The 57671-nt window shown below is 53.1% G+C and carries 52 protein-coding genes, 6 tRNA genes, 1 other RNA gene and 1 pseudogene (2 of these 60 running past the window's edge); 35 read left to right on the top strand and 25 right to left on the bottom strand.

Features of this window, described 5'->3' with window-relative positions; translation table 11 throughout:
* Window positions 1-424, top strand: partial view of a hypoxanthine phosphoribosyltransferase gene (gene hpt, locus O1Q98_RS06940; protein ID WP_205744281.1) — the 3' portion only. 110 nt of this gene lie to the left of the window's left edge; the window shows 424 of its 534 coding nt (coding positions 111-534); its start codon lies beyond the left edge, outside the window; its stop codon occupies window positions 422-424.
* A gap of 144 nt (window positions 425-568) precedes the next feature.
* Here hpt and can read toward each other — a convergent pair whose 3' ends face one another.
* Window positions 569-1210, bottom strand: coding sequence for a carbonate dehydratase (can, locus tag O1Q98_RS06935; protein WP_125260374.1), 642 nt, complete (start codon window positions 1208-1210; stop codon window positions 569-571).
* Window positions 1211-1337: 127 nt separating this feature from the next.
* Between can and O1Q98_RS06930 the strand changes: the two genes are divergently transcribed.
* A complete protein-coding gene (locus O1Q98_RS06930; RefSeq protein WP_125260373.1) occupies window positions 1338-2261 on the top strand; it encodes an ABC transporter ATP-binding protein in 924 nt (307 codons plus the stop codon).
* On the top strand, window positions 2258-3028 hold the full coding sequence (locus tag O1Q98_RS06925; RefSeq protein WP_125260372.1) for an ABC transporter permease: 771 nt from the start codon (window positions 2258-2260) through the stop codon (window positions 3026-3028). Before O1Q98_RS06930 ends, O1Q98_RS06925 begins: the two co-directional genes overlap by 4 nt.
* Before the next feature lie 74 nt (window positions 3029-3102).
* Here the strand turns inward: O1Q98_RS06925 and panD are convergent, their stop codons facing one another.
* The 9 genes from panD to thpR all read right to left on the bottom strand — a co-directional run bounded on the left by panD (window position 3103) and on the right by thpR (window position 10222).
* Complete coding sequence (gene panD / locus O1Q98_RS06920; RefSeq protein WP_125260371.1) at window positions 3103-3483, bottom strand: aspartate 1-decarboxylase; 381 nt, start codon at window positions 3481-3483, stop codon at window positions 3103-3105.
* 25 nt (window positions 3484-3508) lie between these two features.
* Window positions 3509-4363 (bottom strand): pantoate--beta-alanine ligase, encoded by an 855-nt coding sequence (gene panC, locus O1Q98_RS06915; RefSeq protein ID WP_125260370.1) that lies wholly within the window; start codon window positions 4361-4363, stop codon window positions 3509-3511.
* Window positions 4364-4378: 15 nt separating this feature from the next.
* Complete coding sequence (gene panB, locus O1Q98_RS06910; RefSeq protein ID WP_125260369.1) at window positions 4379-5173, bottom strand: 3-methyl-2-oxobutanoate hydroxymethyltransferase; 795 nt, start codon at window positions 5171-5173, stop codon at window positions 4379-4381.
* 189 nt (window positions 5174-5362) lie between these two features.
* Window positions 5363-5851, bottom strand: a complete 489-nt coding sequence (folK, locus tag O1Q98_RS06905; protein ID WP_125260368.1) for a 2-amino-4-hydroxy-6-hydroxymethyldihydropteridine diphosphokinase — start codon at window positions 5849-5851, stop codon at window positions 5363-5365.
* Window positions 5848-7251 carry a polynucleotide adenylyltransferase PcnB gene (gene pcnB / locus O1Q98_RS06900; RefSeq protein ID WP_205744283.1) on the bottom strand — a complete coding sequence of 468 codons (1404 nt, stop codon included), beginning with the start codon at window positions 7249-7251 and terminating at the stop codon, window positions 5848-5850. The genes folK and pcnB overlap by 4 nt, the downstream gene beginning before the upstream one ends.
* 68 nt (window positions 7252-7319) lie before the next feature.
* The gene (gluQRS, locus tag O1Q98_RS06895) at window positions 7320-8228 is read right to left on the bottom strand and encodes a tRNA glutamyl-Q(34) synthetase GluQRS (protein ID WP_125260367.1); all 909 of its coding nucleotides are present in this window, start codon (window positions 8226-8228) and stop codon (window positions 7320-7322) included.
* A 104-nt stretch (window positions 8229-8332) separates the two neighbouring features.
* A complete protein-coding gene (dksA, locus tag O1Q98_RS06890) occupies window positions 8333-8788 on the bottom strand; it encodes an RNA polymerase-binding protein DksA (protein WP_125260366.1) in 456 nt (151 codons plus the stop codon).
* Between the two features lie 168 nt (window positions 8789-8956).
* On the bottom strand, window positions 8957-9676 hold the full coding sequence (gene sfsA / locus O1Q98_RS06885) for a DNA/RNA nuclease SfsA (RefSeq protein ID WP_125260365.1): 720 nt from the start codon (window positions 9674-9676) through the stop codon (window positions 8957-8959).
* A gap of 12 nt (window positions 9677-9688) precedes the next feature.
* Window positions 9689-10222, bottom strand: a complete 534-nt coding sequence (gene thpR, locus O1Q98_RS06880) for an RNA 2',3'-cyclic phosphodiesterase (RefSeq protein WP_125260364.1) — start codon at window positions 10220-10222, stop codon at window positions 9689-9691.
* A gap of 224 nt (window positions 10223-10446) precedes the next feature.
* Here thpR and hrpB point away from each other — a divergent pair, with 224 nt between their 5' ends.
* Together hrpB and mrcB are read left to right on the top strand one after the other, a co-directional pair.
* Complete coding sequence (gene hrpB / locus O1Q98_RS06875) at window positions 10447-12897, top strand: ATP-dependent helicase HrpB (RefSeq protein ID WP_125260363.1); 2451 nt, start codon at window positions 10447-10449, stop codon at window positions 12895-12897.
* Between the two features lie 225 nt (window positions 12898-13122).
* Complete coding sequence (gene mrcB / locus O1Q98_RS06870) at window positions 13123-15651, top strand: bifunctional glycosyl transferase/transpeptidase (RefSeq protein ID WP_125260362.1); 2529 nt, start codon at window positions 13123-13125, stop codon at window positions 15649-15651.
* A gap of 85 nt (window positions 15652-15736) precedes the next feature.
* Here the strand turns inward: mrcB and hemL are convergent, their stop codons facing one another.
* Entirely contained in the window at window positions 15737-17017 is a 1281-nt protein-coding gene (gene hemL, locus O1Q98_RS06865) for a glutamate-1-semialdehyde 2,1-aminomutase (RefSeq protein ID WP_125260361.1), read from the bottom strand.
* 172 nt (window positions 17018-17189) lie between these two features.
* Here hemL and clcA point away from each other — a divergent pair, with 172 nt between their 5' ends.
* Both clcA and erpA read left to right on the top strand, forming a co-directional pair.
* Window positions 17190-18560: a H(+)/Cl(-) exchange transporter ClcA gene (gene clcA, locus O1Q98_RS06860; RefSeq protein ID WP_125260360.1), complete on the top strand. Its 1371-nt coding sequence runs from the start codon at window positions 17190-17192 to the stop codon at window positions 18558-18560.
* A gap of 75 nt (window positions 18561-18635) precedes the next feature.
* Complete coding sequence (gene erpA / locus O1Q98_RS06855; RefSeq protein ID WP_125260359.1) at window positions 18636-18980, top strand: iron-sulfur cluster insertion protein ErpA; 345 nt, start codon at window positions 18636-18638, stop codon at window positions 18978-18980.
* Window positions 18981-19106: 126 nt separating this feature from the next.
* On the opposite strand, the gene btuF is transcribed toward erpA, so the two are convergent.
* Together btuF and mtnN are read right to left on the bottom strand one after the other, a co-directional pair.
* The gene (gene btuF / locus O1Q98_RS06850) at window positions 19107-19988 is read right to left on the bottom strand and encodes a vitamin B12 ABC transporter substrate-binding protein BtuF (protein WP_125260358.1); all 882 of its coding nucleotides are present in this window, start codon (window positions 19986-19988) and stop codon (window positions 19107-19109) included.
* Window positions 19989-20008: 20 nt separating this feature from the next.
* The gene (gene mtnN / locus O1Q98_RS06845; RefSeq protein WP_125260357.1) at window positions 20009-20719 is read right to left on the bottom strand and encodes a 5'-methylthioadenosine/S-adenosylhomocysteine nucleosidase; all 711 of its coding nucleotides are present in this window, start codon (window positions 20717-20719) and stop codon (window positions 20009-20011) included.
* Between the two features lie 139 nt (window positions 20720-20858).
* Here mtnN and dgt point away from each other — a divergent pair, with 139 nt between their 5' ends.
* From dgt to O1Q98_RS06810, 7 genes are all read left to right on the top strand, one after another.
* Window positions 20859-22376 carry a dGTPase gene (gene dgt / locus O1Q98_RS06840; RefSeq protein ID WP_125260356.1) on the top strand — a complete coding sequence of 506 codons (1518 nt, stop codon included), beginning with the start codon at window positions 20859-20861 and terminating at the stop codon, window positions 22374-22376.
* A gap of 193 nt (window positions 22377-22569) precedes the next feature.
* Entirely contained in the window at window positions 22570-24024 is a 1455-nt protein-coding gene (gene degP / locus O1Q98_RS06835) for a serine endoprotease DegP (protein WP_125260393.1), read from the top strand.
* Between the two features lie 188 nt (window positions 24025-24212).
* Window positions 24213-25370: a CdaR family transcriptional regulator gene (locus O1Q98_RS06830; RefSeq protein WP_125260392.1), complete on the top strand. Its 1158-nt coding sequence runs from the start codon at window positions 24213-24215 to the stop codon at window positions 25368-25370.
* Window positions 25371-25640: 270 nt separating this feature from the next.
* Window positions 25641-26651 (top strand): sulfate ABC transporter substrate-binding protein, encoded by a 1011-nt coding sequence (locus O1Q98_RS06825; RefSeq protein WP_125260355.1) that lies wholly within the window; start codon window positions 25641-25643, stop codon window positions 26649-26651.
* Between the two features lie 99 nt (window positions 26652-26750).
* Entirely contained in the window at window positions 26751-27563 is an 813-nt protein-coding gene (gene cysT, locus O1Q98_RS06820) for a sulfate ABC transporter permease subunit CysT (RefSeq protein WP_125260354.1), read from the top strand.
* Between the two features lie 16 nt (window positions 27564-27579).
* Window positions 27580-28461, top strand: a complete 882-nt coding sequence (cysW, locus tag O1Q98_RS06815; protein ID WP_205744282.1) for a sulfate ABC transporter permease subunit CysW — start codon at window positions 27580-27582, stop codon at window positions 28459-28461.
* Window positions 28451-29443 (top strand): sulfate/molybdate ABC transporter ATP-binding protein, encoded by a 993-nt coding sequence (locus tag O1Q98_RS06810; protein ID WP_125260352.1) that lies wholly within the window; start codon window positions 28451-28453, stop codon window positions 29441-29443. The genes cysW and O1Q98_RS06810 overlap by 11 nt, the downstream gene beginning before the upstream one ends.
* 201 nt (window positions 29444-29644) lie before the next feature.
* On the opposite strand, the gene O1Q98_RS06805 is transcribed toward O1Q98_RS06810, so the two are convergent.
* The 5 genes from O1Q98_RS06805 to O1Q98_RS06785 all read right to left on the bottom strand — a co-directional run bounded on the left by O1Q98_RS06805 (window position 29645) and on the right by O1Q98_RS06785 (window position 30245).
* Window positions 29645-29769: non-coding RNA, RtT sRNA (locus O1Q98_RS06805), on the bottom strand.
* Window positions 29770-29812: 43 nt separating this feature from the next.
* A tRNA-Lys gene (locus O1Q98_RS06800) sits at window positions 29813-29888 on the bottom strand.
* A 7-nt stretch (window positions 29889-29895) separates the two neighbouring features.
* Window positions 29896-29971: transfer RNA gene (locus tag O1Q98_RS06795), tRNA-Val, on the bottom strand.
* 73 nt (window positions 29972-30044) lie between these two features.
* Window positions 30045-30120, bottom strand: a tRNA-Val gene (locus O1Q98_RS06790).
* Window positions 30121-30169: 49 nt separating this feature from the next.
* Window positions 30170-30245 (bottom strand) — tRNA-Val (locus O1Q98_RS06785).
* A gap of 313 nt (window positions 30246-30558) precedes the next feature.
* Between O1Q98_RS06785 and gltX the strand changes: the two genes are divergently transcribed.
* Window positions 30559-31974, top strand: a complete 1416-nt coding sequence (gene gltX / locus O1Q98_RS06780) for a glutamate--tRNA ligase (protein ID WP_125260351.1) — start codon at window positions 30559-30561, stop codon at window positions 31972-31974.
* A gap of 74 nt (window positions 31975-32048) precedes the next feature.
* On the opposite strand, the gene O1Q98_RS06775 is transcribed toward gltX, so the two are convergent.
* Window positions 32049-33317 carry an O-acetylhomoserine aminocarboxypropyltransferase/cysteine synthase family protein gene (locus O1Q98_RS06775; protein WP_125260350.1) on the bottom strand — a complete coding sequence of 423 codons (1269 nt, stop codon included), beginning with the start codon at window positions 33315-33317 and terminating at the stop codon, window positions 32049-32051.
* 381 nt (window positions 33318-33698) lie between these two features.
* Between O1Q98_RS06775 and O1Q98_RS06770 the strand changes: the two genes are divergently transcribed.
* Together O1Q98_RS06770 and O1Q98_RS06765 are read left to right on the top strand one after the other, a co-directional pair.
* A tRNA-Ala gene (locus O1Q98_RS06770) sits at window positions 33699-33774 on the top strand.
* Between the two features lie 44 nt (window positions 33775-33818).
* Window positions 33819-33894: transfer RNA gene (locus O1Q98_RS06765), tRNA-Ala, on the top strand.
* A 149-nt stretch (window positions 33895-34043) separates the two neighbouring features.
* Here the strand turns inward: O1Q98_RS06765 and ung are convergent.
* Window positions 34044-34730, bottom strand: a complete 687-nt coding sequence (gene ung, locus O1Q98_RS06760) for a uracil-DNA glycosylase (RefSeq protein ID WP_125260349.1) — start codon at window positions 34728-34730, stop codon at window positions 34044-34046.
* Window positions 34731-35132: 402 nt separating this feature from the next.
* Between ung and grcA the strand changes: the two genes are divergently transcribed.
* Window positions 35133-35516, top strand: a complete 384-nt coding sequence (gene grcA / locus O1Q98_RS06755) for an autonomous glycyl radical cofactor GrcA (RefSeq protein ID WP_125260348.1) — start codon at window positions 35133-35135, stop codon at window positions 35514-35516.
* A 187-nt stretch (window positions 35517-35703) separates the two neighbouring features.
* On the opposite strand, the gene srmB is transcribed toward grcA, so the two are convergent.
* Window positions 35704-37059 (bottom strand): ATP-dependent RNA helicase SrmB, encoded by a 1356-nt coding sequence (gene srmB / locus O1Q98_RS06750; RefSeq protein ID WP_125260347.1) that lies wholly within the window; start codon window positions 37057-37059, stop codon window positions 35704-35706.
* 137 nt (window positions 37060-37196) lie between these two features.
* On the opposite strand from srmB, the gene trmN reads away from it, so the two are divergent.
* Complete coding sequence (gene trmN, locus O1Q98_RS06745) at window positions 37197-37937, top strand: tRNA(1)(Val) (adenine(37)-N(6))-methyltransferase TrmN (RefSeq protein ID WP_125260346.1); 741 nt, start codon at window positions 37197-37199, stop codon at window positions 37935-37937.
* A gap of 77 nt (window positions 37938-38014) precedes the next feature.
* Here the strand turns inward: trmN and nadB are convergent, their stop codons facing one another.
* On the bottom strand, window positions 38015-39619 hold the full coding sequence (nadB, locus tag O1Q98_RS06740) for an L-aspartate oxidase (protein ID WP_125260345.1): 1605 nt from the start codon (window positions 39617-39619) through the stop codon (window positions 38015-38017).
* 346 nt (window positions 39620-39965) lie between these two features.
* On the opposite strand from nadB, the gene rpoE reads away from it, so the two are divergent.
* The 11 genes and pseudogenes from rpoE (at window position 39966) to acpS (ending at window position 49421) form a co-directional block, all read left to right on the top strand.
* The gene (gene rpoE, locus O1Q98_RS06735; protein WP_125260344.1) at window positions 39966-40541 is read left to right on the top strand and encodes an RNA polymerase sigma factor RpoE; all 576 of its coding nucleotides are present in this window, start codon (window positions 39966-39968) and stop codon (window positions 40539-40541) included.
* A 48-nt stretch (window positions 40542-40589) separates the two neighbouring features.
* A complete protein-coding gene (gene rseA, locus O1Q98_RS06730) occupies window positions 40590-41264 on the top strand; it encodes an anti-sigma-E factor RseA (protein ID WP_125260343.1) in 675 nt (224 codons plus the stop codon).
* The gene (rseB, locus tag O1Q98_RS06725) at window positions 41264-42214 is read left to right on the top strand and encodes a sigma-E factor regulatory protein RseB (protein WP_125260342.1); all 951 of its coding nucleotides are present in this window, start codon (window positions 41264-41266) and stop codon (window positions 42212-42214) included. Before rseA ends, rseB begins: the two co-directional genes overlap by 1 nt.
* Entirely contained in the window at window positions 42211-42687 is a 477-nt protein-coding gene (gene rseC, locus O1Q98_RS06720; RefSeq protein ID WP_125260341.1) for a SoxR-reducing system protein RseC, read from the top strand. The genes rseB and rseC overlap by 4 nt, the downstream gene beginning before the upstream one ends.
* 249 nt (window positions 42688-42936) lie before the next feature.
* On the top strand, window positions 42937-44736 hold the full coding sequence (gene lepA / locus O1Q98_RS06715) for a translation elongation factor 4 (RefSeq protein ID WP_125260340.1): 1800 nt from the start codon (window positions 42937-42939) through the stop codon (window positions 44734-44736).
* A gap of 16 nt (window positions 44737-44752) precedes the next feature.
* Window positions 44753-45706, top strand: a complete 954-nt coding sequence (lepB, locus tag O1Q98_RS06710; RefSeq protein ID WP_125260339.1) for a signal peptidase I — start codon at window positions 44753-44755, stop codon at window positions 45704-45706.
* 180 nt (window positions 45707-45886) lie between these two features.
* Window positions 45887-46567, top strand: coding sequence for a ribonuclease III (gene rnc, locus O1Q98_RS06705; protein ID WP_125260338.1), 681 nt, complete (start codon window positions 45887-45889; stop codon window positions 46565-46567).
* On the top strand, window positions 46564-47469 hold the full coding sequence (gene era, locus O1Q98_RS06700; protein ID WP_125260337.1) for a GTPase Era: 906 nt from the start codon (window positions 46564-46566) through the stop codon (window positions 47467-47469). The genes rnc and era overlap by 4 nt, the downstream gene beginning before the upstream one ends.
* Before the next feature lie 11 nt (window positions 47470-47480).
* Window positions 47481-48215, top strand: coding sequence for a DNA repair protein RecO (gene recO, locus O1Q98_RS06695; protein WP_125260336.1), 735 nt, complete (start codon window positions 47481-47483; stop codon window positions 48213-48215).
* Between the two features lie 72 nt (window positions 48216-48287).
* Window positions 48288-49019 (top strand): pyridoxine 5'-phosphate synthase, encoded by a 732-nt coding sequence (pdxJ, locus tag O1Q98_RS06690; protein WP_125260335.1) that lies wholly within the window; start codon window positions 48288-48290, stop codon window positions 49017-49019.
* A pseudogene (gene acpS, locus O1Q98_RS06685) lies at window positions 49019-49421 on the top strand (holo-ACP synthase). Before pdxJ ends, acpS begins: the two are co-directional and overlap by 1 nt.
* A gap of 6 nt (window positions 49422-49427) precedes the next feature.
* Here the strand turns inward: acpS and O1Q98_RS06680 are convergent.
* The gene (locus tag O1Q98_RS06680; protein WP_125260333.1) at window positions 49428-49688 is read right to left on the bottom strand and encodes a YfhL family 4Fe-4S dicluster ferredoxin; all 261 of its coding nucleotides are present in this window, start codon (window positions 49686-49688) and stop codon (window positions 49428-49430) included.
* A 349-nt stretch (window positions 49689-50037) separates the two neighbouring features.
* Here O1Q98_RS06680 and pdeH point away from each other — a divergent pair, with 349 nt between their 5' ends.
* From pdeH to O1Q98_RS06665, 3 genes are all read left to right on the top strand, one after another.
* Window positions 50038-50829, top strand: coding sequence for a cyclic-guanylate-specific phosphodiesterase (gene pdeH, locus O1Q98_RS06675; RefSeq protein ID WP_125260332.1), 792 nt, complete (start codon window positions 50038-50040; stop codon window positions 50827-50829).
* Between the two features lie 57 nt (window positions 50830-50886).
* Window positions 50887-51189, top strand: a complete 303-nt coding sequence (locus O1Q98_RS06670) for a hypothetical protein (RefSeq protein WP_164513021.1) — start codon at window positions 50887-50889, stop codon at window positions 51187-51189.
* Window positions 51190-51593: 404 nt separating this feature from the next.
* A complete protein-coding gene (locus O1Q98_RS06665) occupies window positions 51594-53111 on the top strand; it encodes a sensor domain-containing protein (RefSeq protein WP_125260331.1) in 1518 nt (505 codons plus the stop codon).
* 24 nt (window positions 53112-53135) lie between these two features.
* Here O1Q98_RS06665 and O1Q98_RS06660 read toward each other — a convergent pair whose 3' ends face one another.
* Window positions 53136-53972, bottom strand: coding sequence for a beta-barrel domain-containing protein (locus O1Q98_RS06660; protein ID WP_125260330.1), 837 nt, complete (start codon window positions 53970-53972; stop codon window positions 53136-53138).
* Entirely contained in the window at window positions 53959-56145 is a 2187-nt protein-coding gene (locus tag O1Q98_RS06655) for a type I secretion system permease/ATPase (protein ID WP_125260329.1), read from the bottom strand. The genes O1Q98_RS06660 and O1Q98_RS06655 overlap by 14 nt, the downstream gene beginning before the upstream one ends.
* Window positions 56146-56783: 638 nt before the next feature.
* Here O1Q98_RS06655 and O1Q98_RS06650 point away from each other — a divergent pair.
* Together O1Q98_RS06650 and murQ are read left to right on the top strand one after the other, a co-directional pair.
* A complete protein-coding gene (locus tag O1Q98_RS06650) occupies window positions 56784-57125 on the top strand; it encodes a tryptophan synthase subunit beta (protein ID WP_125260328.1) in 342 nt (113 codons plus the stop codon).
* A gap of 227 nt (window positions 57126-57352) precedes the next feature.
* Window positions 57353-57671, top strand: the beginning of a protein-coding gene (gene murQ, locus O1Q98_RS06645) for an N-acetylmuramic acid 6-phosphate etherase (RefSeq protein WP_125260327.1). Its footprint extends 635 nt past the window's final position; the window shows 319 of its 954 coding nt (coding positions 1-319); the start codon lies at window positions 57353-57355; its stop codon lies beyond the right edge, outside the window.

Here is a 57671-nt window from a genome sequence, read left to right as displayed (position 1 = left end):
GGTATTAGTGGGGCTGCTGCGCGGTTCTTTTGTCTTTATGGCTGACCTCTGCCGGACACTCGAGCTGTCCCATGAAGTCGATTTTATGACTGCGTCAAGTTATGGCAGCAGTATGAACTCCTCACGCGATGTGAAAATACTCAAAGATCTCGATGAGGATATTCGCGGTAAAGATGTGTTGATCGTTGAGGATATTATCGATTCAGGCAACACACTCAGCAAAGTGCGCGAGATTCTGCAACTGCGTGGGCCGAAATCGTTGGCTATCTGTACGTTGTTGGATAAACCTTCCCGTCGAGAAGTCCCGGTTCCGGTTGAATGGGTGGGGTTCTCTATTCCCGATGAGTTTGTGGTGGGATACGGTATCGATTATGCCCAGCACTACCGCCACTTGCCTTTTATCGGCAAGGTCATTGCTCAGTAAAGTGGTGTAACAGCCTGGCAAACCGGATAGCGAGTCGTGCGATTGTCTGCCGCTTGGCAGGCCTTCACGCCCATACCGTCATGGGCGTGAAGGGGTTATTCGTGAAAGAGTTATTCGTGAAAGTGTTATTTGTGGCAGGTGCGATTAGAGCAGAGATGACACCGCGCGCCGATAACGCTGTTCCAGCGTTTCGCGGCTGGTTGCCGTGACTTCCAGATCGCGCAGACGACCATCCTGAATGCCGTAAACCCAACCGTGAATAGTCACTTTCTGACCTCGTTTCCAGGCTGACTGCATGATGGTCGAGTGACCCAGGTTGTATACCTGTTCCACCACGTTGATCTCGCACAGTTTGTTGATTCTCTCTTCCGGCGGTAATTCGCCAAGCATTGAGCTGTGCTTGTACCATAGATCGCGGATGTGGAGCAGCCAGTTATTGATAAGCCCCAGCTCCGGGTTTTCTACCGCTGCCTGCACCCCACCGCAACCGTAGTGACCACAGATGATGATATGCTCGACTTCAAGCACCTCAACAGCGTACTGCACGACGGACAAACAGTTGAGGTCGGTGTGAATCACCAGGTTGGCGACATTACGATGAACAAACAACTCTCCCGGTTCCAGGCTGGTGAGGCTTTCAGCCGGAACCCGGCTATCGGCACACCCGATCCACAAAAAGCGGGGGCGCTGGGCCAGAGCCAGCCGTTTAAAGTATTCCGGGTCTTCTTTAACTATCGTTTCAGACCATAACTGGTTATTGGCGATCAGCGTTTCTATCGTTTTCATGAAAGTAAATGACCTGTAACAACAAAAGGGCAGTGCAGGGTAATATAGAGCAATCACACGCGTTTTGAAATCGAAAACGGGGTCCGACCAGGGCCCGCTTAACACATAAGAAGGCATGCTTTCAGCTATGACATATGCACTGGAATTGGAGAATGTAACCAAAACGTATCCCGGCGGCGTTCGCGCGTTGCGCGGCATCGATTTGTGTGTCGAAGCCGGGGATTTTTACGCACTGCTCGGCCCGAATGGTGCGGGTAAATCCACCAGCATCGGCATTATCAGTTCGCTGGTGAACAAAACGGGCGGCAAGGTGCGGGTCTTCGGCTATGACTTAGACCGGGATATTGTTAATGCCAAACGGCAATTAGGGTTAGTGCCGCAGGAGTTTAACTTCAACCCGTTTGAGACGGTGCTGCAAATTGTGGTGAACCAGGCCGGTTATTATGGCGTTCCTCGTCAGCAGGCGTTGCAGCGTGCGGAGAAATACCTCAATCAGCTTGATTTGTGGGGAAAACGTAACGAACGTGCCCGGATGCTTTCCGGCGGTATGAAGCGCCGTTTGATGATAGCGCGCGCCCTGATGCATGAACCCCGGCTATTGATTCTGGATGAGCCGACAGCCGGTGTGGATATTGAGCTGCGTCGCTCCATGTGGGGATTTTTGAAAGAGCTCAACAGTCAGGGCACGACGATTATTCTCACCACCCACTATCTGGAAGAAGCCGAAATGCTTTGTCGCAATATCGGCATTATCCAGTCCGGGCAGTTGGTTGAGAACACGTCGATGAAAGCGTTGCTGGCCAAATTGCAATCAGAAACCTTTATTTTTGATTTGGCGGCCAAAAGCGCGTTACCGAGGCTCGAAGGGTATCAGCATCGTCTGGTTGACACCTCAACGCTTGAGGTGGATGTCAAGCGAGAGCAAGGGCTAAACGGGATTTTTAGCCAGCTCAGTGCGCAGGGTATCCAGGTACTCAGCATGCGCAATAAGGCGAATCGTCTGGAGGAGTTGTTTGTCACACTTTTGAATAATCACGGAGATAAAGCATGATCGGGCTGTATTGGGTGGCGCTACAAAGTATCTGGATCAAGGAAATTAACCGTTTCGCCCGTATCTGGATACAGACACTGTTGCCGCCGGTTATCACCATGTCGCTCTATTTTATTATCTTCGGTAATCTCATCGGCACCCGTATTGGCGAGATGAACGGCTTTACTTACATGCAGTTTATTGTGCCGGGCCTTATCATGATGTCGGTTATCACCAACTCGTATGCCAACGTCGCCTCCTCGTTTTTTAGCGCGAAATTCCAGCGTAACATTGAAGAGCTGCTGGTCGCGCCGGTGCCTACACACATCATCATCGCCGGTTATGTCGGTGGGGGTATGGCGCGCGGTATCTGTGTCGGGATTTTGGTGACGGCGGTGTCGCTATTTTTCGTGCCGCTACAGATTCATGCCTGGTGGATGGTGGTGGTGACGTTACTGTTGACGGCGATGCTGTTCTCGCTGGCCGGGCTGATTAACGCCGTGTTTGCCAAAACCTTTGATGACATCAGCCTCATTCCGACCTTTGTGCTCACACCGCTCACCTACCTTGGCGGCGTGTTTTATTCGCTCTCGCTGCTGCCACCGTTTTGGCAGTGGGTGTCAAAACTGAACCCTATTGTTTACATGATTAGCGGTTTCCGTTTTGGTTTTCTCGGTATTCATGATGTGCCGCTGGTCTTGACCATGGGCGTGTTGCTGGCGTTTATCGTGGTGTTCTATGCCCTGAGTTGGTGGCTGATTGAACGCGGGCGTGGCTTGCGCAGTTAAGGCCGGGTCTTGGTAGTGATCATGCGGGGCAATAAGAAGAAGGCGGAACACATTCCGCCTTATTTTTTCGCTTGTCAGGCGATTTGTACCGGAATCGCTTTGGCGGTACGTTGCAACTGGTTATTCTCGCCAAAATAAGCCACTTTCGGGTGGTGTGTTCGGGCTTGCTCATCGGGCATCTGTACGTAGGAGCAGATGATGAGTTTATCGCCGACGCAGGCGCAGCGCGCAGCGGCACCGTTGACGGAAATAATGCGTGAGCCGCGTTCAGCGGCAATCGCGTAGGTGGAAAAGCGATGGCCGTTGTCTACGTTGTAAATATCAATCGCCTCGTATTCCAGAATACCGGCGGCATCCATAAAGTCCTGATCGATGGCGCAGGAGCCTTCATAATGTAAATCTGCCTGGGTTACTTTTACCCGGTGCAGCTTACCTTGCAGCATGGTTCGAATCATCGGTCTGTCACTCTGGTTAGAAAAATCAGCAGGTTAAATCTACCTGTTGGTTATCAATCAAACGAGCCTTACCAAGCCAGGCGGCCATCAGGACGACCGCGCGCGTACTGTCGGTGGTCAAGGGAGCCAGGCTGTCGGCATCGCGAATAAACAGTTCATCCGGCGTGAAGCCTGCCTCACGCAAAGCCTCCGACGCCCGGGCGAGCATATCATCAATCTGGCGGTCGCCGTTGGATAATTGCGCCACGACCTCATTCATGATGCGATAAAGCTGCGGCGCTTGCTGGCGCTCTTCGGCACTCAGATAACCGTTACGGGAACTGAGCGCCAGATTATCCTGGGCGCGTACCGTGGGCACGCCAATAATACTGATGTCATAGTTCATGTCCGTCACCAGACGGCGAATCAGCGCCAGTTGCTGATAATCTTTCTCGCCAAAGCAGGCGATATCCGGCTGCACCAAATTGAATAATTTGCTGACCACCGTCGCGACGCCTCGGAAATGGCCGGGCCTGCTCGCCCCTTCTAACATCTGTGATAGCTCTGGGACTTCAACGAAAGTTTGCTGTTGCAGGCCGTTGGGATAGAGCGTGTCTGGCGCTGGCGCAAACACCACATCTGCGCCACGGCGGGTCAGTTTTTCGCAATCTTCCTGAAGCGTACGCGGATAGCGCGCCAGGTCGTCGGCACGCTCAAACTGCAACGGGTTGACGAAAATGCTGACCACAACCCGGTCAGCACGGGCTTTGGCCTCATCAACCAGCGTCATGTGCCCGTCATGCAAATTTCCCATGGTGGGAACCAGCGCAACACGCAGGCCCTCCTGACGCCAGCGGCGCAGTTCACGACGCAGCAGTATCGGCGTTTCAATAATTAACACTTGCTTGCTCCTGTGTTAAACAAAACTGTATTGCGCATCGGGGAATCGGCCTTGCTCGACTTCCTGCACATACAGACGGATAGCTGCACGAATATCCGTGGCCTGCGCCATGAAATTGCGGGCAAATTTGGGTGTATGGCCCCCGGTGACGCCCAGCGCATCGTGCATCACCAGAATTTGTCCGTCAGTGGCATTGCCCGCGCCGATGCCGATAACCGGGATATCCAGTGCTTCGGTAACACGCTGCGCCAGAGACACCGGTACGCATTCCAGTACCAGTAACTGTGCCCCGGCGTGTTGCAGTGCCAGTGCATCATCCAGCAATTGCGCAGCGGCCGCCTCGTCACGCCCCTGTACTTTATACCCGCCAAAAATATTGACGGATTGAGGCGTCAGCCCAAGATGACCACAAACCGGGACAGCCCGCTCGGTTAACATCCGTACCGTAGGGGCAAGCCAGCTGCCGCCTTCGATTTTGACCATGTTAGCACCGGCGCGCATCAGTTCTGCGGCCTGCAAACACGCCTGTTCCGGCGTAGCGCAGCCCATAAAAGGCAGGTCGGATAGTAGCAGGCAATAAGGCGCGCCGCGTCGGACACAGCGGGTATGGTAGACCATATCATCGAGGGTGACGGGCAACGTCGAGTCTTGGCCTTGTATCGTCATGCCAAGCGAGTCTCCGACCAGCATGACCTGAATGCCCTGCTCGTAGAACAAACGAGCGAAGCTGGCGTCATACGCGGTGATCGTGGCGAATTTTTTCTGTTCCTGTTTCCACTGGCGCAGATGAGAAATGGTAGTCGCTTTCATGGCAACCTTCCTGATTCAACGTCAAGGTCAGTTAAGGGAAAGCCATTCTAATGGATGCGGAGCGTCAGGAACAGCACTCTATTTTTTATTTAAAAACAATGCGTTGACAACAAAGGCAGGGCTTGCCTGCCGCTGTTGTTTTGCTGCGTTGAATGCCCGCAGGTGGAAACCGGATGAGGCATTGGGGGGCTAAAGGGAATCCCAGAGGGTCAGGCCATTTCGCGCAACATGGTGTAAACGTTCACGAAGTGGTTCTCCATCAGGAAAGATCAGCTCAGGGGCAATCTCCGCCAGCGGATAGAGCATGAATTCACGGTTTTTCATGTCGTAATGCGGTACGGTCAATCGTTCAGTGTGAATCACCTCATCACCAAACAGTAAAATATCCAGATCGAGCGTACGCGGCCCCCAGCGGTGGGCCTTGCGCACCCGACCGTGCTCTTGCTCAATGCGTTGGGTGTTATCCAGCAACGCGTCCGGTGCGAGCGCCGTTTCCAGCTCCGCCACAGCATTGAGGTAATCCGGCTGGTCTTGCGGCCCCAAGGGTCGGCTGCGATAAAACGAAGAGCAGCGCACCAGCCGGGTGTTAGCGATGGCATCCAGCGCTGACAACGCGGTTTGCACCTGAGTCAGCGGCTCGGCCAGATTACTGCCCAGTGCCAGATAAACGCGTGTCACCGTGCGTTATCCCGATGCTGCGGGCGCTTACGCGGGCGGCGAGAACGGCGGTGCGGCGTCGGGCCGTCATCAAGGGTATTGAGCATGGCTTGCTGGCGAGGAGGGGCGGCGACCTGAAACTCCCCCCACCATTGCGTAAGACGCTGCAACTCAGTGTGATTTTCTATTTCTGCACGCAGTGCCAGCAGGTCATAGGCGGCGCGGAATTTTGGGTGCTCCATCAACTTGAATGCCCGTTTTCCCTGACGGCGTGACAGACGCAACTGCAACTGCCAGATGTCACGAGTCAGCGACGTGATACGTTTGGGGATCGCCAGCGAGCGGCATTGCTCATCCAGAACATCATTCATTGCCAGCGCAAAGGCTTCGAAATAGGCCAATCCGCTTTCCTGCGTCAGTTTCTGGGCATGCTCGACTAACGGATACCACAGCATCGCGGCAAACAGGAACGCCGGGTTTACCCGCATATCGTTTTGGATGCGCTGATCGGTATTTTTCAAGACCTGAACGATCATCCGCTCCATCATCGTTTCGCCCGCAGCGGTAAAGTAGCGGCTGATGAGCGGGAACAGCGGCTGGAACAACTGGTATTCACACAGCAGTCGATAGGTTGGGTAGCCGTAACCCGCCTGCAACAGCTTTAATGACTCTTCGAACAACCGTGCCGGGGGAATATCATGTAGCAGCGAGGCCAGGCGCGGGATTGGCTCTGCGGTTTCCGGGCTGAGGCGCATGTCAAGCTTGGCGGCGAAACGAATAGCGCGCAGCATCCGCACCGGATCTTCACGGTAGCGCGTTTCCGGCTCACCGATCATACGGATCACGCCCTGACGGAGATCGGCCAGGCCCTGGGTGTAATCACGTACGGTAAAATCGGCAATGTTGTAATACAGGCTATTGATAGAGAAATCACGCCGCTGCGCATCTTCCTCTATGGTGCCGAAAATATTGTCACGCAGCAGCATGCCATTTTGCCCTTGCTGGGCGGCTTGCTTGGTTTCCTGCTCCTGATGCTGTTCGTGATGCCCACGGAAAGTGGCGACTTCGATGACTTCAGGGCCGAACATCACATGCGCTAAACGAAAGCGGCGTCCTACCAGCCGACAATTGCGAAACAGTTTGCGCACCTGTTCTGGTGTGGCGTTGGTGGTGATATCGAAGTCTTTGGGTTTTTTGCCCAACAGGAGATCGCGTACACCGCCGCCCACCAGATAAGCCTCATAGCCCGCTTTATTCAGGCGATAGAGCACTTTTAGCGCATTTTCACTGATGTCGCTGCGTGAAATGGAATGCTGGTCACGGGGAATGACCGTTATCGCCTGCGACGGACTATCCGCCCTGGCGGGTTCATGCTCGCGATTCAGTACCTTGCGGCAAAAATTAGCTACCCGGGTAAAGATAATACACCTCGATAATGATTGGATAATTGACAGCACAACAAAAAATAGCGGCTAATCATAGCTCACCGTCAGCCCTTTGAGAATGCTGATGTTATTTCCGACAAGGGCAGATGCGCCTTTGAAGGGATGTGGCGCAGCGACCAGTGCTCAATCGCCCAGCGCAATAAATCATCGCGCGTGAGCGCCGCGCCGTCATCGGGAAGAGGCTGGCGCAAAAACGCCAGCGCCTGCATCAACGTGCGACGAGGGTCGCCTTCAGGCAGTGCCGGAGCATGATTCTGCTTGGAAAGTTTATGACCATCCTGATTGAGCGCCAACGGTAAATGAACATAACAGGGCGCGGCATAGCCTAATAATTGATAGAGCGATAACTGACGCACCGTGGGTTCGATTAAGTCCGCACCCCGTACAATTTCCGTGACGCCCTGATCATGGTCATCAACCACGACCGCCAGATTATAGGCAAACAGCCCGTCACGGCGATGGATGATAAAGTCCTCTTGCGCCAGCGCCGGGTCTGCGGTTATCCAGCCTCGTAACCGGTCATCAAAACCGAGTACCGGATGGCGTTGATATAGGCGACGAGCCGCATTCTCTGGCGGCAGGTGCCTCTCGCGGCAATGGCCGTCATAGTGTCCGCCGAGTTGCTGAATGCGCTGCCGCGTACAGGTGCAGTAATAGCTGTCGCCTTGCTGCTGTAATTGTTCAAGCACGTCCCGATAACGCGCATGGCGCTGGGACTGATAAAGAACGTCGCCATCCCAGCACAGGCCATAGTGTTCGAGCTGGCGTAAAATACGGCTTGCCGCGCCGGGGACTTCACGCGGCGGGTCGATATCCTCGATACGTACCAGCCAGCGTCCATGGCAGGCGCGAGCCTGAAGGAAACTGCCGAGTGCCGCAATCAGGGAGCCAAAATGCAAATCGCCAGATGGAGAAGGGGCAAAACGTCCGACGTAGGGGCGTGATCCAGACATAAGGCTGAAAATAGCGTGAGGTTGGTTAGGGGCTAACGTGATGGGGTGAGTCTGCACAAGCGAAAGCCCGGCGGTAGGGCAAAGCGCTTTCCCGCCGGGGGCGTTTAGCCAGCCATCTGCTTTTCGCGGATTTCAGCCAGCGTTTTACAATCAATGCACAGATCGGCCGTGGGACGAGCTTCCAGACGACGGATGCCGATTTCCACACCACAGGACTCACAGTAACCGAAGTCTTCATCTTCGATTTTCTGCAATGTCTTGGAAATTTTCTTAATCAGCTTACGCTCACGATCGCGGTTACGCAGTTCAAGGCTAAACTCTTCTTCCTGCGCGGCGCGGTCTACCGGATCAGGAAAGTTAGCGGCTTCATCTTGCATATGTGATACGGTGCGATCGACTTCGTCCCTGAGCTGATTGCGCCATGCCTCCAGAATACGCCTGAAATGAGCCAGTTGAGCGTCGTTCATGTATTCTTCGCCCGGCTTCTCCTGGTACGGCTCCACTCCGGCAATTGCGAGAATGCTCAGAGAGGATGTCTTACGGTTTTGCCCTTCTTGCATGTTGCTTCTCCTACATAACACGACACGCAGTATCGACCCCACAGGGGGGAAAAACAGGCCGCTATAAATAACAGATGGAGATTGGGTTGGCAATGATTCCTGACACTGGCCTGACAAAGTGTGAGGAACGGTATAATTCCATCAAATAATACAGAACAGCTGGCAAAATTAGCTCGCTGTCGTCACGTTCTGAAATGCCAGCCTCTGCCCTAACATCATGCCATCAGGCGAGATATGGGTACCGTAACACAGAATTTCAACCCCATTCTGCTGTGCGCGCTGTAATAATTCGGCGTAATGTCGGTCAATATGTTGCGCAGCACTGACCTGATGAATCCCCGAATGCAAAACAGCGAAGCACAACACGGCACGATGGCCTTGCGCGGCAACCTGTTGCAGCTCGCGCAGGTGTTTTTGCCCTCTGAGCGTCACCGCATCGGGAAAATAACCACACCCATGTTGCAATAATGTGACGGATTTGACTTCAATATAGCAGTTAACCCGCTCATTAGCCTGTAGCAAGATATCTATCCTGCTGTTTTCAGAGCCGTATCGCACTTCGGTGCGGATATCGCTGTACCCCTGACATTCATCAATACCGCCTGTCTGCAAGGCCTCTGTCACCAGGTGATTCGCACGTAGCGTGTTCACCGCTATCCAGTGCCCCTCAGCGGTATGCGTCAACTCCCAGGTGTGTGGGTATTTGCGCCGGGGATTGTCGGACGTCGAATACCAGATGGTGTCGCCCGGTGCGCCACACCCGGTCATCGCGCCGGTATTTGGGCAATGTAGCGTCAGGATGTTGCCGTCAGCGGTGCGCACATCGGCCAAAAAGCGTTTATAGCGTTTGATTAACGTGGCGGGTTGCAGGCGTGGAGAAAAGTGCATCAGTCGGTTCTCTCAGGCAGTGGCTAATGGCCAGCGAGCCAGCGGGCGATAATGACTGCGACCGGCCTCGGCTCGTGATTCATAAAGAAAAAATTGCTCGGCTTGCACAGTCCAACTGAAGGTGGCTGCTGGCAGCGAAACCGGGCGCGTTGCGCCACGTAACAGCGTGATGTGCGGATGATACGGTTGCGGACTTTGATAACAGCCGCTACGCGCGGCCTGTGAACGCAACATATTCGCTAACTGTAATAAACCTCGCGGCGGCTGGCGGCAGCCGAGCCACACCACCCCCGGACGCGGCCAATGACCGGCGTCATTCAGTGTCAGAGTAAAGGCGGATTGACGAATGCGACCGGCGAGTGTTTGCAGGGCTTGCGCTTTTTGGTCGCTGACGTCGCCTAAAAATGCCAGCGTCAGGTGCAGATTCGCTGCCGCCACGGGACGCCCGGCTTGTGGGGGAAAATGCGTCGCGCGCCATTGCACGATGTGCCGGGCGAGCGCATCCGGCAGCGATAAACCAAAAAACAGGCGGCGGGTTTGGCACATGGCAATCTCTCTGTTCTGCGGGGTTCCGATGCTACAATGCCCGCCGGATAAAGTTAAGGCGCAAGTCAGGCTTTTGGCCGCTCATCAGGCCGCCGTGGTGCGAAGGGGATGTATCACGCGTGGATGGGTCGCCGTTAGCCGGCTTTAGTGGTGCTTGATGTATTGATTGCCGAAGGCGTGGTTCACCGCGCCTTTGGCCCCAAAGAATCCAGATGGAGTGTTGCGTGAATCTACCGCCCGTCAGCGCTGTACTTGATGAGGTCATTCGTTCATTGGCTGTAGCGCCGCAGGTGTTGCTGCATGCGCCAACCGGCGCGGGGAAATCGACCTGGCTGCCGTTGCAACTGCTGCAACGCGGCGGGTTGCCTGGCCGTATTATTATGCTGGAGCCGCGCCGACTGGCGGCGAAAACGGTGGCGTTTCGGCTGGCTGAATGGCTGGGTGAAAAACCGGGGCAGACGGTGGGCTACCGCATGCGCTCGGAAAGCCGGGTGAGCGATGAGACGCAACTGGAAGTGGTGACAGAGGGGATATTGACCCGTATGTTGCAGCACGACCCGGAGCTGACCGGCGTATCGTTGGTGATTCTCGATGAATTCCATGAGCGCAGCCTGCAGGCTGATCTCGCGCTCGCGCTCTTGCTGGATGTACAGCAGGGGCTGCGTGAAGATCTGAAATTGCTCATCATGTCCGCCACGCTGGATGACACCCGGCTCTCTTCTTTATTACCGCTCGCGCTCAGTGTGTCGTCACAAGGGCGCAGTTGGCCGGTTACGCGTCATTACCAGCCGGTTGGCGCACAAGAGCGGCTGGAGGAGGCGCTGGCGCGTTTGGTGGGGCGCGTGCTGCAACAAGAGCAGGGTTCGTTGCTGGTGTTTTTACCGGGCGTGGCGGAAATCAAGCGGGTACAGGCGCTGCTGGAAGGGAATGTACCGGCTGACGTTGCGGTTTGCCCGCTGTATGGCGCATTGACGCTCAGTGCGCAGCAGCAGGCGATTGTTGCGCCTGCGCCGGGCCTGCGCAAAGTGGTGCTGGCGACCAATATTGCCGAAACCAGCCTGACCATTGAAGGCATTCGGGTGGTGATTGATAGCGGCCTTGAGCGGGTCGCGCTGTTTGATGTGAAAACCGGCCTGACGCGCCTGACGACGCAACGCATCAGCCAGGCCTCGATGACGCAGCGTGCCGGACGTGCCGGGCGGCTTGAGCCGGGCGTGTGCTGGCACTTGTTTTCCCGCGAGCAGGCCGAGCGCGCAGCGGCGCAGAGCGAGCCGGAAATTCTGCACAGTGACTTGTCCGGGCTGTGGCTCGATTTGCTGCAATGGGGCTGCCGCGACGCCGCACAACTCTGCTGGCTTGATACGCCGCCGAAACCGGCATGGCAGGCGGCGTGCCGCTTATTGACGACGTTAGGCATCAGCGATGCGCAACAGCAATTGACGTCGGAGGGGCGGAAAATGGCTGCACTCGGCTGCGAGCCTCGGATTGCCGCCATATTACACGCAGCCGGGCACGACGCATCGGCGGTAGCGACAGCGGCGCTGCTGGCGGCCATCATCGAAGAGCCGCCGCGCCATGGCCCGGTTAATCTGCTATTGGCATTACATCGCCCGACGGCGCAGTGGCAGCAGCGCGCACAGCAACTGGTGCGTCGTCTGGGGCAACGCGCCGGAAACGTGGATGAGCGTCTAGCGGCAACGCTGCTGGTGTCGGGCTTTGCCGACAGGCTGGCGCGCCAGCGCGCTCAGGATGGGCGCTATCAACTGGCAAACGGCAGCGGTGCCAGCCTGCCACCGGAAGAGGCATTAACGGCGGCGACATGGCTACTGGCTCCGGTATTAATGCAAAGCCCAAACAGCGCGGATGCCCGCATTTTACTGGCCTTGCCGCTGGAGATAGATGAACTGGTCAGGCAGTGTCCACATCTGGCGACGCAACAGAATCTGATGCACTGGGACGAAGAAAAAGGTACCCTGCGCGCCAGTCAGCGCACCCAGATAGGCTGCCTGACGCTGGCCTCGCGCCCGCTGGCGAAACCTTCTGATGAGGTGTTGGTGAACGCCCTGCTCAATTGGCTGCGTGAGCAGGGGTTAGCGGTACTGAACTGGGATGAACCCGCGTTGCAGTTACGCCAGCGTTTGCTGTGCGCCCGGCAGTGGCTGCCGGAGGTGGACTGGCCTGCGGCGGATGATGAGGCGCTGTTGGCCGGGCTGGAGCAGTGGCTACTGCCTTCGCTGACCGGCGTGCGCGATCGCCGCTCGCTGCATCAAATCAACCTGAGCGAAGCATTGGCCCGTCTGCTGGATTGGCCGCTGCGTCAGCGTCTGGACAGCGCGTTGCCCAGTCATTACACCGCGCCGGGGGGCAGCCGTTTGCCGATTCGTTATGCTGAGGATAGCGCGCCGGTATTGGCGGTGCGCTTGCAGGAGATGTTCGGTGAGCAAACCAGCCCGATGCTGGCTGAAGGGCGGGTGGCGCTGGTGCTGGAGTTGTTGTCGCCTGCCATGCGGCCATTGCAAATCACGCGCGATCTCTGCGCGTTCTGGCAGGGTGCGTATCGCGAGGTACAAAAAGAGATGAAAGGGCGTTATCCCAAACATGTCTGGCCGGATGACCCTGCTCGCGCCCAGCCAACCCGACGCACCCGGAAGTACCAGAACAGCGAAAAGGGTTAAACGGGCGAGCGGTGAACGCCGCTGTCGGTATTAAAAGCCGCTATCGGCATTAATAGATAGACGTAAATAGGTACATGCAAATAGATACACATAAATAGATACCGGTACGATCCACACACGATTTTCAGACGTTTCCCTCTTCTTTGTTATGAGGGGGAAACACACAGTAGACGGCCAGGCGGGAGTGCCGGTGGTCGTCAGTAACCTGATGGAGATGTCATTGTAATGTCTCGGGATGACCGCGAACCTATTGGGCGCAAACGCCGTGCGTTGCGCCCGGCTCCCCCTCGCAAGCAGACGACGCGCCGCCGCAGAGAGGAAGATGACTACGACGATTATGAAGAATATGAGCAAGACGATGACGCGCAGGACGAGGTCATGACGAAGCGGCCACGCAAAAAACGGCGCTGGCTGGGGCTGTTCATTCGCCTGTTTTTGATTTTTGCCGTGGTGATGTCGATTTACGGCGTCTATCTGGACGGTGAAATTCGCAGCCGCATTGACGGGAAAGTCTGGCAATTGCCAGCGGCAGTCTATGGCCGCATGGTCAACCTTGAGCCCGGCATGCCCTATAGCAAAAAAGAGATGGCAAGCTTACTTGAGGGGATGCAGTACCGCGAAGTGAGCCGCATTACCCGGCCGGGTGAGTTTACGCTGCAAGGCAACAATATAGAGATCCTGCGGCGGCCATTTGATTTCCCCGATGGTAAGGAAGGGCAGATCCACGCCAAATTGATCTTTAGTAACGATCGGTTATCGCAGATCCAGAACATGGATAATCAGCGTAACTTTGGCTTTTTTCGCCTCGATCCAAAGCTCATCACCATGTTGCAGTCGCCTAATGGTGAACAACGGCTGTTTGTACAGCGATCGGGATTTCCCGATCTCTTAGTGCAAACGCTGATTGCGACCGAAGATCGCCACTTCTATGAGCATGACGGCATCAGTTTTTATTCGATAGGCCGCGCGCTGTTGGCCAACCTGACGGCGGGCCGCGCGGTGCAGGGGGGCAGTACCCTCACGCAGCAATTGGTGAAAAACCTGTTTTTGACCAATGAGCGATCGCTGTGGCGTAAAGCGAATGAAGCGTATATGGCGCTGATTATGGATTACCGCTACAGCAAAGATCGCATTCTTGAGCTGTATCTCAATGAGGTGTACCTCGGGCAGAGCGGCAACGATCAGATCCGGGGCTTCCCGCTGGCGAGCCTGTACTATTTTGGTCGGCCGGTGAATGAACTGAGCTTGGATCAGCAGGCGATGCTGGTCGGCATGGTGAAAGGCGCGTCGCTCTATAACCCGTGGCGTAATCCGCAGGTGACGCTGGAGCGGCGCAATCTGGTGTTGAAACTGCTGCAAAACCAGCAGGTGATTGACGACGATCTCTATAACATGCTGAGTGCCCGTCCGCTTGGCGTGCAGCCGAAAGGCGGCGTGATAAGCCCGCAACCGGCGTTTATGCAGATGGTGCGTCAGGAGCTCCAGCAACGTTTGGGCGATAAAGCCAGCGATTTGTCTGGCGTGAAGATCTTCACCACCCTAGACCCGGTTTCGCAGGATGCGGCAGAAAAAGCGGTGGAAGAGGGGATTCCCGCGCTGCGGACGGCGCGTGGGGTGAACGATTTGGAATCGGCAATGGTTATCGTTGATCGCTTCAGTGGCGAAGTGCGGGCGATGGTCGGCGGCTCTGATTCTCAGTTTGCCGGGTTTAACCGCGCGATGCAGGCGCGGCGCTCGGTGGGCTCGCTGGCAAAACCGCCCACATACCTGACGGCGCTCAGTATGCCGGATCGCTATCGCCTTAATACCCTGCTGGCCGATGAGCCGATTGCGCTCAAACAAGCTAACGGCAGCGTGTGGGAGCCGAAAAACTACGATCGTGAGTTTCGTGGTCGGGTGATGCTGGTGGATGCACTGGCAAATTCACTTAACGTGCCGACGGTGAATTTAGGGCTGGCGGTTGGGCTGGATCAGGTCAGCGATACCTTACAAAAGCTCGGTATCCCCGCAAACCAGATTCAACCGGTTCCCTCGATGCTGCTCGGTGCCATCAGCCTGACGCCGATGGAGGTCGCACAGGAGTATCAGACCATTGCCAGCGGCGGGAATCGTGCTCCGCTGTCTGCGCTGCGCTCGGTGATCGCCGAAGATGGCAAAGTGCTGTTTCAGAGTTTCCCACAGGCACAACGCGCGGTTCCCGCTCAGGCGGCCTACCTGACGCTGTATGGCATGCAGCAGGTGGTTGAACGCGGTACATCGCGCTCGCTGATGGCGAAATTCGGTAAATACCATCTGGCGGGAAAAACCGGTACCACCAATGATTTGCGTGACAGTTGGTTTGCTGGCGTGGACGGTAAAGAGGTGGTGATCACCTGGGCTGGCCGTGACAATAACGGCCCGGCGAAGTTGACCGGCGCTAACGGCGCGCTGACGCTGTATCGCCGTTATCTGGAAAACCAGACGCCGCTGGCGCTGATGCTAACGCCGCCGGAAGGCATCACTACCATGACGGTGGATGGCAGCGGCAATATTATCTGTAACGGCAGCGCGGGCCGCGCCCTGCCGGTATGGGCAGATGATCCGCAAGCCTTGTGCCAGGCCAGCCAGCCTGCGCCAGCACCGACGCCGATGTCCGACGGGCAGTGGCAGGAAACGCCGGAAACGATGCAGGAAATGCCGCAGGATAATCATCAGGAGACGCCGCAAGACAGCGACAGCGTACCGGACTGGATCAGGAAGATGTTTAGCAAATAACGCCGCGTTTCCGTATTTTTCTGTGTTGTGCCCGATAAACGCCCGGTCGATGTACCGGGCGTTTTTTTATTGCTGATGGGCAAAGTTAGAGTTGGGCAAAACAGCGGCGGGCAGCCGCAACGGTTTCGTCAATATCTGCAGGGCTGTGCGCCAGTGACATGAATCCGGCTTCAAAAGCCGATGGCGCGAGGTAGACGCCTTCGGCCAGCATCAGGTGGAAGAAGCGTTTAAAGCGTTCCACGTCGCATTTCAGCACATCCTGATAGCAGGTCACGCTGGCGCAATCGGTAAAGAAAATACCGAACATGCCGCCGACGTGGTTGACTACCAGCGCAATGTGCTGCTCGCGCGCGGCGGCCAGCAACCCTTCGGCAAGCCGGGTGGTCAGCGCCGTCAGTTGCTGATGCACACCCGGTTTGGCCACTTCGCTCAGGCAGGCAAACCCGGCGGCCATGGCAACCGGGTTGCCGGAGAGCGTACCGGCCTGATAGACCGGCCCGGTCGGTGCCAGCGCTTGCATCACATCCCGGCGGCCGCCAAATGCGCCAACCGGCATGCCACCGCCGATGATTTTACCCAGACAGGTGAGATCCGGCTGCACGCCATAATGCCCCTGCGCGCCGTTTAACGCGACGCGAAAACCGGTCATCACTTCATCGATGATCAGCAGCGCACCGAACTCATCGCACAGCGCACGTAACCCCGGTAAGAAGGCTGGTAGCGGCGGAATGCAGTTCATGTTACCGGCCACCGGTTCGACGATGATGGCGGCAACCTCTTCCGGGTACTGCTCAAAGGCAGCGCGCACAGAATCCAGATCGTTATAGACACAGGTTAGGGTGTGGCGGGCAAAGTCCGCCGGAACGCCCGGTGAGTTGGGCTGGCCCAGCGTCAGTGCGCCAGAACCGGCTTTGACCAGCAGGCAGTCGGCATGGCCGTGGTAACAGCCTTCGAATTTGATGATTTTATCGCGCCCGGTAAACCCGCGCGCCAGACGGATGGCGCTCATGGTGGCTTCAGTACCGGAGTTCACCATGCGTACCATTTCCATGCCCGGCATCAGCGATGTCACCAACTGCGCCATTTTCACTTCCATTTCGGTTGGCGCACCGAAGCTCAGGCCGCGTTTGGCGGCGGCGACCACCGCGTCACGAATCGCCGGATGATTATGCCCGAGGATCATCGGCCCCCATGAGCCGACGTAGTCGATATAGGCGTTGCCGTCCGCATCGTAGAGCCTGGCACCTTCGGCCCGCTCGATGAACAGCGGCACGCCGCCGACACCGTTAAATGCACGCACCGGCGAGTTCACACCTCCGGGGATAACCTGCCGGGCTTCGGCATACAGACGTTCTGATTTGTTCATTGCAGCTTCCTGATTGGATGGGCATAGCGAAAGGCGTTCATTCTAATCATCTGGCAACGGTTGTGAAATCGCTGTACACACTTTCGGCCCGTCACGGCGGCGATAGCCACTGGGCAACGGTGTGAATACGGGACTAAAATGGCAGCCCTCTCTGATTTTACATGATGTGGCTATGTCTGCGTTGTCTGCGTTTTTCTCTTCTGTGGTGGGGCGTCATCACGCCGCTATGGTGATTTTGGTGATGGCTGCGCTGGTTGGCACGGTCGTGGGGTTTCTCGGGGTAGGGTTCAATCTGGCAGTCAATAGTGTGCTGCATGTGCGACTTGCCCTGCTCTCGGCGCCAGAGGCGTCGCCCTGGCGCTGGCCGCTTGGCGTGCTGGTATCGGCCGTGCTGGCGATGAGTGGTTATTGGTTAGTGCGCCGTATCGCCCCGGAAGCCGGGGGCTCGGGCATCCCTGAAATCGAAGGTGCGCTCGCCGGTGTGCGTCCGGTTCGCTGGTGGCGGGTGCTGCCGGTAAAATTTTTTGGCGGCATGGGCACGCTGGGTGCCGGGATGGTTTTGGGGCGAGAGGGCCCGACGGTGCAACTGGGCGGGAACGTTGGCGGCATGCTGGCAAGCCTGTTGCCGGGCCAGCAGCCGGATGCGCGGCATACTCTGCTGGCTACCGGTGCTGCGGCGGGTCTGGCGGCGGCTTTTAATGCGCCGCTGGCCGGAATTCTGTTTATTATCGAAGAGATGCGGGCGCAGTTTCGCTATAACCCTGTCTCGATTAAAGCGGTATTTGTCGGCGTCATCATGGCCAGTATGGTATATCGCCTGCTGGAAGGGGATCAGGCGGTGATAGCGGTGGGTCATCTGGCACCGGTGTCGCTAAGGTCGCTGTGGCTTTACGTGCTGCTTGGTTGCGTAGCGGGGGCGGTGGGCACCTTATTGAATGCTTTGGTACTGTGGGCGCAGGCGCTTTTTTTACGTTTTCACGCTCACTCGATGCCGCGCTTTTTGCTGACTGGCCTGGTGGCTGGCGGGGTGTCCGGTTTGCTGACGCTGGTTTTCCCGGCTGCGACCGGCGGTGGCTTTACATTAATTTCGACGGCGGCGACTGCACACATCAGCATCAGTGGGTTACTGGCTATTTTTCTGGCGCGGGTCGCGATGACGTTGCTGTGTTTTTGCTCGGGTGCGCCGGGCGGCATTTTTGCCCCGATGCTGTCGCTGGGCGCGTTGCTGGGGGCGGCGTTTGGCGCGAGCTGTACGTTATTGCTTCCAGCGGCGTCACTGGTCGTTGGGACATGTGCCGTCGTAGGTATGGGGGCGTTGTTTGCTGCCTGCGTGCGAGCTCCTTTGACCGGTATCGTGCTGGTGCTGGAGATGACGGACAATTATTCCGTACTCTTCCCGATGATTATCGCCTGCTTTGCTGCCACGCTGGTGGCGCAGTTGCTCGGTGGGCAGCCGCTTTATTCGGCGATTTTGGCCCGCACGCTGGCGCGCCAGTCGGCAGAGACGCCCCCATGCGTTGCTGTCGTTGGGATCAAATCTTGAACGTTGCCGGGTGCTGTTGGATAATAAACCGATAACCAAGGCGTTAAATAACGTCAGATGATTGGGAGTAAGAAAATGAGCGATGACGTAGCACTGCCTCTGCAATTTACCGAAGCGGCGGCAAATAAGGTGAAACTCCTGATTGCCGATGAAGAAAACCCTGAGCTGAAACTGCGTGTGTATATCACCGGCGGCGGTTGCAGCGGTTTTCAGTACGGTTTCACCTTTGATGACAAGGTGAATGAAGGGGATATGACTATCGAGAAACAGGGTGTTGCTCTGGTCGTTGACCCAATGAGCCTACAGTATCTGATTGGCGGTTCAGTGGATTATACCGAAGGGCTGGAAGGCTCACGCTTTGTGGTGAGTAACCCGAATGCGAAAACCACGTGTGGTTGTGGCTCTTCATTTAGTATCTGACAGTCTCTGCGTTCTGATGCGATGACGTCAGTACAAAACCCGTGCCCGAACCGCACGGGTTTTTTCTTTTCCGGCCTGACGGCTTATCACCGCTATCACTGTGTCACTGCTATCGCTGTGTTACCGCTATGGCTGAGTGAGTGCGGCTAATCGCTGACAAAGGTCTTCGGCGGCCAGCATCAATCTGGGGCCGCTGCGACTAAACCAGTCCTGGTTAATCGCGATGACGCTGGCATTCAACTGCGGTTGCCAGAAGGCATTGACCTGCGCGGCCATGTCCGGCGTGCCACTGACGACAATCGCCTGCGGCTGGCGACGGATAACCTGCTCGCGGCTGACCTGCGGCCAGGCAACCGCGCTATCTGCAAAAATATTGCGGCCACCGCACAGGCTGACCAACTGGCTTTGCAGCGTCGCGCCGGATGAGGTGAATAGCGGCTGGCTGCCAAATTGCAGGAACACCTTTATCGGTATGGGCGTGAGCGGCATCGGTTCGGCGGTTGCGGCATTCTGATGGCGTTGATAACGCTCGGTCAGCGCCTGCTGCTGCTGGCGAAAACGCGCTGCCGCTTGTCTGGCCTGCTCCGGGTGTGGGCTGTACTGCGCCAGTTCCTCAAGCTCACGCGGAATATCTTCAAGCGTGGTCGGGTCAAGATAGCGGACGGTGATGCCCAGTGAGGCTAACTGCTCAAGCGGACGCTGGGCATTGCCTTCACGCCAGGCCAGCACTAAATCCGGCTTGAGTGCGACAATACGCTCCAGATTAATGCCTTGCCAGTTGGCAACCTGCTCAATATTCGCAGCGGCAGCAGGATAGTCCGACCAGGCGCTGACACCGACCAGTTGTTCTCCCAGTCCGGCGGCGAACGCCATTTCTGTTGCATGGGGCGCAAGGCTGATGACGCGTTGTGCAATGCCCTGCGCGCCAGCGCCAGTCTGGTATAACGCCAGCGCAACCCATGCCAGTGTGCGGGCGAGCGTCGCGAGCACCTTTGGTCGTCGCCGCATGCGTTGCCACATGGTAGTTATCAACTGGCGTGCTGCGGCTGTGCCAGTGTTTGCAGCATCACTTCCACCATGCGGGTCGATTGCTGCGCGGCGGTAGCCAGAAACTCGTCAAAGCTCAGGTGAGAGGCCTGATCCGCAACGTCGGAAATCGCGCGTACCACCACAAACGGCACGCCAAACTGGTGGCACACGTGGCCGATAGCGGTGGCTTCCATCTCAACGGCAATCGCCTGCGGGAAGGTCTGGCGGATGCGCGCCAGCGGTTCTTTACCGTTGATAAAGGCATCACCGCTTACCACCAGCCCACGCACGGCATGCAGCTGTAGATGGGCAATTGCGTTTTGCGCCAGCGTGATGAGTTTCTCATCGGCACTGAAGGCCGCCGGGCAGCCCGCCATCTGGCCGGGGACGTAACCGAAGGCGGTGACATCGGCATCGTGGTAGCGTACTTCATCAGACACGACGATATCGCCAACATGCAGTGAAGGCGCAAGCCCCCCGGCGGAACCGGTGTTGATGACCATATCAGGCTGGCAGTGCTCCAGCAGCAATGTCGTGCCGAGTGCTGCCGACACTTTGCCGATGCCGGATTTCAGCAACGCCACCTCAACGCCATGCAACTGGCCGCTGTAGATTTCACATCCTGCGCGTTGAAAAGTCTGACGGTGCTGGATTTGATCTCTTAACAGCGTGACTTCTTGCTCCATCGCACCAATAATGCCAACTTTCATAGAATTCCCCACCAAATATGTGAACAGTAACAAACCCCTAGTCTAGCACGGCTGCGCGCAGGCAGCGATTGTGCCTGCGGCGACGGCATGCTATCACTGAGGTTTCCCGCCTTAATCGGGGCATAACAGGGAGAGCAGTATGCCTGATATCGATTTCGCGAAAAAAATCAGTTTTCAACGGCCATTTAGCAAACCGAAAGACAAGACGGAAGCCAGTGCGATTGAGCGCGAGTTTGAAAGCGACCGGGGGCGCATCATCAATTCAGCCGCCATTCGCCGTTTACAGCAAAAAACGCAGGTGTTTCCGTTAGAGCGCAACGCCGCCGTGCGCTCGCGCCTGACACATTCGATGGAAGTGCAGCAGGTCGGGCGCTATATCGCCAAAGAGGTGCTGGGGCAACTGCGTAAAAATGGCAGACTCGACGCGCTGGGGTTAAGCGGTCTGGAGTCGCCGTTTGAGAGCCTGATAGAGATGGCGTGCTTAATGCATGACATCGGCAACCCACCATTTGGGCATTTTGGCGAGGCGGCGATTAATAAGTGGTTTCGCCAACGGCTGATGCCAGAGTGTGCATTACCGTCAGCGCAAGGAGACCCTTGTCAGGTTCCCTGCCTGCGATGGGATGAGCAGCACGACCCCGCATTGAATGCGCTACGTAGCCAGATTCGCCATGATTTAAGCCACTTTGAGGGCAACGCGCAGGCCATTCGGCTGGTGCATTCACTGCTGAAACTGAACCTTACCTATGCGCAGGTTGCCTGCATCCTGAAATACACCCGTCCGGCCTATTGGGCGCAGGCGGTGCCGGAACAGTACGACTACCTGATGAAAAAGCCCGGGTTTTATCTTTCAGAGGAAGCCTTTGTCGCGCAGTTGCGCAGCGAGCTCGGAATGGGCGAATTTCATCGCCATCCGCTGACATACATTATGGAAGCGGCGGATGATATCTCCTACTGCATTGCCGATTTGGAGGATGCGGTGGAGAAGAAAATTGTGACCTATCAGCAATTGTATGAGCGCCTGGAGCAGGCCTGGGGCACTCGCGCGGAAAAAGATGTTTTTAGTCATACCATCGAGCGCGCCTACGCCGAGCGCAAGCATATGCAAGGTCGCAGTGAGAGCGATCAGTTCTTTATGAAGCTGCGGGTGAATGTGGTTAACACCCTGGTGGGCTACGTTACCCGGCGTTTCATTGAACACCTGCCCGCGCTGTATGACGGCAGTTTTAATCATTCATTGTTAGAAGAGAGCAAAGATGACTACGGGCGGTTATTAAAGATTTTTAAAGATGTCGCCAGAAAGTTTGTTTTTAACCATCACGAAGTGGAGCAGCTGGAGCTACAGGGCGATCGCATAATCCGTGGCTTATTGGATATTTACAGCCCATTGCTGCATATGCCGCATGCTGACTTCTGCCAGTTGGTTGCCGAGGAGACTCACCCGCGCTATCCGATAGAAACCCGGCTATACCATAAGCTCTCCAGTAAACACTGCCATGCTTATCGTGAGGCGACACGCGCGTTGTCTGCCTTATCAACGCCTGAACAGGTCATCTGGGAATACTATTATCGCGCGCGTTTGATATTGGATTACATCAGCGGGATGACCGATTTATATGCCTATGATGAGTACCGCCGGTTGATGGCGACCGATTGATCTATCGGTTAAGGCCAGGGTTGAGTTTTGTAAACCGGCTCAATATTTCCTTACCCTTCACCGTATTGCGCGAAGTCGGTGCTGTTGAGCATAGTGATTTCATACGGTCTGATGACCACGGCAGGTTGTCAGTACCAGCCGGTTGAGACACTGAAATTCACAGAATGTGAGACACGTTGCGATGAACATTACGCTGAAAAGAAAACCCTTGATGCTGAGTGCGCTGGCGCTTGGTTTGGCGATGGCAATGACCGGTATAACTGGCGTTGCCGTTGCTGCACAAACCGTTTCGTCGTCCTCTTCTCAGCTACCGAGCCTGGCCCCAATGCTGGAGAATGTTATGCCGTCGGTGGTAAATATCTCTATCGAGGGTCATACCCCCGCGCAGCAAAACCAGACATTACCGCAATCGCAGCCGCCACTTTTAGGTGATAACACCCCATTTTGTCAGGAAGGTTCACCTTTCCAGTCTTCGCCAATGTGTCAGGGAGAAGAGGAGGATGAGCGCGACGAGGGTGCGACAGGCGGTGGGCCGCAGCAGACCTTTCAGGCGTTAGGCGCGGGGGTGATTATCAACGCGGCCAAAGGCTATGTTGTCACCAATAATCATGTGGTGGAGAACGCCGACAAGATTCAGGTGCATCTTAACGATGGCCGTAACTATGAGGCGAAGATAATCGGTAGAGACCCGCGCTCAGACGTGGCGCTCATTCAACTGCAAGATTTCCGCAATTTAACGGAAATTAAACTGGCCGATTCCGATCAATTACGGGTGGGGGATTATGCTGTTGCGATCGGTAATCCGTATGGGTTAGGGGAGACGGCGACATCGGGCATTATCTCCGCGCTGGGGCGCAGCGGGCTTAACATCGAAAACTACGAGGATTTTATTCAGACCGATGCCGCCATTAACCGGGGGAATTCGGGCGGTGCGCTGGTGAATTTGCAGGGCGAGTTAATTGGTTTAAATACCGCTATTTTAGCTCCAGGTGGCGGCAATATCGGTATTGGTTTCGCCATTCCCAGCAATATCGTGAAAAATCTGACCAATCAGATAGTGGAATTTGGCGAAGTTAAACGCGGCGAGCTTGGCATTGTGGCAACGGAATTGAATTCCGATCTGGCCCGCGCGATGAAGGTAGACGCCCAGCGTGGCACCTTTGTCAGCCAGATACAGCCTGGCTCTGCGGCGGCAAAAGCCGGTATTAAAGCCGGTGATGTTATTGTCTCGATGAATGGCAAACCTGTCGGCAGTTTCTCTGCGCTCCGCGCCCAACTTGGTTCAATGCCGGTAGGCAGTCAACTGACATTAGGGGTTCTCCGTGAAGGTAAGCCGATGTCGCTTGATGTGACGCTTGAGCCAGGCAGCCCATCGCCGGTTGCGTCGGGCAATCTGGATTCTGCTATTGCGGGTGCCGAGCTGAGTAATATCGAGATAAATGGCCATAAAGGGGTGAAAGTCGATAACGTCAAAGCAGATTCCGCCGCTGCAAGTATTGGCCTTAAACCGGGCGACATCATCCTGGGTGTGAATCAGCAGCCGGTCGAGAATTTGGGGGAACTGCGCAAAATTATCGACAGTAAACCCCCGCTACTGGCGCTGAATATTCGTCGCGGCGAGAGCGATCTTTACCTGCTGATTCAATAACCCTCTGCGTTTAGCCTGCCTCCTGAGTACCCGGCTGGTGTGTATTCACCTAACCGGGTGCTTTTTGCCATTTTTGTGAGTTCTTCCGCATATCCGGTGAGAGAGACCGATTTTAGTTCAATTGCACAATGTCTGGCGCAATGTCCCGCGCTATGCTGGCGCGGTTGTCACTATCCGTTGAGGTTGAAATGGCGTCATACCACTTGAATGACAAGCTGGCGCAGGAAATAGTCGCGCGCACCATGAAGATTATTGATAGTAATATCAATGTAATGGATGCGCGAGGTCGCATTATTGGTAGCGGTGACCGCGAGCGTATTGGTGAGTTGCACGAAGGCGCGCTGTTAGTTTTGTCGCAAGGTCGGGTTGTGGACATTGATGAGGCCGTGGCTCGCCACCTGCATGGCGTCAGACCCGGGGTTAACTTACCGCTAAAAATTGACGGCGACATTGTCGGGGTCATCGGCCTGACCGGTAATCCGGGCCAATTGCGTCAGTATGGCGAACTGGTGTGCATGACGGCAGAGATGATGCTGGAGCAGGCCCGGTTGCTGCATATGTTGGCGCAAGATAGCCGCTTGCGCGAAGAGTTGGTGCTGAACCTGATTCGTACCGATGAGTTGCCTCCGGCATTAATGGAATGGGCGCAACGCCTGGGGATTGATCTCAATCAGCCGCGCGTTGTCGCGGTTGTGGAAGTGGATAGCGGCCAACTGGGTGTCGATAGCGCGATGGCCGAGTTGCAGCAGTTGCAAACGTTGCTGACCACGCCGGAGCGTAACAATCTTATTGCCATTGTATCGCTGACGGAAATGGTGGTTTTGAAACCGGCGCTAAATAGCCATGGCCGTTGGGACGCGGAGGATCATCGTCGGCGGGTGGATAGCCTGTTATCGCGTATGGAGGAGAGCAGCAGGCTGCGGGTTCGTATTGCGCTTGGCAACTATTTTACCGGCCCCGGCAGTATTGCCCGCTCTTATCGTACCGCGAGAACCACCATGAGCGTTGGCAAACAGCGAATGCCAGCGCAACGCAGCTATTTTTATCAGGATTTGATGCTGCCTGTGTTGTTGGACAGTTTGCGCGGCGGTTGGCAAGCCAATGAGCTGGTGCGCCCGCTGGCACGGCTGAAAGCAATGGACGGCAATGGGCTGTTGCGCCGCACCCTGCACGCATGGTTTCGTCATAATGTGCAACCGGGAGCGACAGCCAAAGCGCTGTTTGTTCACCGTAATACGCTGGAATATCGGTTGAACCGCATTTCTGAATTAACCGGGCTGGATTTGGGCAATTTTGACGATCGCTTGCTGCTGTATGTTGCGCTGCAACTCGATGAGGATCACTAATGGTGGTGCCGTCTGGCGGCTGGCGGCTATCTTAGACTCAAATGCGATGATAAGTGACGAATAATATAACGTGATAGCATAAATTATCTCGAAACAGTATTTTTTTACTCCCCCCTAATCCTCTATTGTCAGCCTCAGAGATAAAGCCTGATGTGTGGCGCTAAATACGAGCTCGCCGCATTATCAGGTGGCATAATAGCTGGCTGCCAGTTCTGGTGCCATGTTCGCCCGGAAAACGATGGGCAAATGACTTTGAGGGGAGTGATAAGCATGTCAATGCGTCGTCTGGGATTGTCGCTGGCTAGCGCTGCATTATTGTTTGCAGGTGCCGCTTCGGCTGCGACCGAACTGTTAAATGTCTCTTATGATCCAACCCGGGAGTTCTATCAGCAATATAATGCGGCGTTTATCAAGCACTGGAAACAGACTACCGGTGAAGATATCAGCATTAAGAACTCACATGGCGGATCGGGCAAACAAGCGCGTTCGGTCATTGATGGGTTGCAGGCCGATGTTGTGACGCTGGCATTGGCGGGTGATATTGATGCGCTAAACCTTAACCAACCGCTGATTGATCCACAATGGCAAGCCAGACTGCCGGACAACAGCACGCCTTACACCTCGACGATTGTCTTTTTAGTGCGAAAAGGTAATCCGAAGCATATCAAAGACTGGGACGACCTGATAAAACCAGACGTTCAGGTCATCACGCCAAACCCGAAAACCTCCGGTGGTGCGCGCTGGAACTTCCTGGCGGCCTGGGCATATGCCCGCCACTTGCCGGGCGGAACCGATGAAAGCGCACAGAAATTTGTTACTGAGTTGTACAAACATGCGCCCGTGTTAGATACCGGTGCCCGTGGCGCGACCATCAGCTTTGTCCAGCGTCAGTTGGGCGATGTGCTGATAGCCTGGGAAAATGAAGCCTACCTGTCGCTGAAAGAGCAAGGTGGCGATCAACTGGAAATCGTGACACCTTCGCTGTCTATTCTGGCAGAGCCGCCGGTGGCCGTGGTGGATAAAATCACCGAACGTAAAGGGACGCGTAAACAGGCCGATGCCTATCTCAATTACCTTTATAGCGATGAAGGGCAGCGGATCATCGCACAGAATTTCTACCGTCCTCGCAATGCCAAAATTGCCGAAGAGTTTAAGTCGCAGTTTGCCCCCGTCAAACTGGTGACGATTGATGGCGAGTTTGGCGGTTGGAAAAGCGCGCAACCCAAGTTCTTCGATGACGGTGGTGTTTTCGATACTATCTTCAAGCAAATTAATAAATAAACAGCGTGTTGATGAGCAAAACCGCCCCGAAATCGTGGGCGGTTTTGCCACGTAGATTGCCTGTCAGGCAATCGGTGTTTTTCGACGGAAAGGCTTGCTATGTCACGACGTGCTTCACCGGTCATGCCCGGTTTTGGTCTCACTTTGGGTTTTAGCCTCAGTTATCTGGCGCTAATTGTGCTCATTCCGCTAGGGGCGATGTTTTTATACGCCAGTCAACTGACGCTTGTGCAGTTTTGGGATCTGATTACCAGCCGACAAGTTTTGTTTTCGCTGCGATTATCATTTGGTTCGGCGTTAATCGCGGCTTTTATCAATGGCGTGCTGGGCACGTTACTGGCATGGGTGCTGGTGCGCTATACCTTTCCCGGTCGCAAAATCATTGATGCGATGATCGATATGCCCTTTGCGCTGCCGACAGCGGTGGCCGGTATTGCATTGACGTCGCTGTATGCACCCAATGGGCTGGTCGGCTCGCTGTTTCCTTTTCGTATTGCCTATACCGGGATTGGCATTACGCTGGCACTGATTTTCGTCACCTTGCCCTTTGTGGTGCGGACATTACAACCGGTGCTGGCCGATATTCCAAAAGAGATAGAGGAGGCCTCCGCTTGTCTGGGGGCGAATCCGTGGCAAACGTTCCGCCATGTTCTGCTTCCCGCTATTTTACCTGCCTGGCTGACCGGCTTTGCTCTGGCCTTTGCCCGTGGCGTGGGAGAGTACGGTTCAGTGGTATTTATAGCGGGCAATATCCCGTTTAAGACCGAAATTCTACCGCTACTGATTGTCTCGAAACTCGATCAGTACGATTACAAAGGGGCGACCGGTATCGGCGTCTTTATGTTGGTTGTGTCATTTATCATGTTGCTGCTGATTAATCTGTTGCAGCGGCGAATTCAACCCAAGTTATAGGCGCTAAACGATGTCTATGGATCAGAGTCTTTCCCTGGCAACGGGACGCCCCGACTCGGCTCGGCGTCCGCTCGCTTTTTATGTGTTGACGTCGCTGGCGTGGCTGGTGTTTGTGGTGATACTGGTGCTGCCGCTTGTCATGGTCGTGACCCAAGGGTTGCACAATGGCATTGGCGCGTTCTGGCGAGCAATCAGCGAGCCGGACGCGCTATCGGCGCTGAAACTCACGCTGTTGGCAACGGTGATTTCAGTACCACTCAACATGGTATTTGGCCTGGCTATCGCCTGGTGCGTTACGAAATTTGAGTTTCGCGGCAAGTCATGGCTACTGGCGCTATTGGATTTACCGTTTTCTGTTTCGCCGGTCGTGACAGGGTTAATGTATGTGCTGCTATTTGGCGCGCAAAGTAAGCTATACCCGTTTTTGACGGAGCATCACCTGGAAATCGTTTATGCGGTGCCGGGCATTGTGCTCGCCACCCTGTTTGTCACCTTGCCGTATGTCGCACGAGAACTTATTCCGTTGATGGAGCAGCAAGGTAGCCAGGAAGAAGAGGCGGCGCGCTTGCTGGGTGCAAACGGCTGGCAAATGTTTTGGCATATTACCCTGCCGAATGTGAAATGGGCGTTGGTGTATGGCGTGGTGCTGTGTACGGCGCGAGCCATGGGCGAATTTGGTGCGGTATCGGTGGTCTCCGGCCATATTCGTGGTTTGACCAATACATTACCGCTGCATATCGAGATTCTTTATAACGAATACAATATTGTGGCGGCGTTTAGTGTCGCTATCTTGTTGCTCATCATGTCACTGGTGGTGCTATTGCTTCGCCAGTGGAGCGAAGCGCAGTTGACAAAACAAATCGAGAAACAGCAGGAGTTGAGCGGAAATGAGCATTGAAGTTCAGAATGTTAATAAACAGTTTGGTCAGTTCCGCGCACTCAACCAGATCAATCTGTCGATTCAAAGCGGTGAACTGGTCGCGTTATTAGGGCCATCAGGCTGTGGTAAAACCACGTTGCTGCGTATTATCGCCGGGCTTGAGACACCCGATAGCGGCAATATCGTGTTTCATGGTGAAGATGTGTCCGGGCAAGATGTACGCGACCGGCATGTTGGGTTTGTGTTCCAGCATTATGCGTTATTCCGCCATATGACCGTTTTTGACAACGTGGCGTTTGGCTTGCGTATGAAACCCAAAGCGATTCGTCCGTCGAAGCGAGACATTGAAAGCAAGGTTCATGAGTTGCTAAACATGGTGCAGTTGGACTGGTTGGCCGATCGTTACCCGGAACAGTTGTCCGGCGGGCAACGCCAGCGTATTGCACTGGCCAGAGCGTTGATTGTCGAGCCGAGAATTCTGCTGCTGGATGAGCCATTCGGCGCACTGGATGCCAAGGTGCGCAAAGAGTTGCGGCGCTGGCTGTCACGTTTGCATGAGGAGATCAATCTGACGTCCGTTTTTGTCACCCACGATCAGGAAGAAGCCATGGAAGTGGCAGACCGAATTGTGCTGATGAACAAAGGCGTGATTGAACAGATTGGGACACCGGATGAGGTGTATAACCGCCCGGCAACCGAGTTCGTTTATAACTTCCTTGGCGACAGTAACCGGTTGAAACTGGCCGGGCAGGATAAAGCGATTCAATTTCGCCCGCATGAAGTCACGCTGTCAAAACTGGCGCAACATGATTTTCAGCCGGTGGTGGTAAAAGATATTCGTCCGCTTGGCGCATTGACGCGACTGGTATTGAAAGTGGAAGGAAATAATGAACTGATTGAAGCCGAAATCGCGCATGATGATGTCGTGTTGACGGATTTACACCGTGGCGATGTGGTTCAGTTCAAGCCCAAACGCTATAACTATGATTGGGAAATCTAGCTTGGTAGATTGATATCAGTGTTATGGCTGTCCAGAAACGCCCGTCAGGGCGTTTTTTGTCCCTGATATTGCCTTGCTAATAATTTTGCTGCGCATGGTGCCTGGGCGTGAATCTTTGGAGGTATTGATGTGTGATTTTTTTGGTGATGGAGCATTTGAAATGGATAAGAGGAAACGCTGAGACACATCGTGACAGGTAATTGGTGGGTCGTGCAGGATGACTCGGCCTTTGGCCTCGCCCTTCGGGCCAGCGCGTTGCGCAGTTGTCTCGCTTTGCTCGACTCGAACCTGAACGCAGGTTCTCACCTGCACAACATCGTGTGCGTATGAAGCGTAAGAGTGAACAATTGAGGAAGGTGATACATTTAGTGGTGGGTCGTGCAGGATTCGAACCTGCGACCAATTGATTAAAAGTCAACTGCTCTACCGACTGAGCTAACGACCCGCAGAAGTGGTGGGTGATGACGGGATCGAACCGCCGACCCCCTCCTTGTAAGGGAGGTGCTCTCCCAGCTGAGCTAATCACCCACTTCTGTACTTCTATGGTACTACTATGGCACTTCTTTTACGTATTTCAGCAAGAAGACAGCTGGTATGAGTTTGGTGGGTGATGACGGGATCGAACCGCCGACCCCCTCCTTGTAAGGGAGGTGCTCTCCCAGCTGAGCTAATCACCCAATCTCAATTCTTCTTACTTCACACAGCGAGCAACTCTTGTTTAAAGATTGGTGGGTGATGACGGGATCGAACCGCCGACCCCCTCCTTGTAAGGGAGGTGCTCTCCCAGCTGAGCTAATCACCCCCGCTGTGTGGAGTCGCATTATAGGGATAGTTGGATGCGAGTCAACGCTTTTTAAAACGAAAACATCTGTTCGTTTTAAAATTAGGCGATATGCGGTATTTCTGGGCGTTATCGTTGCTTCTCTGCACATTTTACCGGGGTTAGCGGCGGCGCGGCGCGGTTATGTCGTTGAGGAATCGAAGCGGAGTGATAGAATATTGCCCACTTAAAAATGCAGGCTGTATGACCGCGCTTATCCTTATAGAGGCGGTGCAGCCCGGAATCCGGGTCAGTGTTGACTGACCTTTGCTGTCTAATGAAGGCCGTAATCTCAATGAAAATCAAAACCCGCTTTGCGCCCAGCCCGACTGGTTATCTTCACGTAGGTGGTGCTCGCACCGCGTTATATTCCTGGTTGTTCGCCCGTCACCTTGGCGGCGAGTTTGTGCTGCGTATTGAAGATACCGATTTGGAGCGTTCGACCAAAGAGGCGATTGACGCCATTATGGATGGCATGAACTGGTTGAATCTGGACTGGGATGAAGGCCCCTACTACCAGACTAAGCGGTTTGATCGCTATAACGCGGTGATTGATGAGATGCTGGAGAACGGCACGGCTTATAAATGCTATTGCTCCAGAGAGCGCCTGGAGACATTGCGTGAACAGCAGATGGCTAACGGTGATAAGCCGCGCTATGACGGTTGCTGCCGCGATTCTCATCAACATCATGCTGATGATGAACCGCATGTGGTGCGTTTTCGTAACCCGCAGGACGGCTCGGTTATCTTTAATGACAACATCCGTGGCCCGATCGAATTTAGCAACCTTGAGTTGGATGATTTGATTATCCGCCGTACCGATGGCTCGCCGACTTACAACTTCTGTGTGGTTATTGATGATTGGGACATGGAAATTACTCATGTCATTCGCGGTGAGGATCATATCAACAACACGCCTCGTCAGATTAACATCCTCAAGGCTTTAGGTGCGCCAGTGCCTGAATATGCTCATGTCTCAATGATTCTGGGCGATGATGGTAAGAAGCTGTCTAAGCGCCATGGCGCGGTCGGTGTGATGCAGTATCGTGATGACGGCTACTTGCCGGAAGCGCTGCTGAACTATTTAGTGCGTTTAGGCTGGTCACACGGCGATCAGGAAATTTTCTCGATTGATGAGATGAAACAGCTGTTTGCGTTGGATGCTGTCAGTAAATCGGCCAGCGCATTCAATACTGAGAAATTGCAGTGGTTAAACCACCACTATATTAACCATCTGCCGCCAGAATATGTCGCAACGCATTTGTCCTGGCATATTGAGCAAGCGGGGATTGATACGCGTACTGGCCCGCAACTGAGTGAGCTGGTGACATTGCTTGGCGAGCGTTGTAAAACGCTGAAAGAAATGGCGGGCTCTTGCCGCTATTTCTATGAAGAATTTGCTGAGTTTGATGCCGATGCAGCGAAGAAACACCTGCGCCCGGTAGCCCGTCAGCCGCTGGAGTTGGTTCGCAGCAAGCTGGCTGCTATCGCTGGCTGGACGCCAGAGGCCATTCATCATGCCATTCAGAATACGGCTGATGAGCTGCAACAAGGGATGGGTAAGGTGGGCATGCCACTGCGTGTGGCTGTTACTGGCGCAGGCCAGTCGCCGGGTGTTGATGTGACGGTGCATGCGATTGGCCAGTCCCGTACGCTGGCGCGTATTGACCGGGCGCTGGCGTTTATCAGCGAGCGTGAAGCCCAGCAATAAGCGGCGCCTGCAAGCTGGAAAAAGTAAAAACCCTGGAAAACCAGGGTTTTTTTATGGCAGCGTGTTTCCTGTTTTCAGGCCGCTAATGCTTGATCCAAATCGGCCAGCAAATCTTCTATGGCTTCGATACCGACAGATAAACGGATCATTTCTGGTTTGACGCCCGCTTTGGTTTGTTCTTCCGGTGTCATCTGACGATGCGTGGTGGATGCCGGGTGGCAGGCGAGCGATTTTGCATCACCAATGTTAACCAGCCGCTTAAAGATGGCCAGCGCGTCATAGAAGCGAACGCCAGCCTCATAGCCCTCTTTGAGGCCAAATGACAATATCGCGGATGGTGTACCTTTCATGTATTTTTGCGCCAAGGCGTAGTGCGGATGCTCGGGGAGTCCGGCGTAGCTCACCCAGGCGACTTTAGCGTGATTTTGCAGATATTGTGCGACTTTCAGAGCATTTTCTACATGACGCTCCATACGCAGCGACAGCGTTTCCAGCCCTTGTAACAGTAAAAATGCGTTCATGGGAGACAATGCCGCCCCTGTATTACGCAGCGGGACAGTACGGGCACGAGCGATAAAGGCCGCAGGCCCGAATGTTTCGGTGTACACCACACCGTGATAGGCAGGTTCAGGCCGATTCAAACCGGGGAATTTTTCCGGGTATTGATGCCAAGGGAAGGTGCCGCCATCGACAATCACTCCGCCCAGAGAATTACCGTGCCCGCCGACATATTTCGTGATGGAATGCACGACGATGTCCGCGCCAAATGAAATGGGTTTACACAATACCGGCGAGGCAACGGTATTATCCACCACCAGCGGAACGCCGTGTTGGTGGGCAACATTTGCCAGCCCTTCAATATCAACAATATTTCCCGCCGGGTTGCCGATACTTTCGCAATAGACCAGACGCGTATTGCTATCAATGAGTTTAGCAATGGCTTCGGGAGAGTCATCGCTGGCAAAACGCACTTCAACACCGAAGCTCGGCAACATGTGGGCAAATAACGTATATGTACCGCCATAAAGCTGTGGGGTAGAAACAATGTTATCGCCTTGCCGGGTGAGCGTTTGAATCGCATAGGTAATAGCCGCACTGCCAGCAGAGACCACCAGTGCGGCAATCCCGCCTTCCAGGGCTGCAAGGCGCTGTTCCAGGATGTCGTTGGTGGGGTTCATGATGCGGGTATAGATATTCCCTGGCACCTCCAGATTAAACAGATCCGCGCCATGCTGGGCATTATCAAACTCAAAGGCGACATTCTGATAGATAGGCACGGCTACCGCTTTAGTGACCGGGTCAGATTTAAAACCGTGGTGCAGGGCAATCGTTGCATCTTTCATACTTGTGGCTCTCCGTCGGTAAATTGTCGGTAAATTAAAGGGAAAGGTATTGCGTCATATTCGCCAGCCAGCGACAGAACAGCGCCAGTTCTTTACCCGAATTGAGGTTATGGTCTGGCCGCAGGTAGTGCATTGTTGGGGTTTTTGTCAAAAGTGAGAAAAACTTTTTTGTCATAAGCTAATCGCTAAATTAACACCGCCGCCGTGTTTTTTAGCTGATTCACACAGTCTACATGTGTGCAGGTCGGTGTAGCGGATACCGTGTAGATACATCGTTTGGCGGCTTTTTCAGCGTTTGGCGGGATAAATAGATTTTAGCGTTGACAGGGTTTAGGGCGTTGCATATCATGCGACCCGTTCACACGATACAGTGCCGAATATGGGGCTATAGCTCAGCTGGGAGAGCGCTTGCATGGCATGCAAGAGGTCAGCGGTTCGATCCCGCTTAGCTCCACCAAATCATCATCCCACGTTGATTTGGTTTGGCAGTATCAATGGTGTGGGGCTATAGCTCAGCTGGGAGAGCGCTTGCATGGCATGCAAGAGGTCAGCGGTTCGATCCCGCTTAGCTCCACCAAACTTCCTGAAACACACCTTATCTCCACAATCCATCTCGTTGTTAATAGATCTTTCTATCTTTTGCTGTTGCTGAATCACGCACAGGCCTGATGTATCTCACGTTACAAGCGCCACGCTCTGCGGTGTGCAGGACAATGGCGCTTATCGCTAGGCGTTTTCCGGTAACTGCGGTGCCCAGTTAATCGGCTGCTTGCCCTGCTGCGCTAAGAGTTGATTTGCCATAGAAAAGTGGCTACAACCGAGAAACCCTCGGTGAGCAGAAAGCGGTGAGGGATGCGGTGCTTTTAGTACGTGGTGTCGCTGCGTATCAATAATGCTGCCTTTTTTCTGCGCATGTGAACCCCATAATAAAAAGACAATGCCTTCACGGTGTGCGTTGAGCGCATCAATGACCTTATCCGTAAAGGTTTCCCATCCTAAATTGGCATGTGAATGCGCTTTGCCCGCTTCTACGGTAAGCACGGTGTTAAGCAGCAATACGCCCTGTTGCGCCCAACTTTGTAAAAATCCATGCGTGGGAATGCTAAAGCCCGGAATATCCTGGGCGAGCTCTTTATAAATGTTCACCAGTGACGGCGGGGCGGGTACACCAGGTTTGACAGAGAATGACAGCCCGTGTGCCTGATTGGGGCCGTGATATGGGTCTTGGCCTAAAATCACCACGTTTACCGCGTGAAATTCGGTGAACCGAAATGCGTTAAACACATCCTTCTGTGGCGGGTAGATCACTTTTCCTGCCGTACGCTCCTGGTGAATGAATGACAGGGTGTTTACAAAATAGGGTTGTTCTTTCTCTTGTGCCAGCACGTCGTGCCAGGTCAGGGAAGTGGTCATAAGGTGTGTGCCTAATTCAGTCAATCGCATTATTCCGGCAGTTATTGCCCGGGTGCCTGATTTACAGTCCAGAGACTAAGCTTACCTTCAAAGCAGCGAGAGGGAAAATGCTTCCCTTTTTCCCTCGATAGAGGGCATCGGTCTTTATATGTTTTTTTTAAAATTTACAAAAAAAATTGCAGATACGAAAAATGCTAAATTGATATAAAACAATTAATTATAAAATCAGTGCTATGTGGCTGGTGAGAAAAATTGATTTCAATCAAAGATGGTGCCAGGAATGGCTGGTATACAGGTAGCCAGATTCGGTTGGTTTTGCGTCAGCGTTAATACCATGAGCTGTTTGTTACCAACCGTTGTTTTCTGTTCGGGTCAATATGACACCGCTTAGTGGAGGTAATCATGGTTACAGGTATTCAAATCACCAAAGCAAATAACAATGCCCTGGTTAATTCTTTCTGGCTGTTGGATGAAGAAAAATCTCAGGCTCGTTGCGTTTGCGCCAAGTCCGATTTCAATGAAGATCAGGTCGTTGCTATCAGCGAATTAGGGCAGTTCGAGTACCGTGAAGTGCCGCTTGAAGTGAAACCAGAAGTGCGTGTTGAAGGTGGTCAGCACCTGAATGTGAACGTGCTTCGTCGTGAAACGCTGGAAGACGCGGTGAAAAACCCGGAAAAATACCCGCAGCTGACGATTCGTGTATCCGGTTATGCGGTACGTTTTAACTCACTGACGCCAGAACAGCAGCGCGACGTCATTGCCCGTACCTTTACCGAAAGCCTGTAAAGGAATACGGCTCCGGCAGTCTACCGTATCTGACAATTACCTTTAGCAGCACGCATCATGCCAGCCATTAATCATGGCTGGCATGATTTTTTATTTGTATCGATATTTCACGCGTATGGTTTGCGTAAAAAAGGGGCACGTGTAATGCCCCTTTTGTCATGCTACCGCCATCATTTATAAACCAGCCTTATTGTTTAGGCTGTGTTTTCTCTTGCCCGGTTTCGGCCGCATTGGCTTTATTACTGGGCTGGCGTCGTTTGCCGATATTTTTACTGTCGCGATGGCGCACTTTCACCTTCGCCTTTTGTTTTTCTTGCTCTTTCTGTTTCTGCTCTTTGCGTTTTGCCAGCACTTTTTTCGAGGGTTTACCGGTGGTTTTAGCGCTTGGCGCTCGCGTGGTCGGGCGCAGTTCATCAATGACGCGCGCTTTGAGCGGTTCATTGAGGTAACGACCAATTTTTTCCAGCAACAAGTGATCGTGCGCTTCAACCAGCGAAATCGCGCAGCCTTTACGTCCGGCACGTCCGGTACGCCCGATGCGGTGCAGATAGGTATCCGCTGTGCGCGGCAGGTCGAAGTTAAACACATGGCTGATATCGGCAATATCCAGGCCACGTGCCGCAACATCGGTTGCTACCAGTACCTTAACCCGACCCTCGCTAAGGCGTTTGATGGCTTCATTGCGTTTGGCCTGTACCATTTCCCCTTCCAGGTAACAGGGTTCAATACCTGCTGAACGCAGCCAACCAACCAGCTCATGCACACGCTCACGTTTACGTACGAAGACTATCGAGCGGGTGACATCCGGTTGCTTGAGTAAGTGAACCAGCAAGGCCGTTTTATGTTCAGCGGTGTCGGCCCGGTAGTACCATTGCAGGATTTTCTTGCGCTCGCGTCGCGACGGGTCGGCTTCGACCTCAACCGGGTCGTTTAACAAACGCTCGGCAAAATCTTTAATCGCCTCGCCTTCCAGCGTGGCGGAAAACAGCAGGGTTTGCTTACGCCAGCGCGTTTCCCCGGCAATATGCTCGATGTCTTGGGCAAAACCCATGTCAAGCATACGGTCAGCTTCATCAAGAATCAGTGTTTCGACGGCCCGGCAATCAAAATTCTCTTCTTTAATGTATTGCAGCAGACGGCCGGTGGTCGCAACCACCACATCCTGATTTTCGCTGAACACTTCAGCGTGGTTCATATAGGCCACACCGCCGGTAATGGTGGCGATATCCAGATGGGTGTGTGCGGCTAATGCCCGCGCTTGATCCGCCACCTGCATGGCCAGCTCTCGGGTCGGCGTTAGGATAAGAATACGGGGCGGGCCGGATTTTTTACGCGGAAAATCGAGCAAATGCTGGAGCATCGGCAGCAAATAAGCGGCGGTTTTACCGGTGCCAGTCGGCGCAGAGCCTAATACATCGCGTCCTTCCATCGCAGGTGGAATCGCGGCAGCCTGAATGGCGGTCGGGCGGCTAAAGCCCATGTCGCTTAACGCGTCAAGCAGGCTGTCATCAAGATCAAACTCGGAAAAATAGGTCGCAGTCATGGTCTACCTCTGTTCGGGGCGCTGATTATAGACGCATTAGTAGGGTTGTTCATCTGTTTCGGCGGTATTAGCCGCTTTTCCCCGAGCGGGGTTTCTCCTATGCTACCGTCGGTTTGGTTATCTATGGCGTAACAATCATGTCCTCGCAGCATACACCGGCACGTCGCGCCGGGGGATTTACTTTCAAACAGTTTTTTGTCGCCCACGATCGCTGTGCCATGAAAGTGGGCACAGATGGCGTGTTATTAGGTGCCTGGACGCCTTTGTGCGATGAGTCTCGGGTTTTGGATATCGGCTGCGGATCGGGGTTGATCGCTTTGATGCTGGCGCAGCGCAGCGATGATCATGTGCTGATTGATGGCGTTGAGCTGGATGGTGCGGCCAGTCAGCAGGCGCGTGAAAATGTTGCTGCATCTGCGTGGGCGCACCGAATAAACATTCATCAGCAGGATATCCAGCACTATGCGGCGCAAACGATGTCACGTTATTCGTTGATTGTCAGTAACCCGCCCTATTTTTCACCCGGCGTGCCTTGTGGTGATGAACAACGTGCAGCCGCTCGTTACACCACGACACTACCTCATCAGACACTGTTGCAGTCGGCAGAGCGTTTACTGCTCTCTGAAGGGCGATTTTGTCTGGTGCTGCCGATACAGGTGGCGCAGCCTTTCGTGACGTTAGCACAGCAGCGTGGCTGGTATGCCGGGCAGTGGGTTGACGTTGCGGATAACCCCTCGCGTCCGTTCAATCGGGTGTTGCTTACGCTCGTTCGTGAACCGGTAACGTTAACACGCGCTACGCTGGTGATTCGGGATGAACCACGACAATACTCAGCGCCGTTTCGGGCGCTAACGCAGGCGTTTTATCTGTCGATGTAATGTTTTATCTGCCGATGTAATGGTTGTGCGCTGAGAAAGCCCGACACGATGGCCGGGCCAATCGCCGACGTGAACACTCAGGGATGAAGGATCGTCGGCTGCGGATTCTCAGCTTTTTCCGGGTAATCGAGCGTATAGTGCAACCCTCGGCTCTCTTTACGCGCCAGCGCGCAACGAACGATTAATTCAGCCACCTGCGCCAGGTTACGCAATTCCAGCAGATTATTGGAAATGCGAAAGTGTGCGTAATATTCATGAATCTCTTGCTGTAATAGTTGAATGCGCCGTAACGCACGCTCTAGCCGCTTTGTGGTGCGCACAATGCCGACGTAGTCCCACATAAATAGCCGCAATTCGTGCCAGTTATGTTGAATCACCACCTTTTCATCTGAGTCTTCCACCTGGCTTTCATCCCACTCCGGCAACGTGTTCACAGCGGTTTTTTCCGCTAAACAACGCAGAATATCCTCACTGGCTGACCAACCGTACACCAGGCATTCGAGCAGCGAGTTGGAGGCCATGCGGTTAGCACCGTGCAAGCCGGTATAGCTGACCTCGCCGATGGCATACAGGCCGTCAAGGTCGGTTCGGCCTTGCTCATCGACGACGACGCCGCCACAGGTGTAATGTGCCGCAGGCACAATAGGCACCGCTTCACGCGTTAAATCAATACCCAGTGACAGCAGTTTTTCATAGATAGTTGGAAAATGTTGCCTAATAAAATCAGCCGGTTTGTGGCTGATATCCAGATACATACAGTCTGCGCCCAGCCGCTTCATTTCATGGTCGATAGCCCGGGCGACCACATCGCGCGGCGCCAGCTCGGCCCGCGCATCAAACTCCGGCATAAAGCGGCTGCCATCCGGCCGTTTCAGAAATGCGCCTTCGCCGCGTAGCGCTTCCGTCAGTAGGAAATTACGCGCCTGCGGGTGGTAAAGGCAGGTTGGGTGAAATTGATTAAATTCCATGTTGGCAACACGGCAGCCAGCGCGCCAGGCCATTGCGATGCCATCACCCGAGGAGATATCAGGGTTCGTGGTGTATTGATACACTTTGGCGGCACCGCCGGTAGCCAGCACCACCGTTTTAGCGGCGCAGGCTTCTACCCGTTCGCGTTCACGGTTCCAAATATAAGCACCGACAACCCGTTTATGACCCGGCAGGCCGAGCTTGCTGGACGTGATAAGATCGACGGCATTACAGCGCTCCAGCAGCGTGATGTTGGGATGCTGGCGCGCTTTGCTGACCAACGTGGTTTCCACCGCTTTGCCAGTGGCATCAGCAGCATGCAGAATACGGCGATGGCTATGACCGCCTTCGCGCGTTAGATGGTAGCGTGCTTCGCCGTGTGGCGCGGTTTCTGTATCGAACAAGACGCCCTGATCGATAAGCCACTGCACGCACGGGCGAGCGTTTCGGGCTATAAACGAGACCGCATGACGATCGCATAAGCCATCTCCGGCAATCAGCGTGTCTTCGATATGCGCCTCAATACTGTCCGTTTCATCAAACACCGCAGCAATACCGCCTTGGGCATAGAAGGTTGCGCTTTCACTTAGCGGGCCTTTACTTAGCACTAAAACGCTGGCGTGAGAGGCCAGCCGCAGAGCCAGAGAGAGGCCAGCTGCGCCGCTACCGATAATCAGGACGTCACATTGATACGCTGTGGAAGAGTCGTTCATGGCTATAATGTTTAATTTATAAAACAGTAATAAAGAATCTAGCACAGTGATGGTTGATTTCTTACTTTTTTGTTTAGCAAATTAAACAAAAAAGTACGCAGTGACAGAACGAGGTGCCAGCGTTGGGGTTTTAACGTATGATTTTGGCGGGAGCGGGTTCACTGACTTGAGAGCCAAATCATTCTTTTACGATGTGATAACGACTAAATAAAACGTAAAACCTGCTTTTTCAAATGGAACTCTTGGGCATAACAGCACTCAAAGCCAGTGCTTGCTCAATTTCAGATATGGCTGGCAGTACTTGACTTAGGCGTGGAAACACGGTTTTGGGGAGACACTATCTCGGATGAGCGAGCAGTTAGCGGATCAGGTGCTGGTTGAGCGAGTACAAAAAGGCGACAGCAAAGCATTTAATTTACTGGTCGTCCGCTACCAGCATAAAGTGGCGAGCCTGGTGTCGCGTTATGTCCCTGCCGGGGACGTACCTGATGTCGCGCAAGAGTCATTTATTAAAGCTTATCGCGCCCTTGAATCCTTTCGAGGCGAGAGTGCTTTTTATACCTGGCTGTACCGCATTGCCGTCAATACGGCAAAGAATTATCTGGTGGCCCAGGGGCGACGCCCTCCGTCGAGCGATGTTGATGCCAATGATGCTGAAAATTATGACAATGCCAGCGCATTGAAAGAAATATCGAACCCTGAGAACTTAATGTTGTCTGAGGAGTTACGACGGATCGTTTTCCATACTATCGAGTCATTGCCTGAAGATTTACGCCTGGCAATCACGTTGCGTGAACTGGATGGGTTGAGCTATGAGGAAATTGCCGACATCATGGATTGCCCGGTCGGTACTGTCCGTTCGCGAATATTCCGCGCACGGGAAGCGATTGATAACAAAGTGCAACCGCTTATTCAGCGTTAGCTTGTTCTTAACGTTACTCATGACGGGTTTGACAAGGTAAGGTGAGTTATGCAGAAAGAGAAACTTTCCGCTTTGATGGATGGTGAGGTTGTTGAGCAGGGTGTGCTTGGCGCACTACTGAGCGACGAGAAATTGCAGCAGGACTGGCAGCGTTATCATCTGGTACGCGATACGTTGCGTGGTGATGTCAGCGAATCGCTGATGCATGTCGATATTGCCGCGCGCGTAGCGGCAGCCCTTGAGCACGAGCCGGTTCAATTCAACCCGAAAGCCGTACCGGAATCCCAACCTCATCCTCGTAGCTGGCAGGCGTTGCCGTTCTGGAATTCGATTCGCCCTCTGGCCGGTCATTTGGCCCAGATTGGTATTGCGGCCTGTGTTTCGCTGGCAGTGATTGTCGGGGTTCAGCACTACCAGCAAAATAACGCCGTCAGCGACAGTGGCGTGGCGGAAAATACGCCGGCATTAGGAACGTTGCCAGTGATGGGGAGCGGCGGTTCGGCATCGCCGGTTAGCCTGAGTGTACCTGCTGAAAACAGCGTAGCGCACGCGGGGCAGCGCCAGATGCAGGCGCAACACGAGCGCATCAATGCGTTGTTGCAGGATTATGAGTTGCAGCGTCGGGTGCATTCTGATCAGCTTCAATTGCAACAGCAAGGGGGCCAGCAACAGGCCGCCGTTCAGGTTCCCGGAACCCAGTCATTAGGAATTCAACCGCAGTAATGAAGCGCTTTTGGTTGGCCGCCAGTCTATTGCTGAGTGGCCTGTCTTATTCCTCCCTCGCCCCGGCAAGTGATTCCGGGGCGTTGTTGCAGCAAATGAGTACCGTTGGACGTTCTCTGGCGTACGAAATTTACTACATCAATGTCTCACGGCAAGGTGTTGAGTCGCTCCGCTATCGTCACGCGCAGCAAGATGGTGAAACATTTGCAGAGCTGGTTCACTTGGATGGCCCGAAACGTGAGGTTATCCAGCGCGGAAACGATATCAGTTATTTTGAGTCGGACGCCGAGCCTTTTACCCTATCCGGCGATCACATTGTTGATGCATTACCGGCACTGATTTTTGCCGACATTGCGCGGTTAGCGGCCTATTACGACTTCATTCCAACCGGCCGTATCCGTCTTGCCGATCGTCAGGGGGATGTGGTGCGTGTGGTATCCCGTGATGGTACGCGTTTTAGTTACATCGTTTGTCTTGATGCGGAGTCGCGTTTGCCGCTGCGGGTTGATTTACTCGATCAAAGTGGCGAGCTGCTTGAGCAGTATCGCGCTATTTCTATCACAGTTGATCCGAGTGTGGCGGCAGCGATGAAGCCGATGGACAAAGTAGGCTCACCGCCGTTACTGAGTGTGCCGGTGAATTCGACGGCGGATTTTAACTGGGTGGCTGAATGGCTGCCTGTAGGGATGGAAGAGGTATCGAGAAGTCAGCGCCCGCTCCCCGGTGTGACAGGACTTGCCGAATCGCGCTTTTACAGCGATGGGCTGTTTAGTTTTTCAGTCAATGTCAGCCCGCTTGGGGAGAACCATCCTGATCAAAACGCCTCGTTGGGGCGTAAGTCTATACATACTGAAGTCCGGGATAATCGTGAAATTACTGTTATTGGCGAGCTGCCTTTGGTGACAGCGAAACGCATTGCCGATAACGTCATCTTTAAGGTGCAACAATGATTAAAGAGTGGGCGACGGTCGAGTCATGGCAAGATGGCGTTGTCGTTTTACGCTGTGAACAGCAGTCTGGCTGCCAGGGATGTCAATCGCGCTCTTCGTGTGGAAACGGCGTGTTAAGTAAAGTGGGTGGCCCGGTTGTACATCAGCTGTCGCTGCGCTATCCACATCCATTACAGCCTGGCCAGCGTGTCGAAATCGGATTGGCTGAGGCCAGCTTGTTGCGCTCTGCCATGCTGGTGTATCTGGTGCCGTTACTTGGCTTGATGCTGGGTGCAATGCTGTTTCAATACTGGCTGACCAGCGAGCTTGCTGCCGTGACTGGCGCTCTTCTTGGGATTAGCGTGAGTTTTGGCCTGCTAAAGTATTTTTCACCATCAATGGCGAACAATCCACGCTATCAGCCGGTTATCTTGCAAGTCGCCCTGGTGACAGAACCGCGCAGCGCACAGCACACAGGTGTAGCTGCCTCATGAGGTATAGCGCTAACTCATTGATATATTGTTTTTATCATCGCAATTCATCGTTTTTCACTCCTGAATTCACCCTTTTATCTGCAACGTAGCGATAACCAGCCCATTGATTCGGTGCGTCATGACTAGGTTTTACACCGTCTGGCATGTAGAATGCTGCGATTCAGGATATGACAGTGGCTATGACTGTCATCACATTGCGCATGCCGTTCGGCAAAAATTCAGAAATACCAAGGTAGAAAAACTTTTATAATGAAGCATATACGAAATTTCTCCATTATTGCTCACATCGACCACGGTAAGTCGACGCTCTCTGACCGCATTATTCAAATTTGCGGTGGTTTGTCTGAACGGGAAATGGAGGCGCAAGTGCTGGACTCCATGGATCTGGAGCGCGAGCGCGGTATTACGATTAAGGCACAAAGCGTTACGCTGGATTTTAAGGCCTCTGATGGTCAGGTCTATCAGTTGAACTTCATCGATACCCCAGGGCACGTTGACTTCTCTTATGAGGTTTCACGTTCACTGGCGGCCTGTGAAGGGGCGTTGCTGGTGGTGGATGCCGGACAGGGCGTAGAGGCTCAAACGCTGGCTAACTGCTACACCGCGCTTGAAATGGATCTGGAAGTGGTGCCGGTTCTGAACAAAATTGACCTGCCAGCCGCCGATCCCGATCGTGTAAGCCAGGAAATTGAAGATATCGTCGGGATTGATGCGACTGACGCTGTGCGTTGTTCCGCTAAAACCGGCGTTGGGGTGCCTGATGTTCTCGAGCGTCTGGTGCGGGAAATTCCAGCGCCGCAAGGCGACCCGGAAGCACCGTTACAGGCGCTTATCATCGACTCCTGGTTTGATAATTATCTGGGCGTGGTTTCGCTTATCCGTATTAAGAACGGTACGCTGCGTAAAGGCGATAAAGTTAAAGTGATGAGCACCGGTCAGGTGTATAACGCCGAACGTTTGGGTATTTTTACGCCGAAACAGCTTGATCGCGATGTATTACAATGCGGCGAAGTGGGCTGGTTGGTATGCGCCATCAAAGACATTCTGGGTGCCCCGGTGGGGGATACGTTAACGCTGGCGCGTAAACCCGCTGAGACGCCGCTGCCCGGATTCAAAAAAGTAAAACCTCAGGTTTATGCCGGGCTGTTCCCGATAAGCTCTGATGATTACGAAGCATTTCGTGATGCACTAGGCAAACTGAGCCTGAATGACGCCTCGCTGTTTTATGAGCCAGAGAGTTCAACCGCATTGGGCTTCGGTTTCCGCTGTGGTTTCTTGGGGCTTTTGCACATGGAGATCATTCAGGAGCGCCTGGAGCGTGAATATGATCTTGACCTTATTACGACGGCCCCGACGGTGGTGTATGAGGTGAAGACGACCAGCAATGAGATTGTCTACGTCGATAGTCCATCCAAATTGCCGCCGGTCAACAACATTGAAGAGTTGCGTGAGCCGATAGCTGAATGTCATATGCTGTTGCCGCAAGAGTACCTCGGCAACGTGATTACCCTGTGTGTGGAAAAACGCGGTGTGCAGACCAATATGGTCTATCACGGTAATCAGGTTGCGTTGACGTATGACATTCCGATGGCAGAAGTGGTGCTCGACTTCTTTGACCGCCTCAAATCGACATCGCGTGGTTATGCATCATTGGATTACGGCTTTAAGCGTTTCCAGGCGTCCGATATGGTGCGTGTTGACGTACTGATCAATGGCGAACGCGTGGATGCGTTGGCGCTTATCACGCACCGCGATAACTCGATGTATCGTGGCCGTGATCTGGTAGAGAAAATGAAAGACCTGATCCCGCGTCAGCAGTTTGACATTGCGATTCAGGCGGCAATTGGCAACCACATTATCGCCCGTTCCACCGTGAAACAGCTGCGTAAGAACGTGCTGGCGAAGTGCTATGGCGGTGACGTTAGCCGTAAGAAAAAACTGCTGCAAAAACAGAAGGACGGGAAGAAGCGCATGAAGCAGGTAGGGAACGTTGAACTGCCGCAGGAAGCGTTTTTAGCCATTCTGCATGTCGGCAAAGAAAGCAAATAAATCCTGAGGAGTTTGCATGGCCAATATGTTCGCCCTGATTTTGGCACTGGCAACGCTGGTGACAGGTTTGGTCTGGTGTCTTGAGCGCTTTAAGTGGGCACCAGCCCGGCGTGCCAAAGCCGCTGCGGTCAGCCAGCAGGCGGGGAGTATCGATGACAATGGTCTGAAACAACCCAGTTGGGTTGAGACTGTCGCGTCGGTGTTTCCGGTGCTGGCGCTGGTGTTTGTGGTGCGTTCTTTCATTCTTGAACCGTTCCAGATTCCGTCGGGTTCGATGATGCCAACCTTATTAATAGGCGACTTCATTTTGGTGGAGAAATTTGCCTATGGCATCAAAGATCCCATCACGCAAACCACGTTAATTGAAACGGGGCACCCGCAGCGCGGCGATATCGTGGTGTTTAAATATCCAGAAAATCCGCGCCTTGATTACATTAAGCGAGCGGTGGGTTTACCGGGCGATCGCGTCAGCTACGATCCAATCGCCAAACAGGTCACTATCCAGCCAGGATGCGGTGATAAACCCGCGTGTAACAGCGCGCTGGCTGTCACTTATAGCAATGTTGAACCCAGTGACTTCGTGCAGACATTCAGTGGCGCTGGCCGTGAGATGAGCAGCGGTTTCTATCAGATTCCTGTGGGTCAGAAAAGTGAAGGCATTCGCATGGCGATACGCCAGGAATCATTGGGCGAGGTTAATCACCCTATTCTGTCGGTGCCTGGCGCACAGGATCAATTAGGGCTTTATTATCAGCAAGCGCGTCAACCGCTGGGAAGCTGGGTTGTTCCTGCCGGGCATTATTTCATGATGGGAGATAATCGTGATAATAGCGCTGATAGCCGATATTGGGGATTTGTGCCTGAGCGTAATCTGGTAGGGAAAGCGACCGCTATCTGGATGAGCTTTGAAAAACAGGAAGGCGAGTGGCCAACGGGTGTGCGATTGAGCCGAATTGGCAGCATTCATTAATTGAATGTAAATAAACTCGCAGCAAATTTGCGACTTCCGTTGTAGAATATTTCTGAATAATAAATGCAGGCTCCCGGGCGGGAGCCACTGCAAACGAAACAGTTTTGACTTTTCAGTGGCAAGGCAGGGCTGTTCCGTATGCTGTTGTTTGAAAAGGCATTATAGAGCTATTGGTAGCACATGAACCCCATCCTGATAAATCGTTTACAAAAAAAGCTGGGCTATACTTTCCAACAATATGATCTTTTATTGCAGGCACTGACACACCGTAGCGCCAGCAGTAAACATAATGAACGGCTGGAGTTCCTCGGTGATTCCATCCTGAGTTTTGTCATAGCTAATGCGTTGTACCACCGTTTTCCCCGCGTTGACGAAGGCGATATGAGCCGAATGCGTGCAACGTTGGTTCGGGGGAATACACTGGCTGAAATTGCCCGGGAATTTGAATTGGGTGAATGTTTGCGCCTTGGCCCCGGTGAATTAAAAAGCGGTGGTTTTCGGCGTGAATCCATTTTGGCGGATACCGTTGAAGCGCTCATCGGCGGCGTATTTCTGGACAGTAACATCCAGACTGTCGAGCGTATGATTTTAAAATGGTATCAAACCCGTTTGGATGAGATTAGCCCGGGCGATAAACAAAAAGATCCGAAAACCCGTTTGCAGGAATTTCTGCAAGGACGCCATTTACCGTTACCCACCTATTTAGTGGTGCAGGTGCGTGGTGAGGCGCACGATCAGGAATTTACCATTCATTGCCAGGTCAGCGGGGTTAGCGAGCCGGTAGTGGGTACCGGGTCAAGTCGTCGTAAAGCTGAACAGGCTGCGGCGGAACAGGCCCTGAAAAAGCTGGAGCTTGAATGAGCGAAGAACAGACCTACTGCGGCTTTGTCGCGATTGTTGGCCGACCGAACGTTGGCAAATCTACCCTGCTGAACCAATTGCTGGGGCAAAAGGTGTCCATCACCTCCCGCAAACCGCAGACAACCCGTCACCGTATTATGGGTATTCACACCGAAGGGCCCTATCAGGCCATCTATGTCGATACCCCGGGGCTGCACATCGAAGAGAAGCGCGCGATTAACCGCCTGATGAACCGTGCGGCCAGCAGTTCAATCGGTGATGTGGAACTGATCGTCTTCGTGGTGGAAGGCACCCACTGGACTGATGATGATGAAATGGTAGTGAACAAGCTGCGCGATCAGAAAACGCCGGTGCTGTTGGCTATCAATAAAGTGGATAACGTCACAGATAAAACGAAGCTGTTGCCACATATCCAAATGTTGAGTGAAAAGATGAATTTCCTCGATGTGGTGCCTATCTCTGCGGAAAAGGGCACGAATGTCGATACCATTGCGTCGATTGTGCGTAAGCATCTGCCACAGGCCATTCACCATTTCCCGGAAGACTATATCACCGACCGTTCGCAGCGTTTCATGGCATCGGAAATCATTCGCGAAAAGCTGATGCGTTTTCTGGGCGAAGAGCTGCCGTATTCGGTGACGGTGGAAATTGAGCGGTTTGTCGCTAACGAACGTGGCGGTTACGACATCAATGGCCTGATTCTGGTTGAGCGTGAAGGTCAGAAAAAGATGGTGATTGGTAACAAAGGCAGCAAAATTAAAACCATCGGTATCGAAGCGCGTCAGGATATGGAACAGATGTTTGAGGCTAAAGTGCATCTGGAATTGTGGGTGAAAGTGAAATCTGGCTGGGCGGACGATGAGCGTGCGCTGCGTAGCCTGGGTTACATTGACGACCTGTAAGGCACACGCCGATGGAAGGCTGGCAGCGCGCATTTGTCTTACATGGGCGACCTTACAGTGAAACCAGCCTGTTGCTGGATCTGTTTTCTGAGAATGAAGGCCGTGTACGGGTGCTGGCAAAAGGTGCCCGGGCGCGGCGTTCCAGCCTGAAAGGCGCGCTTCAGCCTTTTACGCCACTGCTGGTACGCTGGGGTGGGCGAGGTGAAGTGAAAACGCTGCGTAACGCTGAACCGGTTTCTCTGGCGTTGCCGTTAAGCGGTTCACTGCTCTATAGCGGTTTGTATGTGAACGAGCTGCTGACGCGCGTACTCGAACTGGAAACCAATTACTCCGCGCTGTTTTTCGATTATCTCCACTGTTTACAACAACTGGCTGCCACCAGCGGATCGCCAGAACCGGCACTGCGTCGTTTTGAGTTGGCGTTGCTGGAACATCTGGGTTATGGCGTTGATTTTCTCCACTGTGCCGGTAGCGGCGAACTCGTGGCTGATACCATGACTTATCGTTACCGTTCGGAGAAAGGCTTTATTGCCAGTCTGGTGGTCGATAATGTGAGCTTTACCGGGCGTGAATTGCAGGCGCTGGCGTCAAGAGAGTTTCCCGATATCGATACGTTGCGTGCCGCCAAACGTTTTACGCGTATGGCGCTGAAACCTTACCTTGGCGGCAAGCCACTGAAAAGTCGCGAGCTGTTTCGTCAATTTATGCCGAAACCCTATAAAGCGGTGCCGGATGAAAAGATCTAGAACTGGCTGGGTACCGCCAGTGCTGGCCGGGGTGTACACTGCGGCGAAGACTTAATTATTGAAGGATGGATCATGGCTGAGTTGTTGTTGGGCGTAAATATCGATCATATTGCCACCCTGCGTAATGCTCGTGGTACCGCGTATCCTGACCCGATTCAGGCGGCATTTGTCGCTGAACAGGCGGGAGCGGATGGCATTACCGTCCACTTGCGTGAAGATCGTCGCCATATCACCGATCGCGATGTGCGCTTGCTACGTCAAACCATTCAGACTCGTATGAATCTGGAGATGGCGGTAACGGATGAAATGCTGGCGATAGCCTGTGAGCTGAAACCGCATTTTTGCTGTCTGGTGCCGGAAAAACGTCAGGAAGTGACGACGGAAGGCGGGCTGGATGTGGCAGGGCAGCTTGCGCGCATCACATCGGCGGTAACGCAATTACGCGAGGCGGGGATTCAGGTTTCGTTATTTATCGATGCCGATCGCACGCAGATAGATGCCGCCGTTGCCAGTGGCGCACCTTATATTGAAATTCATACCGGCGCTTATGCCGATGCGCAAAGCGATGTGGCCCGGCAACAAGAATTCGAGCGCATCCGTGATGCTGCCACCTATGCGGCGTCTCGCGGCATCAAGGTTAATGCAGGCCATGGCCTGACTTATCACAATGTTCAACCGATTGCTGCATTACCGGAAATGCACGAGTTAAATATCGGCCATGCGATTATCGGGCGTGCGGTGATGAGCGGGTTGGCTCCGGCGGTAGCGGAAATGAAAACGCTGATGCGGGAAGCGCGTCGCTAATGGCGATTTTGGGTCTCGGTACGGATATTGTCGAAATCGCCCGTATTGAGGCGATCGTCGGTCGTTCCGGCGATCGCCTTGCGCGCCGGGTACTGAGCGAGCAAGAGTGGGCGCAATACCAGGCCCATTCCCAACCCATCCGGTTTTTGGCCAAGCGCTTCGCAGTCAAAGAAGCGGCAGCAAAAGCGTTTGGCACCGGTATTCGCGGTGGTTCTGGCTTTTGCGCAGTTTGACGTTGTGAATGACCCGTTGGGTAAACCCTGTTTGCGATTTCTTGCGCGAGCCGCTGAAGTGGCTGAATTAATGGGCGTTAGGCAGGTACATGTGTCGCTGGCGGATGAGAGACTCTATGCCTGCGCGACGGTAATTATTGAAGGGGAAATGAAAGCGCATCCTGTCTGACCGCTATTACAGTTGGTCAGCATGGTGTAACAAAACGAACTTCTCCCACAGCTGTTCGTGGTTTTCCTGGTGGTTAGCATCTTTGAGGATGGTGTTGTCAATCGGGCAGACTTTCTGACAAGTCGGCATCTCATAGTGCCCGACACATTCAGTGCAGCGTAACGGATCAATCTCGTATATCTCATTTCCCATCGATATGGCTTGATTGGGACATTCCGGCTCACACATATCGCAGTTAATACATTTAGCGGTGATTAGCAGCGCCATCTTTTCTTTCCTTTTATAGACTAGCTGCAGATTATACCTGTCTCTGTGCTGCTTACACAGAGTTGATAAGAAATGAGCAACGTTAACCGAGAAAAGCCTAAAAAAAGAGTCTATTCTTTTGATTGATAGACTATACGACGACGGTATTAATCACTATTATGCGATTGCAGTGCATAATTTTTCATAGCGTTTTGATATAAAAAAACAAAAAACTCTCATGCAATGTGTCCGTCATATTCGCTTTGTACTGTGATTCACATTACAGTTAACCTGAGTACCGTTTGTCTGAGGTGAGGCGATAAACTCATATGTGCATGTGGTATACTTTTATATGTAAGCATCTCCTTTAATGGCGGGACATACAGTGCAGCAAAACAGTCATATTAATCAGCCCGGCTCTGAAACTCCCTTGACCCGGGAGGTACAGTTAACGGATGCTGATTATTGGCACTGTTGTCACCGACGTTATAGGTTTCAACCCATTTACCGCACATCAGGTCGGCTAATGGGAATTGAGTTATTGACCGCTGTTTTTCACCCATCCGCGCCGCAAAAGTTTCTTTCCCCTGAAATATACTTTACCCACCTTAATGTTGATGAGCGCTTAGATATCGTAATTGAGCAGTTAAAGCTATTGCGTCAGTGGGATGAGCGTTTTGTTCGTGATGGATTGCGAGCGTCGGTGAATATTGATGGCGTTGCCCTGTTGGCATTGCAAGAGAACCGTGAAGCCAAGAGATTACTTGCCGGTATGCCGTGGTTGCGTTTTGAGCTGGTAGAGAGTTTGGCTAGCCTGCCCAATGATACGTTGGCCACATTGCCCGAAGCGGGCCAGCTGTGGTTGGATGATTTTGGCTGCGGCGTGGCGAACTTTTCCTCTTTGCCGCTGGCAAGATATGACTGCATTAAAATTGCGCGTGAACTGTTCATCATGCTGCTGGAAAGTGATCAGGGAAAACAGCTTTTCCCCTCTTTGGTCGCGTTATTGTCAACATACTGCAATGAGGTGGTGATTGAGGGTGTGGAAACGCAAGAAGAGTGGGATGTCGTCCGGCAATCTCCTGCATCTGCGGCCCAGGGGTATTTTCTCTCCCGTCCCCAACCCTTTGAAAATCTGGATGCTCTTCTTTCCCAACTCTAATCCCTTTACCTGTCCCTGTAATGAGAACTCCTGCTGCTAAAAGCGTTGAGCCCGGCGGTGATTCGTTTGCATTTTGATAGCGGAAAGAAATTAAAAATTCATCTTTCAGCCACATACGGTACTAAACAAATGATTAGCATGCTAATATTGTGCTTTTCATTTTTTATACCTTGTTTTTTATATAAATATAGTGTTTTATGTGGCAAAGGTAGCGTTTTTTTAACGGCATTGCTAACTTACGCGTGTAAAAAAGCACCGGTCATAAGCAAAGCAGATGACGGTGTTTTTAGATTTAATTTGCTGATTTATAAAGGTAAAAAAAACCTTGTTCGCTATCAACGATCAAAAAACGGCTGGTGATAGCTATTTTTGATTAAAATAGTGGGACTTATCGGTATAATTGATTTGCTTACAAAAAATTGATAGTCAAAATACAGCGCTACGAAATCTGTAAAGAGCTGTATCAAAATATTAGCCAGGCTTATGTCTATAACTATCATTAATATAATTGATTAAGCTAATTCTCTTGAATCTATTATTCAGGTCTGCACACGGCGATATAATGGAGGCTTTATGCTGTCGTTCTTATGGTTATGAACCTGTCCCGCAGCAGAGCTGGATAGTTCTTTCATTCATCCTTTCTACTCTCCGGAAATGCACCAACCCTGAAAACCCATATGAGGGGAGTTATTACCGGGATTTTTCGTCTTCAGTGATGCGATTTGTACGATCAGGCCCAATTAGAGCCTGAGGAGAGTGTTATTGTGTATGAAATTATAATAACCCTATTAATAGTACTCTTGGGTATTTCTTCTGCAAGGAGTCGCAAATTTCAGGAAAAAGCCAACGCCGAGCAAAAAAAGCAGGATTTCCTGAATATGGTGTTTTTCGCCGCTGAATACAGCCCTTCATCCATTATGATTGCTAATGAAAGCAGTGAGATTGTCTATGTAAACCGGCAGTTCACGGTGATGTCAGGCTATGAGCCCGAAGAAGTGATTGGGCGTAAGACAAATATATTAAGTTCCGGGATGACCAATGCCAGCGTCTATGAAGAGTTATGGAGCACGCTGAACAAGGGGGAAATCTGGAACGGCGAGTTTATTAACCGTAAGAAAAACGGGCAGTTGTATTGGGAAAAGGCCAGTATCGTTAAAATTTATAACAAGGCCAGCGATGCGGTTCAGTATGTCAGCATAAAAATGGATATTACTGAGCGCAAAACCCAGGAACACCACGATAACTCCTACAACCGTGCATTGGAGCTGCTGTCGAGCGGCGCGCCGTTGAAGGACATCCTTGATGCCATCATCTTTAGCGTTGAAGAGAAGAACCCTGGGCGGATTGTGTGTTCTGTTTTGTTAGTCGATAAAGAAAAACGTTGTCTGACGCTTGGTTCGGCACCGAGTTTGCCTGGTTTTTATAAAAATGCCATTCACAACGTGAAGATTGCCGATGGTGCCGCCTCGTTTGGTTCAGCCGCGTATAGCGGTAAACGAGTGATTGCCGAGGATATCTCTACCCATCCGCACTGGACGCTGTATAAAGGTTTGGCTCTGTATGCGGGACTACGCTCCTGCTGGTCTGAGCCTATTTTTGGCCAAAATAAAGAAATCCTTGGTGTATTGAGCGTTTACCACCGCAAGGTGTATTCGCCGACTGAGGATGAAATTGCCTCCATCGAGAAGTCGGCGCAGTTGGTGTCCGTTGCGATAGAACGCTACCGCGCAATTGATATGCTGCGTCGCAGCGAGGAACATTATCGCCAGTTGGCGCATTATGACTCATTAACTTCGCTGGCCAACGGCCTGACATTTGCCGAGCAGATGGAGCAGGCTATTCAACTTTCCCGCCAGACCGGTAGAAAGATTGCGCTGATGTTCCTTGATTTGGACAAATTTAAACAGATCAATGACACTTTTGGCCATGCGACGGGCGATTTATTACTCAAAGAGGCAGCCGCCCGTATGCGTGGTGCCGTGCGTGAAACGGATACGGTATACCGTCGCAGTGGTGATGAATTTATTATTTTGCTACAGGGGATCAAAGAGGTGGAGAACACCTTGTATGTGGCAGATAAAATTCATCACGCGTTAAATGAGCCGTTTTATATTGAAGGGAAAAAGCTCGATATCTCATGCAGCATCGGTATTGCGCTCTACCCTGAACACGGTACCGATTCTCTGACGCTTGCCATCAATGCTGACGCGGCAATGTATCAGGCGAAGTCGCTGGGACGCAGCCAGACGCAGATTTATCATGATTTGAATACACATCAGTAGTTTGATACGGCCTTGAGTCCGTGGCTACTTTTCATGTAGTGCCCCTTTTTTGGCCAGTTGGATAGGCAAAAACAAGTAACTGAGCAGCGTTTTTCTTCCGCTGACGATATCAATGCTGGCGGCCATGCCCGGTAGAATCAGTAGCGGTTTGTCGATATTTCCCAGATAGTTTTTCTCTGCATGCAGCCTGATGAGGTAGAAATTATCTCCTGATGGACTGGTCATCATTTCTGGCTGCACGACATCAATGACGGCTTTTACACTGCCGTAAAGCGTGTAGTCATAAGCGGTAAAGGTGACGGTTGCGTCCTGGCCTGGGCGTAAAAAGTCGATATCTTGCGGGCGTACTTGTGCTTCGATAAGTAACTTATCATCAAGCGGTGTGATTTCAGCCAGCGTTTGACCGCGTTGAATCTGCTCTGTCGTGCTATTGACCAGAAGACGGCTGATAATCCCTTTAATGGGCGACATGATCAAAAAGAGCTGATCCGTTTTATCTTGGTGGGTGCCAGAAAGTGCGCGCTGATTGTTCTCCAGGCGCATTAGCGGGTCGCCGGTATTGATAATTTGTCCTTCGTGTACGTAGATGTCACTCAGCCCGCCGCCTTGTGTCGCCTGCACATTGTAATATTTTGATTGGTATGCTGTTTTTCCTTTTACGCGCACCACTTCATCCAGTTCGATAAACGCAGCCCAGATGATTAAAAATAAGCTGAAAGCCACGATGACCCAGGTAGAAAGACGAAGCCGCGCGGGGATATCTTCGCGCCGATTTTGTTCTGCCAGTACATCATTCACGCTCTGGTATTGACGTTCGGAAAAACGGGTGCGAATCCAGTCGAGTCGATTAGTGCGACGCATTGATTTGCCCTTTTTTTAATGCATCCAAAACAATCGCTTTCGGGCCATCGGCAATAATGCGCCCTTTATCCAGAATAATGAGCCTATCAACGAGTGTTAGCATGGAAACCCGGTGCGTCACCAACAGCAGCGTCTTGTCTTCGAGAACCGGGTGCAGCGCCTGTTTAAAACGATCTTCGCTGTTATTGTCCATCGCACTGGTCGGCTCATCCATCATCAAAATGGGGGGGGCGAGCAGTAACGCCCGGGCGATAGCCACCGCCTGCCGCTGCCCGCCGGATAAATTCGCGCCTCGCTCACCGACCTGTAGGTTATAGCCGTCGGGGTGTAACCGGGCAAAATCATTGACTCCCGCAATTTCGGCAACCCGCAGCATCGTTTCGTCATCAATGTAACGTGCGCCGCAGATCAGGTTATCGCGCAATGTACCGTGGAAAAGCTGGATATCTTGCGGCACGTAGCCGACATGGTGGCGTAAATCAGCCATATCAAGTTGTCTGGCGTCGAGACCATCAATCAATACGTTGCCGTGGGTAGGCGTGTACAGGTTAACGACCAGTTTTTCCAACGAACTCTTGCCTGAACCGGTACGACCAATAATCCCCACTTTCTCACCGGGCGAGATAGAGAGGTTGATATCAATCAGTGCCCGATTTTTTTGCTCAGGATAGCTGAAGGTCACGTCACGCAGTTCGATGCTGCCTTGAATCCGCTCGCGTTTTAGTGGGTAAGCGCTCGCATTGTGTTCCTGCGGCAGTTGTATCAATTGATGGGCATCTTCAAGCGCGAGTGTGATATGCCGATAGCGGTTTAATAACTCCGATAACGGTTCGAGCGTCAGTAGCGCCCTATTCGTCAATAAGTAGCTGGCAATCAACGCCCCCAGTGTCACTTTGCTGTCTAGAAAAAGGTAGACACCGAGGATAATGACAATCACGCCGCTAAGACTCTGTAGGTATTGTGTGAGATGGAGCGCCAGCGCATGCCAGGCTCTATGGCGGTAACTGAGCTGATTGAGCTCGGCGCAGGTCTGTTCCCATTGGTATTGCTTTTCACCCTGCGCATTATGGATTTTGAGCATATCGAGATTATTCAGGCTTTCTGTCAGGATGGCCTGACGCTCGTTGGCTAACTGCTGTATCACCGCTTGTGCATGAGTGAGGCGTGATTGAATGAGCCAATTTATCGCCAAAATAAACGGAATAGCCAATAAGGGAACCCACACAAGAGTGCCGCCGACGATCCATAAAAAGATAAGCGTTAGCAGCATAAAAGGGAGATCGAGTACCGTTGCCAATAGCGCAGGAGATAGCGTGTCACGCAGTGTCTGAAACGTTCGGATCTGGTGTGCCAGCGCGCCGACTCTTGGTGGGCGAGCCTGTAACATCATGCCAAGTACCCGCTCAAACAGCGCTGTGGAAAAGAGCAGGTCAGTTTTTTGGCTGGCGCTATCAATACACAGACTACGCAAGGTACGTAACACCACATCAAACAGCAATGCGATAGCGATGCCGCCAGCCAGTACCCACAGCGATGTGAGCGTTTGATTCGGCATTACCCGGTCGTAGATGTGCATCACGAACAATGGGATAAACACCGCGATAAAATTAATCAACAGACTGGCCGCGAGCGCATCCCAATAGAGTCCACGGGAGAAGCCAAGCATATGACGCAGCCAGTGGCGGCTATCAACCTGGTGCGACGGGCGCGCGGTTTCGATACGGCGTGTCGGCTGGGCAAACAGCACTAATCCGAGGTAGTTTTGCTGTAGCGTGTTGCGATCAACCTCAATTTCGCCACCTTCGGTTTCCCCGGTCATCAAACGTGCTGAACCATCAGCCGTCCAGCCTAGCAAAATCGCCGCGCGCCCTTCGCGTAATAGCAGCATGGCGGGCAGTGACAGGGTGGAGATATCATCCAGAGGGCGTTTAAGAATGCGAGCCTGTAGCCCCGCTCGCTTTGCTGCGCGCGGCAATAAATTAACCGAAAGGCGCTGCTCTTCCAGCGGTAGCCCGGCAGTCAGCGTCGTTCGACTCACGGATTTACCCTGTAGCTGGCAGAGCACTAGCAGACTATCAAGCAGAGGATCGTCATGACGGAGCCGTGGATCGTGATGTAACGACGAAAGGCGATGCGCCTCGCCGCCAGGAGGATGCTCATGATGTGTATTCATGTCGCTGCGCGTTCCTTAGTTCTGATGATCGTCAGTTCTTATGATCGTCTGTTTTAAGATGGGTATGGGTAAAAAATAGCCTGAAGTGAGCAAACTGGCTGAATTTCGTTGTGTTTTCCAGGTTAAAACCGGCGGACATTATTCATGGCGAACCTGACCGGACGCAACCTTTGATTTGCCTATTGTCGAAAGCGTACCGGATAAATCAGAAATCGCAGCCCGGATAGCCACCAGTGCAAAGCGAAAAGCGGGCAAATTTGCTATTCAGTATGGCGGTTTTAGCAGAGGGCCGCTGCCTGTGTGAACGCGAGCCGTGAAGTCAATTCAGTGGCCATTTATGGGGTGTCTTGCTCACTGCGGGTGAAAATGACATGCTGATAATCGGCCTGTACGGAGGGGACGTCCTGCCCGTTAAGAGGAGGAAAGCGTGGTACACTGTGGCCTGCTGCCTTGGCGGTGTTCGCGGGCCAGGCGGTAAGGTGCAGGCTATCATCGCTATGACACACTCCGATGAACCGTGCGGTTAGGGGAATGTTTTTTCAGCCCCTCACAGATGCGGTACCATAACGATATCCTAATCAGGAACGGAGCTTGCCCTGTCGGGGAGGCTCTCTTTTTGTGAATAAAAAGGGCTTGGTATGTTTTACATTTTGCGTGATAGCAATGGCCATTTAATCAGGGTAGAAACATCGCCGTTTCCAGAAATGAGTGATCAGTTACCCGATGACTCGTTAGAGGCTATTGCATGGCTTAATAATCAGCAGGCTATTTTGGCGAATATTGAGCGGCTGCGCAGTAGCGATCTGGAAATGGTTCGGGTATTGGAAGACTTGATTCAGGTTTTGATAACCAAAGGGCAAATCAACATTACGGATCTTCCCGCAGCAGCACAGTTAAAACTTATTGATCGCGCACGCACGCGTGAAGCATTAGGTGGGCTGGACTCGCTGATCCGGGAAGATGAGGACAAGATGTTCTGATGTTTGCCGCGTAGAAACAACGGCTTGCCGGAGACCCTTGCAAGCCGTTTTTTTATTTCTGGCCCTGGTATTGCCGTTATCATCGGGCAAATACCCCATTGGGATGGCGTATAACGATTATTCTCATACTACCGCCTCTCATATGACAGCGTCTCAGATAACAGCCTGTCTTTGGCTGACGAACATTGAGGCAATTTTTTGATTTATAAAATTAAGGTGCAGTGTAAATGGGTGAAAGTCACACTGAGAAACACGACAGCGTCTCAGCTTTGGCGGCGCTGATTTCCGAGCGACGAAATCCGGCGTCATTACATCTTGATACGCTATCCACGCTGGAGATGGTCACGCTGTTTAATCAGGAAGATCAGCGTGTTCCGCTCGCTATCCGCGAGGTTCTGCCAGCCATTGCGCTCGCTGTCGATGCGGCTGCGGCCAGCCTGAAAGCGGGGGGCAGACTGATTTATCAAGGCGCAGGCACCAGCGGGCGTCTCGGGGTGCTGGATGCCTCTGAATGCCCGCCGACTTTTGGCGTATCGCCGGATAGGG

Source organism: Dickeya lacustris, assembly GCF_029635795.1.
GTDB lineage: Bacteria > Pseudomonadota > Gammaproteobacteria > Enterobacterales > Enterobacteriaceae > Dickeya > Dickeya lacustris.
The sequence above is the reverse complement of the archived record's forward strand: the minus strand, read 5'-3'. Positions and strand labels throughout refer to the sequence as shown.

Excerpts from the sequence above, each read along its gene's own strand:
- can (WP_125260374.1), bottom strand. The coding sequence starts at position 1,210 with ATGAAAACGATAGAAACGCTGATCGCCAATAACCAGTTATGGTCTGAA.
- O1Q98_RS06930 (WP_125260373.1), top strand. The coding sequence starts at position 1,338 with ATGACATATGCACTGGAATTGGAGAATGTAACCAAAACGTATCCCGGC.
- O1Q98_RS06925 (WP_125260372.1), top strand. The coding sequence starts at position 2,258 with ATGATCGGGCTGTATTGGGTGGCGCTACAAAGTATCTGGATCAAGGAA.
- panD (WP_125260371.1), bottom strand. The coding sequence starts at position 3,483 with ATGATTCGAACCATGCTGCAAGGTAAGCTGCACCGGGTAAAAGTAACC.
- panB (WP_125260369.1), bottom strand. The coding sequence starts at position 5,173 with ATGAAAGCGACTACCATTTCTCATCTGCGCCAGTGGAAACAGGAACAG.
- gluQRS (WP_125260367.1), bottom strand. The coding sequence starts at position 8,228 with ATGTCTGGATCACGCCCCTACGTCGGACGTTTTGCCCCTTCTCCATCT.
- dksA (WP_125260366.1), bottom strand. The coding sequence starts at position 8,788 with ATGCAAGAAGGGCAAAACCGTAAGACATCCTCTCTGAGCATTCTCGCA.
- sfsA (WP_125260365.1), bottom strand. The coding sequence starts at position 9,676 with ATGCACTTTTCTCCACGCCTGCAACCCGCCACGTTAATCAAACGCTAT.
- thpR (WP_125260364.1), bottom strand. The coding sequence starts at position 10,222 with ATGTGCCAAACCCGCCGCCTGTTTTTTGGTTTATCGCTGCCGGATGCG.
- mrcB (WP_125260362.1), top strand. The coding sequence starts at position 13,123 with ATGTCTCGGGATGACCGCGAACCTATTGGGCGCAAACGCCGTGCGTTG.
- hemL (WP_125260361.1), bottom strand. The coding sequence starts at position 17,017 with ATGAACAAATCAGAACGTCTGTATGCCGAAGCCCGGCAGGTTATCCCC.
- clcA (WP_125260360.1), top strand. The coding sequence starts at position 17,190 with ATGTCTGCGTTGTCTGCGTTTTTCTCTTCTGTGGTGGGGCGTCATCAC.
- erpA (WP_125260359.1), top strand. The coding sequence starts at position 18,636 with ATGAGCGATGACGTAGCACTGCCTCTGCAATTTACCGAAGCGGCGGCA.
- btuF (WP_125260358.1), bottom strand. The coding sequence starts at position 19,988 with ATGCGGCGACGACCAAAGGTGCTCGCGACGCTCGCCCGCACACTGGCA.
- mtnN (WP_125260357.1), bottom strand. The coding sequence starts at position 20,719 with ATGAAAGTTGGCATTATTGGTGCGATGGAGCAAGAAGTCACGCTGTTA.
- dgt (WP_125260356.1), top strand. The coding sequence starts at position 20,859 with ATGCCTGATATCGATTTCGCGAAAAAAATCAGTTTTCAACGGCCATTT.
- O1Q98_RS06830 (WP_125260392.1), top strand. The coding sequence starts at position 24,213 with ATGGCGTCATACCACTTGAATGACAAGCTGGCGCAGGAAATAGTCGCG.
- O1Q98_RS06825 (WP_125260355.1), top strand. The coding sequence starts at position 25,641 with ATGTCAATGCGTCGTCTGGGATTGTCGCTGGCTAGCGCTGCATTATTG.
- cysT (WP_125260354.1), top strand. The coding sequence starts at position 26,751 with ATGTCACGACGTGCTTCACCGGTCATGCCCGGTTTTGGTCTCACTTTG.
- cysW (WP_205744282.1), top strand. The coding sequence starts at position 27,580 with ATGGATCAGAGTCTTTCCCTGGCAACGGGACGCCCCGACTCGGCTCGG.
- O1Q98_RS06810 (WP_125260352.1), top strand. The coding sequence starts at position 28,451 with ATGAGCATTGAAGTTCAGAATGTTAATAAACAGTTTGGTCAGTTCCGC.
- gltX (WP_125260351.1), top strand. The coding sequence starts at position 30,559 with ATGAAAATCAAAACCCGCTTTGCGCCCAGCCCGACTGGTTATCTTCAC.
- O1Q98_RS06775 (WP_125260350.1), bottom strand. The coding sequence starts at position 33,317 with ATGAAAGATGCAACGATTGCCCTGCACCACGGTTTTAAATCTGACCCG.
- ung (WP_125260349.1), bottom strand. The coding sequence starts at position 34,730 with ATGACCACTTCCCTGACCTGGCACGACGTGCTGGCACAAGAGAAAGAA.
- grcA (WP_125260348.1), top strand. The coding sequence starts at position 35,133 with ATGGTTACAGGTATTCAAATCACCAAAGCAAATAACAATGCCCTGGTT.
- srmB (WP_125260347.1), bottom strand. The coding sequence starts at position 37,059 with ATGACTGCGACCTATTTTTCCGAGTTTGATCTTGATGACAGCCTGCTT.
- trmN (WP_125260346.1), top strand. The coding sequence starts at position 37,197 with ATGTCCTCGCAGCATACACCGGCACGTCGCGCCGGGGGATTTACTTTC.
- nadB (WP_125260345.1), bottom strand. The coding sequence starts at position 39,619 with ATGAACGACTCTTCCACAGCGTATCAATGTGACGTCCTGATTATCGGT.
- rpoE (WP_125260344.1), top strand. The coding sequence starts at position 39,966 with ATGAGCGAGCAGTTAGCGGATCAGGTGCTGGTTGAGCGAGTACAAAAA.
- rseA (WP_125260343.1), top strand. The coding sequence starts at position 40,590 with ATGCAGAAAGAGAAACTTTCCGCTTTGATGGATGGTGAGGTTGTTGAG.
- rseB (WP_125260342.1), top strand. The coding sequence starts at position 41,264 with ATGAAGCGCTTTTGGTTGGCCGCCAGTCTATTGCTGAGTGGCCTGTCT.
- rseC (WP_125260341.1), top strand. The coding sequence starts at position 42,211 with ATGATTAAAGAGTGGGCGACGGTCGAGTCATGGCAAGATGGCGTTGTC.
- lepA (WP_125260340.1), top strand. The coding sequence starts at position 42,937 with ATGAAGCATATACGAAATTTCTCCATTATTGCTCACATCGACCACGGT.
- lepB (WP_125260339.1), top strand. The coding sequence starts at position 44,753 with ATGGCCAATATGTTCGCCCTGATTTTGGCACTGGCAACGCTGGTGACA.
- rnc (WP_125260338.1), top strand. The coding sequence starts at position 45,887 with ATGAACCCCATCCTGATAAATCGTTTACAAAAAAAGCTGGGCTATACT.
- era (WP_125260337.1), top strand. The coding sequence starts at position 46,564 with ATGAGCGAAGAACAGACCTACTGCGGCTTTGTCGCGATTGTTGGCCGA.
- recO (WP_125260336.1), top strand. The coding sequence starts at position 47,481 with ATGGAAGGCTGGCAGCGCGCATTTGTCTTACATGGGCGACCTTACAGT.
- pdxJ (WP_125260335.1), top strand. The coding sequence starts at position 48,288 with ATGGCTGAGTTGTTGTTGGGCGTAAATATCGATCATATTGCCACCCTG.
- O1Q98_RS06680 (WP_125260333.1), bottom strand. The coding sequence starts at position 49,688 with ATGGCGCTGCTAATCACCGCTAAATGTATTAACTGCGATATGTGTGAG.
- pdeH (WP_125260332.1), top strand. The coding sequence starts at position 50,038 with ATGGCGGGACATACAGTGCAGCAAAACAGTCATATTAATCAGCCCGGC.
- O1Q98_RS06660 (WP_125260330.1), bottom strand. The coding sequence starts at position 53,972 with ATGCGTCGCACTAATCGACTCGACTGGATTCGCACCCGTTTTTCCGAA.
- O1Q98_RS06655 (WP_125260329.1), bottom strand. The coding sequence starts at position 56,145 with ATGAATACACATCATGAGCATCCTCCTGGCGGCGAGGCGCATCGCCTT.
- O1Q98_RS06650 (WP_125260328.1), top strand. The coding sequence starts at position 56,784 with ATGTTTTACATTTTGCGTGATAGCAATGGCCATTTAATCAGGGTAGAA.